Genomic DNA, 55,744 nt, shown 5'->3' with positions numbered 1-55,744 from the left:
CCCATGCTGCTGCGCCCCGGTTATGTCACCAAGGAGCAGATGGAGGCCGTGCTGGGCGAAGAAGTCCTTGTCAGCCCGGCCATTCTGGAAAAGCTCAAGGACGGCGAAATTGCGCGCTCGCCCGGTATGAAGTACAAACACTACGCCCCCAAGGCACAGGTGACGATTCTGCGCGGCGATTTTGCGCAATACAGGGCCTTTATGGAGGCGCACAAGGCCCCCGGCGTGTGGGCACTCTGCTTTGACGGCGAGGGCGCACAGCTGGATGTGCCGTTTATCGAGTACGGCAAAAACCATGACGGTGTGACGCAGGCGCACCACCTGTTCACGGCCCTGCGTGAGCTGGACAAGAACGGCGCACAGGTGGTCTACGCCCGCTGCCCGGAGCAGGACGGCGTCTCGATGGCCGTCTACAACCGCCTGATTCGCGCCGCGGCGTTCCGGGTGGTAGAGCTATGAGAGTAATCGGCATTACGGGCCGTTCTGGCTGCGGTAAATCCAGTGCGACAAATTTCTTGCGGGAGCAGGGCTATCCTTGTATTGACGCAGACCTTGTGGCGCGGGAGGTGCTGGAGCCCGGCTCGCCCTGCATTGCACAGCTGCAGGCGGTGTTCGGGGCGGATATAGCCGACGAGAACGGCTGTGTGCGCCGCCGCCTGCTGGCAGACCGTGCCTTTGCCACGCCGGAGGGTACGGCGGCACTGACCGCCGTTACCCAGCCGGAAATCCTGCGCCGCATTGACGCTGCACTGGAGCAGGCACGGCAGGGCGGGGCGATGCTGGCCTTTGTGGACGGCGCAGTCATCGTCGGCACGCCGTTTGAACCGCGCTGTGACGCATTGATTCTGGTCACAGCCCCCTATGAAACCAGCGTGGCGCGTATCTGCGCCCGTGACGGCATTACGCCGGAGATGGCCCGCCGCCGTCTGGATGCACAGGCGCCGCTGGACGTGCTGCGTGCGGCCGCCACCGTGGAGCTTGTCAATGACAGCACACCCGAGGCCCTGCGCGAAAAGCTGCAATCTGTTCTGGGGCACATCTGACTGCCCCGCACAGGTTGGAGAAGGAGGGAATATGCCAAGAGCAAAAAAACGAAGAAAAAACATTCTGGCACCGCTGCTGGCTGTTCTGCTGGTGCTGGCGCTGGGGGGCACGCTGCTGTTTTCCGCCTTCCGGGAGAAAATCGACCGTTGGGAGTACCCGCAGCACTATACGGAGTACGTGGAGTATTATGCCGGGAAATACGATATAGACCCGATGATTCTGTACGCCTTCATCCGCACCGAGAGCAACTTTGACCCGGATGTGGATTCCAACGCTGGGGCAAGGGGACTGATGCAGATAACGGAGGTCACGTTTGACTGGATCAAGACCAAGATTGCCCCCACGGAGGAACTGACCTTTGACAGCCTCTATGACCCCGAGACGAACATCCGCTTCGGCAGCTTTTTTGTCAGCTACTGCCTGAAAAAATATGACAACCATCTGGCCACCGCCGCCGCGGCCTACCACAACGGTGTCGGCGCGGTGGATGAGCTGCTGACGCAGACGCAGTACTCGTCAGACGGCATTACGCTGGACCACTACCCCTATCCGCAGATGCGGCAATATGTAAGGAAAATCACCGAAAGCTACCAACGCTATTCGGAGATATATGGTTAAGAAGAAAGGAACTTCAAGATGAAAACTACCGAGGAACTGAAAAATCTGCTCTATAAGAATGAGACGGTAGCCGATGCTGCGCCCGAGGCCATCGCGGCTGCGCAGGACTTCTGCGAGGGCTACAAGACGTTTCTGGATAACGCCAAGACCGAGCGCGAAGCCACTGCCTACAGCGAAAAACTGCTGCTGGCTGCCGGTTACCAGAAGTTTGTGCCCGGCACGAGCTATGCCCCTGGCACCAAGGTCTACACCATCAACCGCGAAAAATGCGTGCTGGCCGCTACCATCGGCACCAAGAGCATGGAGCAGGGCTTCCACCTGAACATTGCACACATTGATTCCCCGCGTCTTGATCTGCGCCCGGTGCCTGTGTTTGAAAAGACCGGCATCGGCTATCTGCGCACCCACTACTACGGCGGTGTGCGCAAGTACCAGTGGCCCACGATTCCGCTGGCCCTGCACGGCGTGATTTACCGCGCCGACGGCACCAAGGCGGAAATCTGCATTGGCGAGAAGGACGATGACCCGGTATTCTGCATTACCGACCTGCTGCCGCATCTGGGTGCAAAGCAGAGCGCAAAGACGCTGGCCGAGGGCATTACCGCCGAGGATCTGAACGTGGTCATTGCGTCCCTGCCCATCGAGGATAAGGACGCCGAGCAGCGTATCAAGCTCAACGTGCTGGGTATGCTGAACGAGGCCTACGGCATTACCGAGCGCGATTTCACCCGCGCTGAAATCGAGGTTGTGCCCGCCTATAAGGCCCGCGACATTGGTCTGGACCGCGCTATGATTGGCGCCTACGGCCACGATGACCGCGTTGACGCGTATCCGGCGCTGATGGCGGAAATCGGGGTCAAGAACCCGGCCTACACCTCCGTCTGCGTCCTGACCGACAAGGAGGAGACCGGCTCTGACGGTGTGACCGGCCTGAACAGTATGTACACCTTCCACTTCCTGCAGCAGCTCTGCGCCGGGCAGGGTGCGGACTACATCACCGCCTGCAAGGCTGCCAAGTGCCTGTCTGCGGACGTCACGGCCGCCTATGACCCGACCTTTGCCGATGCCTTTGAGCCGGACAACGGCACCTACGCGGGCCGCGGCGTGGCTATCTACAAGTACACCGGCTCCCGCGGTAAGTCCGGTACCAGCGATGCCTCTGCCGAGCTGGTCAGCTACCTGACCGGCCTGATGGACGAAAACAAGGTTGTCTGGCAGATTGGCGAGATGGGCAAGCTGGATCTGGGCGGCGGCGGCACGGTTGCCAAGTACGTTGCCAACCAGGATATTGACACCATTGACATCGGCGTGCCGGTGCTGTCGATGCACTCTCCGTTTGAGATTGTCTCCAAGGCCGATGTCTATATGGCCTACCTGACCTTCAAGGCCTTCTGCGAGGACGAAAAGTAAGACAGAATACACAAAAAGAGGCGCTGTATCGCATAGATACAGCGCCTCTTGCCTTTTGAAATCCCACATTCCTATAAATAAAAATCCCCTGCGATGCAACTGCACCGCAGGGGATTTCGTCTGGAGCTGGTGGCCGGACTTGAACCGGCGACCTGCTGATTACGAATCAGCTGCTCTACCAACTGAGCCACACCAGCACGCAAGACAACAATAATATTATACAGATTTTACAGAATAAGTCAAGCCCTTTTCCCGGAAAACTGCGAAAATTATTCCGTCCGGCGGGGCGATAGTCACCTGCGGGTAACCAGATAACAAAAATGTGCTTACTTTACGCCGTGCCGCCCGCGTGCTATGATACAAATAAGAAAGCAATATTTCAGCTGAAGGAAGGAAAAGGCCGTATGACCCAGCCGCAACGCCGCCGCTATCTTTTACAGGCGCTTTTACAGGAGCGCCCCGAATACCGTGATTTGGCCGTGCCGCAGGACACAGCGGGGCAGAAGCAGCTGCTGCGCGCCCTGCTCAATGTGCGGGAGGCGGCGCCCTGCAGCCCGGAATTTATACGCGTGCAGGACGAATATCTGCAAGCAGAAACCGCCGCCAAGGGCATTACCGATGTGAACAGCCTGTGCCCCGTGCGGGAAGGGCTCTATCTGTGGCAGGGGGACATCACAACCCTGCGGTGCGACGCCATTGTCAACGCAGCCAACAGCGGTATGACCGGCTGCTATGTGCCGAACCACCGCTGTATCGACAACTGCATCCACACCTTTGCGGGCGTGGAGCTGCGCAACGCCTGCGACCGCCTTATGCGCCGCCAGGGCCGCCCCGAGCCGACCGGTACTGCCAAGATTACCCCCGCCTACAATCTGCCCTGCCGCTATGTGCTGCACACGGTAGGCCCCATTATTACGGGCCGGGTGACACAGCATGACCGGGAGCTGCTGGCCTCCTGCTACCAAGCCTGCCTGTCACTGGCGGCGGAGCATGGTCTGGAAAGTGTGGCGTTCTGCTGCATTTCCACCGGGGAGTTCCATTTCCCGAACGCCGAAGCCGCCGCTATCGCCGTGCAGACCGTGACCGGATTTCTGCGCCAGAATACCCCGATAAAAAAGGTGATTTTCAATGTTTTTAAGGATACCGACCGACAAATTTACGAACAGCTCCTCCGACCCGATTGCAAGCCTGCGCACAGCGCTGGCTGAGGCTGACACCGTCATCCTCGGCGCGGGGGCGGGGCTTTCCACCTCCGCCGGCTTTACCTACAGCGGGCCGCGCTTTCAGGAACATTTTGCGGACTTTGCCGCCCGCTACGGCTTTACCGATATGTACTCCGGCGGCTTTTACCCCTACGACACGCAGGAGGAGCACTGGGCCTACTGGAGCCGCTACATCTTTATCAACCGCTATCAGGACGCCCCGAAGCCAGTATATAACAAATTACTGAAATTGGTTAAGGGTAAGGATTATTTCGTCCTGACCACAAACGTAGACCATTGCTTCCAGAAGGCGGGCTTTGACAAGCGCCGCCTGTTCTACACACAAGGCGATTACGGCCTGTTCCAGTGCAGTGAGCCGTGCTGCCAGAAAACCTATGACAATGAGGAAATCGTCCGCCGGATGGTTGAACAGCAGCATGATATGCGTGTGCCGAGCGAGCTTGTGCCGCGTTGCCCGGTCTGCGGCAAGCCGATGACGATGAATCTGCGGTGCGACGACACCTTTGTCGAGGACGAGGGCTGGCACACCGCCGCCGAGCGCTACAGCGCTTTCCTGCGCCGCCATGAAAGCAGCAAAACACTCTTTCTGGAGCTGGGCACAGGGTACAACACCCCGGCAATCATCAAATACCCCTTCTGGCGTATGACGGTGCAGTGGCCGGATGCCACGTATGCCTGCATCAATCTGGGGGAGGCCAGTGCGCCCCGGGAAATCGAAAAAAAATCTATCTGCATCAATGCAGATATCGGTGCGGTGCTTGACGCACTGGAAAAATAACCTTGCAAAAAAGGCAGCTGCCCACACCGGGACAGCTGCCTTTAACTTTTATGATTCGGTTTTGTCTGCCGGGTCCTCGGCGAGGGTGGCGCTGTTGTTGGCTACCGGGATGAACCGCTTGGCAAACTTGTTCTTGCCGCGGCTGCGCACATAAAAGTAGCCGATGATGGAGAAGGTCAGCGCGCCGATGAAGTTGACGAACAAATCCTCCATCGTGTCCAGAAGGCCGATGTCCAGATAGCCGCCCAGCCCCAGCGCGGTCTGGGTGCCGTCCGCCTGCACAACAATGACGTCGGTGATGTTTTTCAGCACATACGGCGTGTTGCCACCGGTGGAATCCAGCATAATGGAGCCGATGGTGTTCACCACGGTGTCCTTCTGCATATCCAGGAAGAAAAGCTGATCCATCGTACATTCAAAAAATTCCCAAATGACGCCGACCGTCATTGAGAAGCAGAACGCCACGATGGCCAGATACAGCGGCGACAGGTGAAACCGCGCTTCGTTGTGGCGGTTCAGAATGTCCAGCAGGGAGAAGCCGATGGCCGCACAGAGGAAACCATTCAGCGTGTGCAGCACGGTGTCCCAGTAGGGGAAGGTGACGTAGTACGCGCCAATCTCACCCAATATTTCGGCCGCATAGATAAACAGCAGAATGATAATCTGCAAAGTGTTCGGCAGGGTGATATCCAGCTTGCGCTCCAACAGGCCGGGCATCGTAAACAGCAATAGTGTCAGCACGCAGAGAAATACGTTTTCAAAATTGCCGTTGAAAATCTGTGCCAGCATCACCAGCACAACAGAAATGCGCAGCAGGATGTAGACCAGCGTGACGGAGCGTTTTTCGTGCCAGCTCTTTTTGAGCGTTTCAATTCTCGGGTGGGCCATGATTTCTCCTTTTTAATCATCCAGCGTAAAGTCCTTCGGATCCAGCTCGGGCAGAACCTGACGGCGCGGCACACGCATCAGGGGGTCATAGCTGAACCGGCGGCAGCAGTAGTAGGGCGAGACAACGCCCTTATGCTTGCACAAAACCATTTTGGGGTCGGCCGCGGCGGCGCCATGCAGGCAATAGGCACAGGCAGGGGCAATGTGCGCGCCGTAGTAGGTCTTTTTAAACATTAGCGTCACCCCAAAACACAAAATTATACCACTATTCATTATAAAGGCTTTGTCGCAGCTTGTAAAGTGCTGCCGCCAAAAAGATAACCCCCCACACGGCGGCATCGGGCGGCATACGCCACAGCGGCACCACCCGCGCTGACAGGGTACTACACACGGCCGCCGCGCCGGGCAAAGCCCGCACGCAGAGCCGCACGGCTATCTGGAGCAGCACAAAATGCAGACAGCGGCTGACGAACAGCACCCGCGGACAGAAGGCCGCACCCGCAAACAGCTGAATCTGCGCCCAGACAGACACCCCCAGCAGGCTGAGCGCCCCGCAACACCCATACAGCGCTGCCTGCCCGCCCAGAGCAGCAAGGTCAGCGCACCCGGCGGAAATTTCCAGCACAGCGCTGACAACCGCCGCAGGCAGGGGCAGCACCCGGCATAGAACAGCCCCGGCAAGCCGGAAAAACACCACGCACCCACAAACAGACAGTGAGGAGGTCACCGCAGCGGAAATCGCGCCGGGAAGGGTGGCCCCATCCGGGGCAGCTATGGCGCGCTGTGCCGGACGCTGCGCGGGCCCGGCGGGCGGCGGGGAGGCATCCGCTCCGGCAAGGCGCAGCAGCGCCGCCGCGCCAAGGTTGGCCGCAAGCTGTGCCGTGTACATCACCACGCCCAGCCGCACATTGCCCAAAAGAAGCCCGCCCACACAGCCGACGACAAACCCCGGCCCGGAGCAGCAGCCCAGAATTTGCAGCCGCACTGCGTCCTGCCGTGGTATGCGCTCGCCGCTGTACAGCTGCCCGGCCAGCCTTGCGCAGACGGCGTACCCGCCCACCCAGGAGAGCAGCACGGCCTGCGCTGTATCGGGCGAGGCAAGCCCCAGCACGCGCTGCATGGGTCGCAACAGCGCGGCGGGTGGTGCGGCGGCGGTCAGCAGCTCGCACACCACAAAGAACGGAAACAGCGCGGGCAGCACGCTTTGCAGGCAGAGAGCCGTGCCCGCGGCAAAACCCTGCGCGGCGGCCTTGGGTGCGGCCAGAACCAGCACCCCCAGCAGGAGCGCCGCCAATGTGCAGAGTCGATTTTTTGTGTTGTTCATATTGCGCACCTCACTGCGTATACTGGACTGACAGCTTTTGGGTGGGGAGGGAACAGCCATGAAACCAAAAAAGCCGCATCCCCGCCGCCGGTGGCAGCGCCCCGAGCTGCGCCCTCTGGCCGCCCCGCCGCCCGAGAACTTCTACCGCCTGCCGGAGCTGGAGCTGCGCGGCGGTAGCCTTTTGACCGATGGCTGCCGCCGGGTGCTGGACTTTACCCCGCAGCGCATCTGCCTGGATATGGGCGACACTCTGGTAACATTGTATGGCGAGGGTCTGCAGATAGAATCCTTCGCGGGCAAAAGACTGATACTGGCCGGGCGCTTCACGCGGGTGGAGCTGCGCGGCAAATGGGAGGAGGTGCCGCCGTGAAGCTGCAGCTGTGGGCAGCGGATGTTTTCCGCTTTGCCGTCACCGGGACGGAGCCACACCGATTCCTGAACCGCGCCGCTGCAGCGGGGGTGCGTCTGCGCCGTGTCCGCTGGCAGAAGGACGGCTGCACGGCCACCGCCGGTGGTGCGGACCGCCGTCGGCTGGAGCAGCTGGCCCGCGAGGGTGGCTGGACGCTTACCGTCACGGCCCGGCGCGGCCCGGGACGCCGCGCCGAGGCGCTGCTGCGCACACGGCTGGGGCTGGCCGTGGGGGCGGTGCTCTTTTTCGCGCTGCTGCAGCTTTTGGGCGGCTTTGTCTGGTGCATTGATTTTGGCGCGATGGACGCCGATCTACAGCCCGCCATGCGTGCTCTGCTGGCGGACTGCCACATTCAGGAGGGCACCCGGCTGACCCAGCCGCTTCTGCAGGCGGCACAGGCGCAGGCGCTGCGCCAGAGCGAGGTCTTTGGGTGGATAAGCCTGAACTTCACCGGCGGGTGCCTGCTGATAGAGAGCACTCCGACGCAGAGCCGGACCGTGCAGCAAACCCCGCCACCGCAGGGGCTGTGCGCCAAAGCGGACGGCAAAATTCTTGCGGTGGAAACGCAAAGCGGTTTTGCGCTGGTGAAGGTCGGCGATACAGTCATACGCGGCCAGCCGCTGGCATCCGCAGAGCGCCTTGACCGCAAGGGGCGCGCCGTGGTGCAGGGGGCGGCGGGGCGTATCACGGCCCGGGTGGAAAAGCAGTACACGGCCGACCAGCCGCTGACAGCGGAAGCGGCGCTTTACACCGGCCGCAGTGCGGAGGAAGTCACCCTCTATCTGCCCGGCTGCACCCGCACCGCCGCCCCGGCTGTGCCGCTGGAAGGGGAGCGGCAAACCGCGTGGGAGCCGCTTCGGCTGGGGCGGCTGGCGCTGCCCGGCTGCCTGCGCCGTGTGACCACGTGGGAAAAGACAACCGGCACGCTGACCTACAGCGAGCCAACCGCCGCCGCGCTGGCACTGCGCCGCTGCCGTGAGCAGCTGCTGCAGGAATTTCCGGATGCCGAAATCGAAGCGGAGCAGCGCGAAATTTCCGCTTCTGATGGCGTGGCGCGCGCTGCTGTGGCCTATATTTTCACCGCTGACATTGCAGAACCGCAGTGATTCAACATTTTTTGCGTACAGTGACGAAATGACGGATAAAATTTTGTGCAATATTCACAGTTTCTTTTGAGAAAAACTGTGATATAATCTAAATGTATAGCTATCATCGGGAGGATTTGAATTTGGCAGAAAAATCTCTTGAGCTGGACAGCATTGAGCTGGCAGCGGCCATCTTTGGCAGCGGTGACCAGAATATTCATCTGCTGGAAAAGGAGTTCCGCGTCACGGCTGTATGCCGCGGTTCGGTGCTGCGCTTTACCGGAGAGCAGAAGGATGTGGACGCCGCCGCCCGCGCTGTGGACGGTATGATTACCCTGATGGAAAACCACACTCCGCTGGAGGAGCAGACGGTGCGCTACTGCATCAGTCTGGCCCACGGCGCAGAGCAAAAGCGCCTGCAGGAGCTGACGGAGGATTTTGTGGCCGTCACCGCCAAGGGGCGTCCCATCCACCCCAAGACGCTGGGGCAGAAGGAGTATCTGACCGCCATCCGCAAGAATGCCATCACCTTCGGCGTCGGGCCTGCGGGCACCGGCAAGACCTATCTGGCGGTGGCTATGGCGGTCAAGGCGTTCAAATCCAAGGACGTGAGCCGTATCATCCTGACCCGCCCCGCTGTGGAGGCGGGCGAGAAGCTGGGCTTTCTGCCCGGCGATTTGCAGAACAAGGTGGACCCCTATCTGCGCCCGCTGTATGATGGCCTGTTTGATTTGCTGGGGGCGGAAACCTTCCAGAAGCTGTTTGAAAAGCAGGTCATCGAGGTGGCCCCGCTGGCCTATATGCGCGGCCGCACGCTGGACGATGCCTTCATCATTCTGGACGAGGCGCAGAACACCACGCCGGAGCAGATGAAGATGTTCCTGACGCGTATGGGCGTGGGCAGCAAGGTGGTGGTCACCGGCGATGTGACCCAGATTGACCTGCCCGATAAGGTCCGCAGCGGCCTGATTGACGCGCTGCACGTTCTGCGGGATGTGGAGGGCATAGCCCAGGTGCGCCTGACCGAGAAGGACGTTGTGCGCCACCGCTTGGTGCAGCAGATCGTAAAAGCCTATGAAAAAGCTGCCGAGGAAAAGATGCCCCGGCAGAACCAACAATAAATCATAACTATATAAACGGAGGTAGATTATCGTGTCCAATAAGGTACTGATTACCAATGATCAGAACGTAGTCAAGGTTCCTTCCGGCCTGCGCATCCTGATTCGCCGCAGCTGCAACGCTGTGCTGGATTTTGAGCATTTTGACGGCCCGGCTGAAATCAGTGTGACCTTTGTGGATAACAACCGTATCCACGAGCTGAACAAGGAATACCGCGACAAGGATTCCGCCACCGATGTCCTCAGCTTTCCTCTGGGTGAAAACGGCGAGTATGACATCGACGAGGACAACGGCTGCAAGCTGCTGGGCGACATCGTGATTTCGATGGAGCGCGCCATGGAGCAGGCCGAGCTGTACGGCCACAGCCTGCAGCGCGAGGTTGCCTACCTGACGGTACATTCCATGCTGCATCTCTTGGGCTATGACCATGAGGCCGGCGGCCTGGAGGCAGTGCGTATGCGCGAAAAAGAAGAAGCCGTCCTGATCCAGCTGGGCCTGCCCCGCACGGTTTCGTATACGAGCGATGAAATTTGAGAAGCTGACGCATTTTGCCCGGGGCTTTGTCTATGCCTACAACGGCATACGCGCCGCCATACGGGAGGAGCGCAATTTCCGCTTTCATCTGTGTGCGGCGCTCTATGCCTTTGTGGCAGCCTACTGGGCGCAGCTGCCTGCGGTGGAAACAGCTCTGATCGCGCTCTGTGTGGCGGCGGTGCTGGCGCTGGAGCTTGTCAACTCCGCCATTGAGCGCGCGGTGGACAAGCCCGATACCACCCACTGGTGGACCGCGGGCGCAGCCAAGGATATGGCGGCAGGTGCGGTGCTTGTCATGGCCATCGGCACGGTCATTGTGGCGGTATGCCTGTTCTGGCCGCGGCTGGACATTCTGTGGGCGGCCTTTACCGCGCGGCCGACACGCCCGCTGTGGCTTCTGCTCACGCTGATTGTATTTTACAAATTTATTTTCCGTTCTTCCAACTCAACAGAGAAAGGCAAACAACCGAATGGCAAAACCGATTCCTGAAATGCCCTCCAGCGTCTTTGTGGCGCTGGTGGGCCGCCCCAACGTGGGCAAATCCAGCCTGACCAACTACCTTGTGGGCGAGAAGGTCGCCATCGTGACCAAGAAGCCCCAGACTACCCGCAGCCGCATCACTGGCGTTATCACCAAGGGCCCGGTGCAGTATGTGCTGATGGACACCCCTGGCATCCACGCGGCCCGCAACAAGCTGGACGCCCGTATGACCCAGACCGCCGCCGCCAGCCTGAAGGATGTCGATGTGACGATGATGCTGTTTGAACCGGCGGGGGAGTTTACCGACGCCGAGCTGACCATGGTCAAGGCTCTGCAGAAGGGCGGGCCCGCCATTGCGGTTATCAACAAGGTGGACTTGCTGGATAACTTCGCCGCGCTGGAGGCCCGCAAGAAGCAGCTGGAGGAGTTCGGCTGCTTTGACCACATTGTCACCATCTCGGCCAAGGACGGCACGGGCTGTGATGATTTGTTTGCCATGCTCAAGCCCTACGGCAACGAGGGCCCGCACTACTTTGACGATGACGCTTTTACCGATATGCCGGAGAAGGAGCTTGTGGCCGAGCTTGTGCGCGAGAAGGCGCTGCTCTTCCTGCGGGAAGAAGTCCCCCACGGCATTGCCGTTGTGGTCGAGCGCTTCAAGGAGCGCCCCGACAAGGACCTGATTGACATTGATGTGGACATCTACTGCGAGCGCAAGAGCCACAAGGGTATGATTATCGGCAAGGGCGGCCAGATGCTCAAAAAAATTGCCTCTGCCGCCCGTATGGATATTGAGGAGCTGCTGGGCGTGAAGGTCAACCTGCAGTGCTGGGTCAAGGTCCGCGAGGACTGGCGTGACAACGAGCTGCAGCTGAACTCTCTGGGCTTCGCCAAGCCGTAAGCGGATTCTTGTATTCTGTTTTCTGACCGCAATTCCGCCAACATCCCCGCCGCCGTTGTGCTACACTGAACGCACAGGGGGTGGGCAGTATGGCAGACCCGGCACACTGGCTGCGTTTTGCGCAGACCGGCAGTATTTATGACTATTTAGCGTACAAAGCACAGCAGCGCACAGCACAGGAGGATGAAAATGCAGGTGGCGACAACGGGCCTTGTGCTGCGCCAGGTCAAGGTGGGGGAGGCCGACCGGATACTGACCATCCTGACGCCTGATTTAGGGGTGATTTCGGCCTCGGCCCGCGGCAGCCTGCGTATGAAAAGCGCGCTGTTCAGCGCAACCGGGCTGTTCTGCTACTCGGAATTTGGGCTGTCCAGCGGGCGCAGCCACTATTTTGTGGACACCGCTCAGGTGAAAAAGGTGTTCCACGGCATTTCCGCCACGGTGGAGGGGATGGCGCTGGCCAGCTATATGTCGGAGATTGCGATGGAGCTCTCCCCGGCACCGCCCGAGGCGGATGCCCAGCTGCGCCTGCTTTTGAACTGCCTGTATATGGTCAGCGAGAAAAAATACCCCTGCGCCCAGCTCAAGCCTCTCTATGAGCTGCGGTCCTTGTCGCTGGCAGGCTATATGCCCGATGTGCTGGCCTGCGCGGGGTGTGGTAAATATGACGGCGGGGACTTCTACCTTGACCCGGTCGAGGGACGCCTGCTCTGTGCCGACTGTGCCGAGAAGGCGCGGCATATCCCCAATCTGGACACCGCCGCCCTCTACGCGCTGCGCCATATCTGCCTGAGCGAGGACAAAAAGCTGTTCGGGTTCAAGCTCTCACCCGAGAGCCTCAAGGAGCTTTCCCGCACCAGCGAGCAGTACACGCTGGCGCATCTGGAGCATGGGCTGAAAAGCCTGGACTTTTTAAAAACCGTACTTTGACTAAGGAGACCAAAACCCTGTATGGATACCACCTATAAAACAACCCTCGAGCTGGACAAGGTGCTGGCCCGGGCTGTGCAGCTTTGTGCCTGCCAGGAAACCAAGGAAATGATGCAGGCGCTGCAGCCCGCCCCCACGGTGGAGGACGAGCGCTATGACCTAGCCCAAACCAACGCCATCAATGCGCTGCTCATCAAAAACGGCAGCCCCCGCTTCGGCAGCGTGCGCGAGGTGCGCCGTATTGTGGCCCACGCCCACAAGGGCGGCATCCTCTCGATGGGAGAGCTGCTGGAAATCGCCGCAACGCTGCGCAACTTTTCCGGCCTGTCCCAGTGGTATGGCCTGAGCGAGCATGAGATGCTGCCCACCGATGATTTGTTCTTTGCACTGGCACCTCAGCCGGTGCTGGAAAAGCAAATCAGTGAGAGCATTCTTTCGCCGGAGGAAATGGCCGACACCGCCAGCGTGACCCTGCACGATTTGCGCCGCAAAATCCGCCAGACCGAGGATTCCATCCGCACCAAGCTGGATAACATCATCCGCAACTCCACCACAAACAAGTTCCTGCAGGACGCGGTGGTCTCGCTGCGCAATGGCCGTTATGTCGTGCCGGTCCGCGCCGAGTACCGCGGCGAGGTGGGCGGCGTCATCCATGACGTATCCTCCACCGGCGCAACGGTCTTTGTCGAGCCAACCGCCGTGGTCGAGGCCAACGCCCGCATTATGCAGCTGCGCGCACAGGAACAGGAGGAAATCACCCGGATTCTGACCTCCTTCTCCACGCAGGTGGCTTCCCTTGAGCCGCAGTTCTCCTACAGCTATGATGCAATGTTGAAAATTGACCTGTTGCTGGCAAAGGCCCGGCTGGCCGTGGAGCAGAACGCCTTTATGCCCGCTGTCAGCGATACAATCTGTTTCAGGCTGAACAAGGCCCGCCACCCGCTGATTGACAAGAAAAAGGTGGTGCCGGTGGATATATCGCTGGGCAGTGAATATGACACCCTTGTCATCACCGGCCCCAACACCGGCGGTAAAACCGTCTCGCTGAAAACCGCGGGCCTGCTCAACGCAATGGCGCAGCATGGCTTTTTGATTCCCGCACACGAGAGCAGCATCGTCTGCCACTTTGACGAATATCTGGTGGACATCGGCGATGAACAGAGCATTGAGCAGAGCCTGTCCACCTTCTCCGGCCATATGAAGCGCATCAGCGGGATTCTGGAGCTGGCCGGGCATGGCACGCTGACCCTGCTGGACGAGCTGGGCGCGGGCACTGACCCCGCCGAGGGCGCGGCACTGGCTGTCAGTATTCTGGAGCGTCTGCGCCATCAGGGCAGCCTGCTTATGGCCACAACCCACTATGCCGAGCTGAAGGTCTATGCGCTGGAAACGCCCGGCGTGGTGAACGCCAGCTGTGAATTTAACGTAGAGACGCTGATGCCGACCTATAAGCTCAGCGTCGGCGTGCCGGGCAAGTCCAATGCGTTCCTCATCAGCGCCAAGCTGGGGATTCCGCAGGAAATCATCGACGCCGCCCGGAACCATATGTCCAATGACGACAAGCGGCTGGACAGTGTGCTGTCTCAGCTGGACGATTTGAAGGTACAGCTGAAGGAAGCGCAGGCAGAGGCGGAGCAGGCCAAGTATGACGCCGAGCACGCGCTGGAAAGCGCCGAGAAAAAGCGCGACGCCCTGATTAAAAAGGGCGAGGATGAGCTGGAAAACGCCCGCCGTCAGGCCCATGACCTGATGCAGCAGGTGCAGAACGAGGCCTACAGCCTGACGGACGAGCTGCGCCGCATCCAGAAGGACGAAAAGACCAGCGCCGCCCAGCGCGCCGTCCGCGCCCGGGAAATTGCCCGCAAGGACACAGAGGCGCTGCTGAAAAAGACCGATGCCAAGCCGCAGCCTGTCAAAGAGTTTGTGCCCCTCAAGGAGGTACAGATCGGGCAGGAGGTTGTCATTGCAGACCTCGGCCAGACGGCCACCGTCACGGCCCGCCCGGACAGAAACGGTATGGTGGAGGTTCGCGCCGGTATTATGAAAACCAAGGTGCCGCTTTCCAACCTGCGTGCGCCGGACAAGATGGAAAAGCGCAAGCCCGCCGAGCCGCGCCGTTCCACCCACGTGCAGCTGGATAAGACCCGCAAGACCAGCATGGAGCTGAATCTGCTGGGCTACACCGTGGACGAGGCACTGAACGAGGTCGACAAATTCCTGGACAGCGGTATGCTGCGCGGCCAGTCCACGCTGTACATCATCCACGGCAATGGCACCGGCGCCCTGCGCACTGCTATCCAGAAGCATCTGCGCACCCACAAGGCTGTCAAGAGCTTCCGTCTGGGCCGCTATGGCGAGGGCGAAAGCGGCGTGACGGTGGTAGAATTAAAGTAATAATTCAAAACAATCCTGTGTTTTTGTCTATAGCAATTGTTCGCTGTATCTGCTATGCTGGTGGTATATTGAAAGGTGTGGGAACACGAAATCAACAAGAAGGCGAGTGAACGCTTTGATAATGGATTATAACAGCACGCGCAGCTTTACAATGACGCTGGCGCACCGTGCGGTGGGGGACATCCGCCGCGGGGGTTTCCGTCAGTTGCGCAACTATGTGGATATGTGTGCAACATTGGCCAAAAAGCCGCAGCAGAAGGATTTTTTTGCCTATGCGCAGCACGCGCTGCAGCGCACAGACAGCTGCTACTACAGCCTGATTCACCGCTTGCTTGATACCGTGGACGAGGACCGTATCTGCACGGTCGGCGTCAATATGGGCTTCGGCGGGCTGATTTACGGCGCCAGCGAGATGAAAAAGCAGGCTGATGCGGACGGTAAGCCCATTGCATGGATTACAGCCGCCCGCTGCGGGGATGACCGGCTGGAAGCGCTTATCCCGGAGGCTGCCAAGCACGGCAGCTTTGTCTGGCTGCTGGATGCCACCGCCGGGGATTCCACGCGTGCCGTGGCGCTGGCCAAGGCCAACCCCCAGAGTGCATTCGGCCTGCTGGCGGATCCCGCCGCGCTGGATGATGCCTGTGTGGACGCCCTGTCTGCCTGCCGCAATCTTGTTGTGATGCCGCTGCTGCAGACGCCGGAGCTGACCCCTGAGGCCTGCCGCGCCGCCCGCCGCCTAAAGGCGCAAAAAATGTTCTATGCGCTGACCGTGCTGGTGGAGGATGACACCGTGCCGGAGGTTATGCAGGATGACTGGCTGGAAAGCATTGCGCAGGAAGCGCTGTTCTGCGTCTGCGCCCGCAAACCGGGTGTTTCTGAAGAGGCCTCCCATAAGCTGCGCCGCAGCATTGTGGACGGCCGTATGGAGACAGGCAAGCCGGTGCTGCTGCTGGACTGGGACGGGGATGTCCGCTACCTCAACGAGCACATTTCCGAGCATATGACCTTTGGCTCTGTGCTGGCGGAGGGGGAGAGTTTCCCACTGCAGCTGGGCTGAACAAATCGCAAAAAATCACAAAAAGCGGCCCCGCACCGATGGTAGAATCGGATGCGGGGCCGCTTTTGTTCTGTTTATTGCAGATTGCCGCGCAGCAATTGCTGCATAATATCGTGGTTGAAAACCGGGAGCGAAATGTCCGACACGGAAGAGAGCGCATTGCTCTTCATACCGCCGAACACCCACGGAATCAGAATCCCCATCATGGCACCGGCAAAGAACTGCCCGGCCATCTGCGTCCGGTCAGAGGGAATCTCCGGGTTCAGCTCCCGGGCGTTCTGCGCAAAGATGGAGCAGAGATAATCGAACATATATTGCTGCAGGCTGTTCTGGCCGTTGTAGGCCAGAGCGTTGCAGTAAAACACCTTGTTTTCAAGAAAATAGGTTTCCAGCGCAGTCAACAGGGTGCCCCAGCTGGAATAGGCGCTGCGCTCCACCAGAAACTGGGTGATGCCGCTTTGAAAATACCAGTTGACCAGATCATACTTGTCCTCAAAATGGTAGTAGAAGGTGTTGCGGCCAACTCCGGCGTGGTCAACAATGTCATTGACCGAAATCTTTTCCAGCGGGGTGGTGACCATAAGCTCCTGCAGGCTTTGGGCCAGCAGCTGCTTGGTTTGGTTGGAACGAGGCATGGCGGAAACCTCCTGCAAAAATGGTTGGAAAATATCGTATTTGCATTATAACACATTTTCGACACAAAGTGCAAATAGTTTGTGCCTTCGGTGAAAACAGAACGGCCGGATTTGTATGACAATTTGCACCGAATGTTTGGTTTTGCCTGCTGCTGCGGGCTTTGCAGGCGGCCTAGTTGAACATTCCCCGATTTTTGTCTATGTACATACGTGCGGAAAAAGGCATAAAATGGGGTATGTTCAAACGGAGAGAAAAGGAGAGCAATAGATTATGCCGATGAATAAAGTGGTTCATGCCGCCCAGCGCGTTGCTTTCAGCGCCGCGATTGATTCTGCCATCAAGGCAGTGCGCGGCAAAGGCCCTGAAAATATGGCCGAACAGGCCGTCAAGCTCGTCAATCTGGCCCAGCCTCTGCTGGCCCATCGTTATCCGGACGCCGACTGGGACAAGGTGCGTGCCTTCGTGTCTGACCCCAACGGCAAGTGGATGGAGTACGCCTACAAGGCCATCAACGAGATTGACCCCCATATTTTGAAGATGAACACCCTGAACCTGGTGTATGAGGGTATGTTCGCGGGCTATAACTACGTCATGGAGCTGCGCAAGCAGTATGACTGCAATATGCCGTGGATTCTGCTGTTTGACCCGACCTCTGCCTGCAATCTGCACTGCAAGGGCTGCTGGGCTGCTGAGTACGGCAACCGCCTGAACCTGAGCTTTGAGGATATGGATCGCATTGTCACCGAGGGCGAGGAGCTGGGCATCCACTGGTATATGTGCACCGGCGGTGAACCGACCTGCCGCAAGGAGGATCTGTTCAAGCTGGCTGCCAAGCACCAGAACTCTGTGTTCCACCTGTTCACCAACGGCACCCTGATTGACCAAGCCTTCTGCGACCGCGTCAAGGAAGTGGGCAATATGGCCTTCTTCATCTCCATCGAGGGCATCGGCGATGCCACCGATGACCGCCGCGGTGAGGGCGTCTATGACCGCGTCATGCACGCCATGGACCTGATGAAGGAGAACGGCTTGCTGTTCGGTACCTCCATCTGCTACACCAGCGCCAACTACAAGGCCGTCACCAGCGACGAGTTTATGGATATGCTCATCAGCCACGGTGTGCGCTTCAACTGGTACTTCCACTATATGCCCATCGGCGACGGCGCGAATGTCGATCTGATGCTGAACGCCGAGCAGCGTGAGTATATGATTCACCGTGTGCGCGAAATCCGCGGCTACACCGGCGGCAAGCCCATCTTCTGCATTGACTTCCAGAACGATGGTGAGTACATCGATGGCTGCATTGCCGGCGGCCGTCAGTATGCCCACATCAACCCGGCCGGCGATGTGGAACCCTGCGTCTTTATCCACTACTCCAACGCCAACATCCATGACAAGAGCCTGCTGGAGTGCCTGCAGCAGCCCCTGTTCAAGGAATACCACAAGGGTCAGCCCTTCAACCACAACCATCTGCGTCCCTGCCCGATGCTGGAGAACCCCGAGCTGCTGGGCGAGATGGTCAAGCGCAGCGGTGCCCACAGCACCGATATGCAGCAGCCGGAATCCACGGATGACGTGTTCCGCCGCTGCCGCCCCTACGCCGACCAGTGGACGCCCTCCGCAGAGCGCATCTGGGCGGAGGAGCACGGCGGCTGTGCCTCCTGCACAAGCTGCTCCGGCTGTGCCTCCAAGTAAGATAAGCTAAGTTTAAGCCTCGCTGTTTTTGCAACAGCGGGGCTTTTTTTTGCGTCGCTTTTTTGCACATTTCACCGTTTGCGGATTTTTTCCCGGCGCGGGGCATATAGTGGCAGTAGACCCGGTGCAGGGGAGGTGGGCGTATCAAAACGGTGGTGTATCTGGATGTACTGCTGCTGACGAATTTCCTGTTGGCGTATTTTCTGCTGCTGGCGGCGGGGGCACTCAGCGGGCAGCGGGCACCCTTCAGGCGGATGCTGGCGGGCAGCGGCGTGGCGGCGCTCTCGGCGCTCATCCTGTTTGCGCCGGAGCAGCCCTACCCGGTGCAGACGGCGTACAAGCTCGCCACGGCGGTGGCAGCAACGGCGGCGGCCTTCGGGTGGCAGAACCGGCGCAGGCTGCTCACGGCGGCCTGCTGGTATGCGGCGCTGAACATTGCACTGGCGGGGCTGGTGCTGCTGGTGCTTTTGGGCACGGGCACACAGCTGCTGGACACCGCCAATCTGACGGTGTATCTGCATATTTCTCCGTTACTGCTGTTGGTGCTGTCCGGGGTGTGCTGCGCCGGGGTGGAGCTGGCCATGCGCCTTTTTGCCCGGCGGGAGCTACCCTCCAAGACGCAGGGACTTGAATTTGAGCTCTGCGGCCAGCCCATCCGGCTGCGGGCCGCGCTGGACACCGGCTGCCATTTGAAGGACCCCATCACCTGTTTGCCGGTGCTGCTGGTCAGCTACCCGGACGCAAGGGCGCGCCTGCCCGGGGCAGTGTGCGGCTTTCTGGATAGCTGGTTTGCCGGGCAGGCACAGGCTGACCCGCCGCCCGGCGTGCGGCTGCGGTTGGTGCCCTGCGGCACCGCGGCGGAAAAAAGCCTGCTGCCCGGCTTTGCCGTGCCGGGTATCAGCCTGATTACCGAAAACGGCGTGCTGGGACTGGGACGCAGCGCGGTGGTGTTCGCGCCGCGCTCCTTCGGCAGTGCCGCCTATGAGGCATTGTACGGCAGTGATTTTTTGTGAGGGGGAGAGACTATGTGCAAGGAACTGTATCTGCTTTGGCTGCGGCTGACAGCGCCGCAGGAGCTGCACTATATCAATGGGGCCGACACCCTGCCGCCGCCCCTGCCACCGGAGCAGGAACGGGACGCACTGGCGGCGCTGGCACAGGGGCAGCCGTGGGCGCGGGATTTGCTCATCACACATAATCTGCGTCTGGTTGTGTACATTGCCAAAAAATTCGAGACCCCCACCGCGGGCATTGAGGATATGATTTCCATCGGCACCATCGGGCTGATTAAGGCCGTCAACACGTTTGAACCAACCAAAAACATCAAACTGGCAACCTATGCCAGCCGATGCATCGAAAACGAAATTTTAATGTACCTGCGCAAGAGCTCCAACCGCCGTCAGGACGCCAGCATTGATGAGCCGCTGAACACCGATACGGACGGCAACGAGCTTTTGCTGATGGATGTGTTGACCAGCGACGGCCCGCAGGTGGGCGATGAGCTGGAGCGCAATGCCGAGTGCGCCGCCCTGCGGGGTGCTGTGGGGCGGCTTTCCCCGCGGGAGCGCCGCATCATGGAGCTGCGCTTCGGGCTGAACCATGAGACTGAGCACACACAGAAGGAGGTTGCCGACACGCTGGGCATCTCCCAGAGCTATATTTCCCGGTTGGAAAAACGCATCATCCGCCGCCTGCGCCGGGAGTTGGAGACGGTCTTGCCCTAAGCCATGGCCTCCGCCCGCGTGTTTGTCACAAACTCCACCGCCAGCCCGGCAATCATATTCATTTCGGGCTGCAGAGAGTACAGCAGATACTCGTACCCGTCCCGCGCCCACGATACGCTGGTGATGCGCCCGGGATTCTGGCGGTGGGTCACGGTAATACCGTCGATGGTGTAGCTCTGCACATCCTCAAACGCAAGGTCAAAGAACCCGGCGGGGTACAGCATCTGCCCCTGCCGCGCCGTGCGCAGGCTCATGCGGCGGCCCGGCACGATGTCATAGTCAATCTCCGAGACCTGTCCCTCGATAAGCCAGTAGCGGTAGGGCAGGATGATTTCGTTGCTGGGCGCGGCAGATACCCGGAAGCCGCCCGCCTGACCGTAGTTGGGCTGCAAATATTCGGTGCGGGTTTCGCGGCCCTCGCACTGCTCCTCCCGCCGCAGCACCAGAACCAACACCAGCGCTACCGATACCACTGCCAGCAGCACCAGCACAAGGACAAACCACAGGGAGTCTACCATAAAAATCCCTCCTTTTCCGTATGGTATGCCGCCGCGGGGCACAGTGTGCAAAAATTACCAGTCTGTACCGGCGCAAGCCTGCCCATACTCCCGGTAAAAGAATTGGGGGTCAACAGGGATGTATGCAGGAAAGGTAGAGCTTTGCGGCGTGGACACGGCCCGGCTGCCGGTGCTGAGTGAGGCTGAAAAAAGCCGCCTGCTCCGGGCGGCCCGGGCGGGGGACAGGCAGGCCCGGCAGGAGATGGTGCAGGGCAATCTGCGGCTGGTGCTCAGCGTGGTGCAGCGGTTTGCGGGCCGGGGCGAGAATATGGACGATTTGTTTCAGGTGGGGTGTATCGGGCTTATCAAGGCCATAGACAATTTTGACCCCAGTCTGAACGTGCGGTTCTCCACCTACGGCGTGCCGATGATTGTGGGGGAGGTCAAGCGCTACCTGCGCGACAACAACGCCGTGCGGGTCAGCCGTTCCATCCGGGATCTGGCCTGCCACGCCATGCAGGCGCGGGAGGAACTGCAGATGCAGAATGGCCGCGAACCCAAGGTCTCGGAAATTGCGGCACGGCTGGGGGTCAGCCCGGAAAATGTGGCCATGGCGCTGGGCTCTGCCGTGACGCCCGCCAGCCTGTATGAGCCGGTTTACTCGGACGGTGAGGACAGCTTTGCCCTTGTGGACCAGCTGCGGGATGCAACCGGCGAGGAAAGCTGGATAAGCGATATGATGTTCCGCGACACGGTCAGGGCGCTGACCCCGCGGGAACGGCGGATTATCGCCCTGCGCTACCTTGGCGGCAGAACCCAGACGCAGGTGGCCCGCGAAATCGGCATCAGTCAGGCGCAGGTCAGCCGCCTGGAAAAAGCCGCCCTGAACCACATCAAGGAGCAAATCTGCGCGGATTGAGGGCAGAGTGCCGCAAAAAATCAAGCCCCGGCAGTATGACTGCCGGGGCTTGGTTCAGTGCTTATACAACCTCAATGCCGCACGCGGCCAGGGCGCGAGCAAAGGATTTCGGGTTCTTGTACAGGATGCCGGTGATGCCCAGATTGTAGGCGGCCTGCGCGTTTGCCTTGTTGTCATCAATGAAGATGGTTTCATCGTAGGCAAGACGGAAGGTCTGCATCAGGGTGGTGAAAATCTCCGGCTCGGGCTTGCACAGGTGCACATCGCAGGAGGCAATGCCGCCGTCAAACAGCGAGAACCACTCCCGCTGGCGCAGCTCGTCCATAATGTCGGCGGGAATGTTCGTCAGATAGTACAGCCGGTAGCCTGCGGCCTTCAGCTTGCGCATAATCTGCACGGTGTCCTTTTTGGTGCGCAGCATCCCGGCCCACTCCTCAATGCAGGTCTGTACCTCAAACACGCGGTTGGCGCGGGCGGCATTTTCCAGCATACTGCGGTTGGCCTCCTCACGGCTGATGGTGCCGCGGTCAAGGTCCTGCCATTCCTGACTGCCGAAAACGAGGGCATAGGTCTCCTCCTCGGCCAGACGGTTCATAAAATGGTTCATCAGAAAATCCTTCGGCGCAAAGTCCACAACAACGCCGCCGAAATCAAAGATAATATTCTTATACATACAAGCCTCCGTAAGGGTGCGGGTTTCTCTTTTCCTATTATACACGGATTCCCGGCAGGAAACAATTCCTTTTTTGCTGCATAGGATGCAAAAGAGAGGGGGTCTGCAGATGACGCTGCGCGACTTAAGTGAGAAGGACGTCATTCAGCTGCAAACAGGGGAGAATCTCGGCCGCATTGACGATCTGGCCTTTGACGAGAACGGCGGGCGTCTGCAGTCGGTCATTCTGCGCGGGCGGGCGCACTGCTTCGGCCTTCTCGGGTGTGAAGAGGACCTGATTCTTCCGTGGGAGAGCGTGCGCCACGTGGGCACAGACGTCATTATGGTGGACGCCGAGCCCATGCCCGGCACAAAGCGCCGCCGCTGAAGAAGAATAATCGTATAGTTTGCGTAAAATTCTGCAAAATAAGATGCTTTTTTTAGAACAATATGCTATAATTAAGATTCGACAGGGAGGATGGGGGATTTCTATGCAGACCACACGCAGGCTTCTGGCACTGACCGCGCTGGCGGCGGTGCTCATCGCGGTGGGTGCACTGTTTCTGATAGCCCCTGTATGGCAGTGGCAGCGCCCTGCAGCTGCCTATGTCCCGGCGGCGGTCGCACAGCCAACAGCAACGCCCGCGCCAACCATCATCGACATCAACACCGCCACCGCAGAGGAGCTGACCGCCCTGCCGGGCCTTGGCCCGGAGAAGGCCGCCGCGCTTGTGCGCTACCGCGAGGAAAACGGCCCGTTTGCCGCCTTGGCGGACGCCGCCGCGGTCAAGGGCATTTCCCTGCGTATGACGGAAAGCTGGGCGGGGCTGGCCGCCGCAAAATAATAGGAGGAGATCCACTTGGAAAAAAAGCCGGAAAGCATCTTCATCAACCGTGAACTGAGCTGGCTCGATTTTGACAGCCGTGTGCTGGCGCTGGCCAAGGAAAAGTCCGTGCCGCTGGTGGAGCGCGTCAAGTTCGCGGCCATCTTCGGCAGCAATATGGACGAGTTCTTTATGGTGCGTGTGGGCTCGCTCTATGACCAGACGCTGCTGAAGGCCAACAAGACCGACAACGTCACCCATATGACCGCAGCAGAGCAGATTGCCGCCATCACGCCGCGTGTGGCCGAGCTGCAGGCAAAGTGCGATAAATACTTCCAGCATCTGGTTGCCGCTCTGGCGCAGGAGGGGTATAAGAAGGTAGACTTTGCCAAGCTCAGCAAGCAGCAGGAGCATTTCTGGAAAACCTACTTCCAGCGGGAGGTTTTGCCGCTGCTCAGCCCGCAGATTGTCGATTCCCGCCATCCGTTTCCCTTCCTGAGCAACAAGGATATTTATTACATCGCCCAGCTGCGCAGCAAGAATGAGGGCGTCAGCTACGGCATTGTGCCGGTCAGCAGCCAGTTTGAGCGCGTGCTCTTCGTCAAGGACGGCGAGATGACCTGCTTTGCGTTTGTGGAGGAGCTGATCGCCCACTACGCAGCGTCGATTTTCAGTGCCAGCACCGTGCAGAAGCAGTGCCTGTTCCGCGTGACCCGCAACGCCGACATTACGGTGGACGAGGGCATGATGGACCACGATGTGGACTTCCGCGATGTGATGAGCGAGCTGCTGAAAAAGCGCCGTAAGCTGGCGGCGGTGCGGCTGCAATTCTGGCCAGAGGCCCATCAGGAAATCGTGAAGTTCCTGCGGGACAAGCTGGAGGTTCCGGCAGACCGCTGCTATGCCCAGACCTCACCGCTGGATTCCGGCGCTCTGTTCAAGTTGGCCGGGCGCATCTCCGGCGACGGCGGCCACGCAAACCTGTTCTATCCGCCGGCCAAGCCGATGCAGGCCCCGGTGGGCTATGACCTGTACACCGAGGTGCGCCGACACGATGTGCTGCTGGCCTATCCGTACCAGAGCATCCGCCCCTTCATCAAGATGTTGCTGCGGGCGGGCGCAGACCCGGATGTTGTCTCCATCAAGATGACCCTCTACCGTATGGCCAGCGATTCCCAGATTGTCAACGCCCTGATTGCCGCCGCTGAGAACGGCAAGGAGGTTGTGGCAATGGTCGAGCTGCGCGCCCGCTTTGACGAGCAGAACAACATCGACTGGTCCAAGCAGCTGGAGGACGCGGGTTGCACGGTGTTCTACGGCTTTGACGATTACAAGGTGCACTCCAAGCTGACGCTTATCACCAGCCGTGTCAACGGCCAGTACAAATACTTGACGCAGATTGGCACCGGCAACTATAATGAAAAGACCAGCGAACTCTACACCGACCTGTCCTTCATTACGACCCGGCAGGAAATCGGCGAGGAGGCCAGCGCGGTATTCAACAATATGGCCCTGCAGCGCCTGACCAGCGAGGCAGACACCATGCTGGTCGCGCCACTGCGCTTCAAGAGCGTATTGCTCGAGGAAATGGACCGCCAGATCGCACTGGCCATGCAGGGCAAGCCCGCGTCCATCATCCTGAAAAACAACTCCATCAATGACCCGCAGATTATCAATAAAATCAGTGAGGCCAGCTGCGCGGGCGTGCGCGTGGATATGATTGTGCGCGGCATCTGCTGCGTGCGGGCCGGTGTGCCGGGCCGCACCGAGAATGTCCATATCCGCAGTCTGGTGGGGCGGTACCTGGAGCACTCCCGCATTTACTGCTTCGGCAGCGGGGAGAATATGCGCATCTACATTGCCTCCGGCGACTTCCTGACTCGCAACACCGAGCGCCGTGTGGAGGTGGGCGTCCGTGTGGACGACCCCGCCATTGCCAGAAAGCTGCGCGGGATTCTGGACTTGCAGCTGCGGGACACCGTAAACGCCCGCGAGATGCAGCCGGACGGCAGCTACACCAAGGTGCACCCCGCCGAGGGACAGCCCCCGGTGGACAGCCAGATGGCAATGTTCGGCTACTTCCAGAACGGCTTTGAGAGTGAGCCGGAGAAGCCGAAGCAGGAGCAAAAAACCAAATCGGCCGCTGTAAGGGCCGCCGCAAAGCCGGTGGTCCATCCGCGCACGGCGCTGCGCCCCAAGCGCACAAGCCTGCTGCAGAACCTGTTTGGCCGTGGAAAAAAGTAAGGAGAACCCAAACCATGAAAAGCTGTGTAGTGACTGCAAATTATAGCTGTGACCCCAACAAGGTCTGGCTGTACCTGACCAAGCCGACGCTGAACAACTGGCGCAAGGACGTCAGCGGCTATGAGGAAAGCGATGACGGCATGAGCGCAACCGAGAAAAACACCGACGGCAGCGAGACGCGGATCGTCTTTACCCGCAAGGAGAAGCCCCGTTGCCTGAGCTGCAATTTCCAGAAGGGAAAAATCAGTGGCAGCTTCACGGCGCTGCTGCTGGGCGGCGGCGATTCCACCAGCGTGGAGTGCACGCTGGACGTGAACGGTCTCGGCCTTTTTGCCAAGCCCGCCAAGCTGCTGGAGGAGCGCCTGGATATGCTCCGCCAGACGCTGGGCGCGTAAATGCTTTCCCCTGCGGGGGAAGCTGTCACCGAAGGTGACTGATGAGGGCCAACCTCACGCAGGCACTTGTTCCCGGTCAATCTGCCCCAACCTATACCACATCCGCCCTTCGGGGCGGATATTTTTTGCACCTTCCGCATACCGTTGTAAAAACAGGGGAGGTGTACGCTATGTGGGAAAATGCTGCCCCCATGCCCGAACAGGAGTCGCCAAAGCCGCCAGTCCGCCGTGCAAAGTCGGAGGAAGAGCTTGTCCTCTGGGCACAGCTGCTCATCAGTCTGGCCGCGGTCGGCTTTGTGCTGGCGGTGCGCGTGCTGGGTCTGCCCACCTACCCGGCACTGCGCCGCGCCTTTGCCGCTGCTATGCAGCCGGAGCAGTCCCGCTTTCTCGGCGAGGAACGCAGCCTTTTGAAATTCACCGAGCAGGCCGCCGAGGACCTGACCTGGGCTGCGCGCAGTATGTGGGAGGACTTTACCGCTACGCCGGAAACCGCCCGCAGGCCCCACAGCCAGCCTGCGCCGCCCGCCTACGCCAAAGAGGAAAGCTACACGCCGGACTTTGCGCTGTGTTTTCCGCTGCCGGAAAGCACGTCCCGCAAAACCTCCGGCTACGGCTGGCGCACCGACCCGATGGGCGGCCTTGGCACGGATTTCCACATCGGCAATGACCTTGCGGCTGCTGAGGGTACGCCGGTGCTGGCGGCAGCGGACGGTGTTGTCCGCATAGCGGGCAGTCACAAAAGCTATGGCAGCTATCTGCGGCTGCTGCACGCCGATGGTGACGAAACACTCTACGCGCATATGCAGTACCTGTTTGTGAAGGCGGGGGAGACGGTCACGGCGGGGCAGATTCTGGGCACGGTGGGCGAAACCGGCAACGCTACCGGCCCGCACTTGCATTTTGAGATACTGCACAAGGGCCTGCGGTACGACCCGGCACAGGCGCTGCAAGATGCGTCCTAGCCGCCCGGTGCTGCGCTGGCGTGCGCCGCTGCTCACCCTGCTGGGGCTGACACTGCTGCTGGCCTGTGACGGCAGCGGCATACTGCGGGTGGGGCTGGGGTGCGCTGCCTTGCATGAGTGCGGCCACGCGCTGGCCTACCGCGCTTTGTGGGGGCACTGGCCGGAGCTGGAAATTTCCCCCCTCGGCATCTGCCTGCGGCTGCGCGGCCTGCCGATGCCCCCGGCGCAGGAGCTGGCTCTGGCGGCGGCCGGGCCGCTGGCCAACCTGCTGGCCTGCGCGGCGGTGCTGCTGTTCATGCGCGGGGCAGGGTACAGCTACGGCGGCTACTGGTTTGCCTGCTGTAATCTGCTGGTGGGCGGCAGTAACCTTCTGCCCATGCCCGGCCTGGATGGCTGGCACATTGCGGGGGCACTTCACGGCATATGGAGAACGTAGGGGCGGGGCTTTGCTCCGCCCCTACGTTGCCACAAACTGCAAAACCCCGGGGACGCACGGTCTCCGGGGTTTGTTTTAATTTGGGTTATTTGGATTTACGGCGCTTTTGCAGCACGCAGAGAGCGGTGATACTGCCCAACGTCAGAATGCTGAACAGGGCGGGGGAAGAGCTGTCACCCGTCTGGGGGATAACACCGGATGCCTGCGCGGTGGGCGCGGGCGTGGCAGTCACAGCGGGCCGTGCCGTGGGCGCTGTTGTGGGCGCTGCTGTAGGCGCTGCCGTGGGTGCTGCTGTGGGGGCTGCTGTGGGGGCTGCTGTGGGGGCTGCTGTGGGGGCTGCTGTGGGGGCGGCAGTCGGTTCCGCCGGCTTGGGCGTTGCGGGCGTCGGCGAAGGAGTAGGTGCATTTATACCATGTGCCGCTTTCAGTGCCGCACCCAGGGGAAGATCGGTGACGGTATTATTTTTAGCGGTTGTTGCCTTCCAACGGTTTTCTTTGCCTTCGGCATCGTGATACCAGTCGTCAATGATTTTCTTGTCATCGCTCAAAACCTGCCACTTTGCGCCGGGTTCCAGTGCAGTGATGTTGAAGGTGTTGCCGTCTTTATTGGCATTATAAAGGTCGTCACCGGCCGTGACGGCTTTGTTGTTGTAAACTTTGACGAGCGGCGAGAGACTTACAGTGCCGTATTCATTGTAGATGCCGCCGCCATACTCAAGGGAAGTTACAGGAATGTACCCGCCTTCGTGGTAGGGCATCGTGGTCTTTTTGTTGTTTTCTGTAATAAGGCCGGAATTGAGAATCAACTTAGCAGCGGCCGCAGGCTTGCTAGAAAACTTTGACTCGGAATTGCCGTTTTTGATGGCACGACCATAGTTACCAGTGATGGCAAGGTCGGCATCTGCATTAGCTGTGGTGGTTGCGTAGGGATAATTGTCTAAGCCGCCGACGAGGTTCTCTTTTAAGTAGACGTGTGCGCCGGACTTAATGTTAAGATTATAGCCGTTGGCAAGACCGTAGTTGTAGTTCTTGCAGGAAGAGAGCGTTGCGCCGCTTTCCACGGTCAGAGTGCCGCCGCCGTAAAAATTGCCTTCGTCATCCACGTCAGAATAAACTTGGACGCCTGGACCCCAGTTCCCACTGGAAGTCAATTCAGCACCACTGCGGAGAATACCATTACCACTAATGGCGATGCCGGTGCCGCCGTAAATGGAGTTGCCATTGCCGGTAACATTGACTTTAGAGGTTCCGTCAATGTCAAGGCCGTCAACAAAGACTGCGAACTGCCATGCAGTGTTATTGTACGCAGTCACAAGTGAATGATTAGAAACGGTTAGCGTGCCATAGTAACAGCCAAGGCCACCGTAACCGGCCCAACCGTCGTTGTTGTGGTTTACATCAATGGTGGAGTTATCAGACACAAAGATATTGATGGGGTTGGCCGTGATGCCGTTGTGGAAACAATTCGTAGCGGTCAGAGTAGAATTGTCAGAGACAACAATTTGACCCGTGATTGTTTTGTAATCATCATTTACATCTTCATCAGAATCAATATAGATGCCGCTGCATCCATCTTTACCAGCCGGACCCGGATTCATAAACCCACTGACGGTGAAGTGCGTATTCTTCTGAATGTACAAGTCACCGCCGTTGTAGATGCACAGACCGCTGCCGCCGTTCGTGTTAGGCTCGAGGTTCGTGATGTTCACGGTTTTGCAATTGTCCAGAATCAGTGTGCCGGGGCAAAAGAATACCGCAGAGATATTGGCATTTTCGTCGCTGGGGTTCGTTCCCGCATTGACAGTCAACTCGCGGCAGTTCTTGATGGTCACTTCGCAGCGGGTCGCATAGATGCCCAAATTCTTCAGCGTTAAGCTGTGGTTGTCGGCATTCAGCGTGATTTTCTTCCACGGGACATTAGGATCATCCGAACCGATAAACCGCAGGCCCTCGGTCAACGTCAAATCGCTTTGCAGTGTAATGGTAGCATCGCTACTTGTGGTGTCCTTGCATGCAGCGTTAATCGCCTCTTGCAGCGTCGTATACGTGGTATCGCCAATCTTAGCCACAACAGGGGCAGGGGTAGTAACATCAGCATTTGCCTGCTCCTCGTCGCTATGGCTTTCCTCATTGGGCAAAGCATCATCACTACCGCCGGGCAGCGCATCTTCCTTCACATTCCCGTTAGAATTCCCGTCAGACTGCACGGGTGCCTCGCTGCTGATCGTTGGCCCATCCGGAAGGTTTGGTTCCTCCGCAAAGGCAGGGGTTGCAAAAGCAGAAAGTGCAAAGCAGATTGCCGCCGCAAATATGAACAACCGTTTTCTCACAAGTACCACTCCTAAAACTGTATTATACCCTGTACGTATCCTTGACAAATTTCACCAAAAAATACACGTACAGATGTAATCATAAATGTATAGCAGTGATATTAGCACGTTTAAAACCACCTGTCAACACGCCCAAAAATCCGGGGGGGGGGTATCCTGTAAACTGCGCAACAAATGCGCAAGTAACGCCGGTAACGCGCAACAAAATCAACACTTTGCGGTCACAGTTGTGGCAGTTCACCCAATCGAGTCTGCAAAAAGTTGTGCAAACTTCCGAAAATCAACCCTTTTTACCTTTTTGGCACATACAAGGGTAAATGGTTGCAATTTTGGCGGTGGCAGCGTATAATAAATTTACTATTGCCAAAAAGTGATTTACGGCACAATACAAACAAGGATGGTTCACCCTATGGCGGAATTTTCCCCGAAATTTAAAGAGGCCCTGAGTCTGGTGCAAAAGCCGGGCCGTTACACGGGCGGCGAGCCGGGCTGCGTCTACAAGGATAAATCCAAAGTAGATGTGCGCATGGCGTTCTGCTTCCCCGATACCTACGAAATCGGTATGTCCTTTCTGGGCGAAAAGATTTTGTACGATATTCTCAACCGCCACGAAAACTGGTGGTGCGAGCGCGCCTTTATGCCGTGGACGGACATGAAAGAGCAGATGGAGCGCCTGGATATCCCGCTTTACTGTCTGGAAAGCAAGGACCCGCTGACCGAGTTTGACATCATCGGCTTCTCGCTGGAATATGAGCTGGCCTACACAAACGTGCTGGCCATGCTGCGCTTGTCCGGCATCCCGCTGCGGGCGGCTGACCGCGACGAGCGCTGGCCGCTGATTATTGCGGGTGGCCCCTGTGTCTGCAATGCGGAGCCGATGGCGGATTTCTTCGACATTATGCAGCTGGGCGAGGGCGAACAGATGCTGCAGGATATCTGCGCAACGGTTGAACAGGGCAAGAAGCAGGGCTGGAATAAAGAACAGCTGCTTCTGGAGCTGGCCAAAATCCCCGGCGTCTACGTGCCGTCCTTCTACGATGTGGCCTACAAGGAGGATGGCCGCATTGAGGCCGTGACCCCGAACCGCCCGGGCATCCCGGCCCGCGTGACCAAGGCCATCGTCAAGGATATGGACAGCTTCACCCCGCCGGAAAACTTTGTTGTGCCGCTGGTCGGCGCGGTGCAGGACCGCGCCTGTGTCGAGGTGCTGCGCGGCTGCGTGCGCGGCTGCCGCTTCTGCCAGGCGGGCCAGTTGTACCGCCCCTTCCGGGAGCGCAGCCCCAAGCTCATCAGTGACAGCGCCCGCACGCTCTGCCGCAACACCGGCTATGACGAGCTGAGCCTGTCCAGCCTTTCCACCTCCGACCATTCCCGGCTGGAGGAGATTCTGGACGAGCTGAACTCCTGGGCCGAGGCAGACCATGTCAGCCTGTCCCTGCCGTCCCTGCGCGTGGACAATTTCTCGGAATCGCTGGTTGAAAAAACCACCAAGGTGCGCAAAAGCGGCCTGACCTTTGCCGCTGAGGCGGGTACCCAGCGCCTGCGCGACGTTATCAACAAAAACGTCACGTGGGAGCAGATTGAGCGCGGCTGCCGTATCGCCTTCTCGGAAGGGTACACCTCGGTCAAGCTCTATTTTATGATGGGCCTGCCGACCGAGACGCTGGAGGACATCAAGGGCATTGCCGACACCGCCCAGCAGGTGGTGGATCTCTTCTACAAAATTCCCAACCGGCCGAAGGGCAAGGGCGTACAGGTGACCATCAGCGTGGCCTGCTTTGTGCCCAAGCCGGATACGCCGTTCCAGTTCTGTGCGCAGGACCGCCGCGAGTCCCTGCGTGAAAAGCAGAAATATCTGCTCAGCTGCGTGCACTCCCGCAAAATCAAGGTCAACTACCATGACAGCACCACCAGCGTGCTGGAAGGTGTTTTCGCCAAGGGTGACCGCCGCATGGGCAAGGTTATCGAGACAGCGTTCGAGAACGGCGCGTTCTTCGATACGTGGGAGGAATACTTCAACTATGACCGCTGGCTGGATGCTTTCAAGGCCTGCGGCATTGACCCGGACTTCTACAACTACCGTGCCATCGGCCTTGATGAGGTCACGCCGTGGGACCATCTGGACGTCGGCGTGACGAAGGCGCATCTGGTGCGTGAGTACAAAAAGGCGCTGGAGGCGCAGACCACCCAGCCTTGCAACCGCCAATGCAGCGCCTGCGGCGCCAACAAGCTGATTGGAGGACCGTGCTTTGACTACAGTAAGAATCTTCTTTGAAAAGTGCGGGGAAGCCGCCTACATCTCGCTGCTGGATCTGCAGCGGGTCTTTCACCGGATGCTGAAGATGAGCAATCTGCCGGTGTATTACACACAGGGCTTTAACCCCCACATCTATCTTTCCTTTACCTGCCCGCTGTCCCTTGGACAGGAGAGCCTGTGCGAGAGCTGCGAGGTCAAGACCGAGCAGGAGACCATCGACCCGCAGGCATGGATTGACGCCCTGCAGCCGCTGATGCCCCGCGGTATTGTCATCACGAAGGTGGCCCCCGCGGTGGAAAAGGTCGGCGAGATTGAAACCGCAGCCTATGAGGTGACCATGCCTGCCTCCTCCGCCATTGCGCTGGACGCCTACAACAACGCCGAGCACGCCGAGGTGACCAAAAAGACGAAGCGCGGCCAGAAGGTGCTGGAGCTCAAGCAGTACCTTGACCGCATCGACTACACGGTGGCAGGGGACGAGCTGCATTTTACGGCGGTGCTGCCCTGTGGCAGCGGCGAGGCGTTGAGCCTGAACCCTTCCTTGCTCACGGATTTCCTGCGCACGCAGGGCGCGGCCCCGGTCTGGCAGTGCCGCGTGCTGCGCACCCACCTGTATGACAAGAATGGCGCAGATTTTGCGTAATAGAAGGCAACACCGCAAAATTTTTCTCTCTTTTCGTGCAAAACCCTCTTGCCAAACAGGCTGTACAATGCTATAATATTAAAGCGTTAGTGCCGCCGAGCCATCGGCGGGATAATGACAAATCATTATACAGGCGGTCCTCTGACGATATTTCGTGTATGAACGTCGCAACAAAATGGAGGAATTCATAACATGGACGCAATGAAGCATTTTACCGAGGGTATGATCAAAGAGAACAAGCCCCAGTTCGAAGTCGGCGACACCGTTCGCGTCTCCGTCCGCATCAAGGAAGGCGACAAGGAGCGTATCCAGGCTTTTGAGGGCACCGTCATTGCCAAGAAGCATGGCGGCATTGCTGAGACCTTCACCGTTCGCCGCACCTCTTATGGTGTCGGTGTTGAGCGTGTGTTCCCGGTCAACAGCCCGTTCGTTGAGAAGGTTGAGGTTGTTCGCCGCGGCAAGGTTCGTCGTGCGAAGCTGTTCTATCTGCGCGAGCGCACCGGCAAGGCTGCCAAGGTCAAGGCACGCATCTGAGCATACTGAGAAAAGGGGAGGACGGTTGGCGTTCTCCCTTTTTTCGTATTTTTTAGGAATGGTGGTGGAAAGCAATGGCAGCGTCATTCAAGGAGCGCTACCGCCGCAGCAAGGAAACGCTGGAATGGTACGATGCACTGGCCATGGCGGTGGCGGTCATTGCGCTGGTATTTACCTTCGGCGTGCGCATCGTCAAGGTGGACGGCCACTCAATGGATTACACACTCTCCAACGGCGAGCGTATCCTCATTAACCTGCTGGCAGACCCGGACTACGGTGATATTGTGGTGCTGGATGCCTATACCAGCTATGGCCGCCCGCTGGTGAAGCGGGTCATTGGCAAGGGCGGGGATACCATCGACATTGACTTTGAGGCCGGCATTGTCTACCGCAACGGTGAGGCACTGGACGAGCCCTACACCGCCGAGCCTACCTATTTATATGAAAGCGTGGATTTTCCCATCACGGTGCCGGATGGGTGCCTTTTCCTGATGGGAGACAACCGCAACAATTCCACCGACAGCCGCGATTCCCGCGTGGGCTGTGTGGATAAGCGTGACATTATGGGCGCAGCTGTGCTGCGCATATTTCCCTTTGGCAGAATAGGAGCAGCCGAATGAGCCAGAGCGACATCATCAACAGCCGCCAGATTCAGTGGTTCCCCGGGCATATGACCAAGACCCTGCGCCTGATGGAAAAGGAAATCCGCAACGTGGACTGCGTTCTGCAGATTCTCGATGCACGGATTCCGCTTTCCAGCCTGAACCCTGAGATTGAGCGTATCACCGCGGGCAAGCCGCATTTGTACGTATTGAATAAGGCCGATTTGGCCGACCCCGAAATCACCAAGCAGTGGTTGGCCTACTTCCAGAGCGCGGGTGCTGGCTGCATTGCGATGGATTCCAAGCAGCGCGGCCGCGCCACGGCCACAAAAGGGCTGATTGAAAAGGAGCTTTCCGCCCTGATGGAGCGCCGCCGCAACCGCGGTATGGTGGGCGCAGCCATCCGCGTTATGATTGTGGGCATCCCCAACGTGGGCAAGTCCACCTTCATCAACTCCTTTGCGGGCACCACCCGCGCCAAGGCCGCCAACAAGCCCGGCGTCACCCGCGGCAAGCAGTGGATTTCCGTGGACAGCTTCGACCTGATGGATATGCCCGGCGTGCTGTGGAAAAAGTTTGACTCGCTGGAAACGGCGTCCAATCTGGCGTTCATTGGCTCCATCCGTGACGATATCCTTGACATTGAGGAGCTGGCCTGCGGATTGTTGTCAAGCGTGCGCGGTATCTATCCCCAGCAGCTGCTGGCCCGCTACAAGCTGGATGCCGCTGCATTGGAGCTTCCGCCCTATGAGCTACTGCAGGCCATCGGCGCCAAACGCGGTATGCTGATTTCCGGCGGTGAGGTGGATACCGAGCGCTGCGCCAAGATGCTGGTGGGGGAATTCCGCGCCAGCAAATGGGGGCGGCTCTCACTGGAGCGCCCGCCCCAGCGTGCGGCACAGCAGGCTGCGGAGGAGGTGAGCGACCATGCCCCGGAGGACGACTGGGACGACGAGCAGTAACGAAGCACTGTATGCTTTTGATGCCGCCAAACGCGCCGAACACGGTGTAGTGTGCGGCGTGGATGAGGCAGGGCGTGGCCCTCTGTGCGGCCCGGTGTGCTGCGCGGCGGTCATCCTGAACCCGGACGACCCGATTGAAGGCGTCAACGATTCCAAAAAGCTCACCGAGAAGCGCCGCGATGCGCTGTATGAGGAAATTACAAAGCGCGCGTTGGCGTATAAAATTGTCTTTATCTCCCCAGCGGAGATTGACGAGCGCAATATCCTGTGGGCGACGATGGACGGTATGGCGCAGGCTGTGTCGGGACTCACCCCCCAGCCGGACTATGTGCTCATTGACGGAAACCGCTGCCCGCCGGGTCTGGCCCAGCCAGCGGAGGCCGTTGTCAAGGGCGACGCCAACAGTGCGTCGATTGCGGCGGCGTCCATTCTGGCCAAGGTCAGCCGTGACCGCTATATGCTGGAGCTGGACAAGCAGTACCCCCAGTACCAGCTTGCCAAGCACAAGGGCTACCCCACCAAGCTGCATTATGAGCTGATTGCGCAGTACGGCATACAGCCGTTCTACCGCCGCAGCTTTTTGAAAAAGCAGGGCTACTGGCATGACTGACAACGTCGGCCACAAGGGCGAGGCTGTTGCCGCCAAGTATTACCAGCAGCGCGGCTGGCTGCTGCTCAACCACAACTATCGCACCCGGATGGGGGAAATCGACCTTATTTTATATAAGGAAGGCACCCTTGTTTTTGCCGAGGTCAAGACCCGCACCGGCGCTATGCTGGACCGTCCGGCGGCTGCCGTGGATGCCCGCAAGCAGCACCGTCTGGTTCTGGCCGCACAGCAGTATCTGCAGCGCAGCCCCTACGGCGATGCAACCATCCGCTTTGACGTGGTGGAGGTCACCCCCGCCGGGACCGGCTGGCAGGTACACTGCATCCCCGGCGCGTTTGAGTGCTGAGCGACCCAAGGGGATAAGCCAAGAGGGCTTATACATATAGAGGAAAGTGAACAGGGGCAGTGCTGCGGCCTGCGTGTGCAGCGGCACTGCCAAAGAGAAAGGGTGTACACTATGCAGTATCTGAGCACCAGAGATTCCGCACTCCGCGTTTCCGCGCAGGAGGCAATCGTCCGTGGTCTTGCACCGCAAAGCGGCCTGTTTGTACCGGAGGCATTCCCGAAGGCTGACTTAGAGGCCTGGAAAAGCCTCTCCTATCCCGCGCTGGCCGAGAAGGTGCTGGACGGCTTCCTGACCGACTACAGCGCGGATTTCCTGCACAACGCTACTGCCGCCACCTATGGCGATGCCTTCGGCGGCAAGGCCGGGGAGACGGTCAGGGTCCGTGATGGCCTGTATTCTCTTGAGCTGTGGCACGGCCCCACCTGCGCCTTCAAGGACTACGCCTTGCAGCTGATGCCGAAGTTGCTGGTGGAGGCCAAGAAGATGCTGGGCCGCACCGAGACCACCCGTATTCTGGTGGCAACCTCCGGCGATACCGGCAAGGCGGCGCTGGCTGGGTATGCCAATCTGGACGGCATTGAGATTGAAGTGTTCTACCCCAATGACGGCACCAGCGAGATTCAGCATCTGCAGATGGCCACTCAGAAGGGCGCAAACGTGCAGGTCTATGCCGTGCAGGGCAACTTTGACGATGCCCAGACCGGCGTAAAGCGCGTCTTTGCCGATGCAGAAGTTGCCGCTGAGCTGGAAAAGCGCGGCATCCGGCTGTCCAGCGCCAACTCCATCAACTGGGGCCGTCTGGTGCCGCAGATTGTCTACTACTTCTACGCCTACTTCCGCCTTGCGGAGCAGGGCGCTGTGGAGTGGGGCAAGCCGGTTGATTTCTGCGTGCCCACCGGCAACTTCGGCGATATTCTCGCTGGCTACTACGCCAAGCAGATGGGTCTGCCTGTGGGCAGGCTGGTCTGTGCCTCCAACAAGAATAACGTCCTTACCGACTTCCTGCGCACTGGCACCTATGACGCACGCCGTACCTTCTATAAGACCACCTCTCCGTCAATGGATATCCTGATTTCCTCGAATCTGGAGCGCCTGCTCTACCACGTCAGCGGCAGCAGCGAAAAGGTCGCGGGCTGGATGCAGGAGCTTGCCGCTACCGGCAAGTACACGGTGGATGCGCAGACGCTGGCAAAAATTCAGGAGAGCTTTGCCGCCGGGTATGCCGATGATGCCGCAGGTGCAGCGGAAATCAAAGCGCGCTTTGAGGAGGACGGCTACCTCTGCGACACCCACACCGCTGTGGCCTTCCGCGTGGCAGAGGCTCAGCGCACCGCCGCGCCGATGGTGGTGCTCTCCACAGCCAGTCCCTTCAAGTTCCCGCGGGACGTTCTGGCAGCTCTGGGTGAGGAAGCCCCTGCCAGTGACTTCGCCGCAATGGCGGCCCTGACCGCCAAGACCGGCGCGCAGGCTCCGGCCTCGCTGCGGGAACTGGACACGCTGGAGGTGCGGTTCAAGACCGTACTTCAGCCCGCCGAAATCCGTGCCGCTGCACTGCGATAAACCAAATGACTAGAAAGTGAGGGCCGTATGGCCATCTTTGCAATCGGGGATATGCACCTCTCGCTGGGGACGGACAAACCAATGGACGTTTTCCCGGGGTGGGAGGGCTATCTGCCCCGACTGGAAGCCAACTGGCGCAAGCTGATACAGCCGGAGGATATTGTGGTTCTGGCGGGCGACACCAGCTGGGCCATGAACCTGAACGATACCAAGGCGGATTTTGCCTTTATACAGAATCTGCCGGGCCAGAAGTGGCTGCTGAAGGGCAACCATGACTACTGGTGGACCACAACCCGCAAAATGGAAACCTTCCTGGCCACCAACGGCTTTGACACGCTGCACATCCTGCACAACAACGCCTACATTACGGGTGACACGGCGCTGTGCGGCACCCGCGGCTGGCCCTTTGACGATGTGGCCGCGCAGGGCGAAAAGCTCATGGCGCGGGAGGCAGGCCGCCTGCGGATGTCCCTGCAGGCGGCGGGGGAGACGCCGGAAAAAATCGCCTTCCTGCACTACCCGCCCATCTACCCGGGCGCGGCCGCGCAGGAGCTTGTGGACGTGCTGACAGAGTTTGGCGTGAAGGAATGCTTCTATGGCCATCTGCACGGAAAGTCCATCCGCTACGCCACACAAGGGGAGCGCGACGGCATTACCTACCGCCTGATTTCCGCCGATGGATTGGGCTTCTGCCCCTATAAAATCCGTTAAAAACAAACAAAATCGCAAAAATACACATATTTTTGCGCAGAAACCGGTTAAAATCTTAAAAACAGGGCTGGTATTTTCTGCACAGGTATGGTATAATGACTTGTATTTTTATGTACATCTATTTTTGGAGGAATTTATAAATGAAACTGATTTCCTGTGAAAAGCTCGAAAAGAGCATGGTCGAACTGCAGTTCTCTATTGACGCCGAGACCTTCAAATCTGCTGTCAATGCCGCTTTCAAGCGCGAGGGCAAGAAGTACGCCATCCCCGGCTTCCGCAAGGGCAAGGCTCCCAAGGCCATGATTGAGAAGATGTATGGCAAGGACCTGTTCCAGTATGACGCCGTCAATGACCTGTTCCCCGAGAACTACGAGGCCGCCGTCAAGGAGGCTGGCATCGAGGTTGTTGGCCGTCCTGACCCCGAGGTCGTCTCCATGTCCGAGGAGGAGGGCGCAACCCTGAAGGTCAAGGTTGCCGTCAAGCCCGAGGTTGAGCTGGGCGAGTACACCGGTTTAACCGTCAACAAAGATGTCAAGACTGTGGATGAGGCCGATGTCGACGCTGAAATCAAGCGTATGCAGGACCGCAACGGCCGTCTGCTGACCCGTGAGGGCGAGGCCCAGAACGGCGATACCGTCAACATCGACTTCGAGGGCTTCGTCGATGGCGTTGCCTTTGAGGGCGGCAAGGCTGAGCACTATTCTCTGGTGCTGGGCTCCGGCTCCTTCATCCCCGGCTTCGAGGATCAGATTGTCGGCCACAAGGCTGGCGATGAGTTTGACGTCAACGTCAAGTTCCCCGAGGAGTATCAGGCTGAGGAGCTGGCTGGCAAGGACGCCACCTTCAAGGTTAAGCTGCACGAGGTTCAGTATAAGGAACTGCCCGAGCTGGACGATGACTTCGCCAAGGACGTCAGCGAGTATGACACGCTGGACGAGCTGAAGGACTCCATCCGCAAGGGCATCCAGGCCAACCAGGACAAGCAGGCTGACCAGAAGGTCGAGAACGACCTGATTGACCAGGTTGTCAACGGCATGAAGGCCGACATCCCCGATGCTATGATTGAGAGCCGCATCGAGGAGCTGGTGCAGGACTTCCAGTACCGCATTTCTCAGCAGGGCCTCAAGCTCGAGCAGTATCTGCAGTACATGGGTATGACCATGGAGCAGTTCAAGGAGCAGTTCAAGGAGCAGGCTGATAAGCAGGTCAAGATGCGTCTGGCTATGGAGGCTATCGTTGCCAAGGAGTCCATCGAGGCTACCGAGGAGGAGTTCGAGGCCGAGGTCAAGCGCATTGCCGATGCTTACCAGATGGAGGCTGACAAGGTCAAGAGCCTGGTCGACGCCGCTGCCGTCAAGAAGGATCTGGCCGTCAACAAGGCCATCGACTTCGTGAAGGAGAAGGCTAACATTGTTCTGGGCGCTGCCGAGGAGAAGAAGCCTGCCAAGAAGACCACCCGCAAGACCACCAAGAAGGCTGCCGCCAAGAAGGACGAGGAGCCGAAGGAAGAGGAGACCCAGGGCGAGTAATCACCCCGAGGTACCCCGCAAAGATTGAGTAAAAGGGCCGGTACGGTTGTGCAGCTTTGCCGCCGTATCGGTTCCTTTGTCATCATCACAAACTTACTTTCACACAGGGAGGGAAACCTGAATGAGCCTTGTACCTTATGTTGTTGAACAGACCGCACGCGGTGAGCGCAGCTATGACATTTACTCCCGCCTGCTCAATGACCGCATCATTGTGCTGAGCGAGGACGTCAACTCTGCCTCTGCCAGCGTCATCGTAGCCCAGCTGCTCTATCTGGAGGGCCAGGACCCGGAGAAGGACATCTACTTCTATATCAACAGCCCCGGAGGCTCCATCTCTGACGGCATGGCTATCCATGACACGATGAACTATATCAAGTGCGATGTCTCCACCATCTGTGTCGGTATGGCGGCCTCTATGGGCTCTTTCCTGCTGGCCAGCGGCACCAAGGGCAAGCGCTTTGCACTGCCCAACTCGGAGATTCTGATTCACCAGCCGCTGATTGGCGGTCAGGGCATTTCCGGTCAGGCAACGGACATCAAGATTCACGCTGACCATATTGTCCGCATCCGTGAGCGTATGAACACGATGCTCAGCCAGTACACCGGCCAACCGCTGGAGGTCATCCAGCGTGATACCGAGCGCGACAACTATATGACCGCGCAGCAGGCAAAGGAATACGGCCTGATTGACGATATCCTCTATAAACACTGATTCGGAGGAACAACATGGCAAATCAATCGTCCGGCAAGGACGGAAAAGGACGCGAGCTGATCTGCAGCTTCTGCGGACGCTCCCAAAATGAGGTAGACCAGATGGTCATCGGGCCCGGTGTCAACATCTGCAAGGACTGCCTGGAAATGTGCTGCAACGCCCTGTATAAGGACGGCGAGCGCCCGGCCCCGCCGCGTGCCGGTATGCCGCCGAAGGACCGCCGCCGCAACGCCCCGCAGCCCGGCCCTGACTACGATATGGATCCGCTGGAGAGCATCAATATCCGGACGCCTGCCGAAATCAAGGCAGGCCTTGACCAGTATGTCATCGGGCAGGACGCCGCCAAAAAGGTGCTGGCTGTCTCGGTCTACAACCACTACAAGCGCATCCTCTCCGGCCAGAACAGCGACGTGGAGCTGCAAAAGTCCAACGTCCTGATGCTTGGCCCCTCCGGCACGGGCAAAACCCTGCTGGCTCAGACACTGGCCAAAATGCTCAACGTGCCGTTCGCCATTGCGGACGCCACCACGCTGACCGAGGCCGGCTACGTGGGCGAGGATGTGGAGAACATCCTGCTCAAGCTCATTCAGGCTGCGGATTTTGACATTCCGCGTGCCGAAATCGGCATCATCTACGTGGATGAGATCGACAAGATTACCCGCAAGAGCGAAAACCCCTCCATCACCCGCGATGTGGGCGGTGAGGGCGTGCAGCAGGCGCTGCTGAAGATCGTAGAGGGCACTGTCAGCAACGTGCCGCCCAACGGTGGCCGTAAGCACCCTCAGCAGGAGTTCATCCAGATTAACACCAAGAACATCCTGTTCATCTGCGGCGGCGCGTTTGACGGCTTGGAAAAGCTCATCCAGAAGCGCACCGACAATGCGTCTCTCGGCTTTGGCAGCCAGCTGCGCACAACGCTGGATAAGGACGAGACCCGCCAGAAGCTGCTGAAAAAGGTGGAACCTGACGATCTGGTCAAGTTCGGATTGATTCCCGAGCTGATTGGCCGTCTGCCCGTTGTGACGGTGCTTGACCCGCTGGACGAGGAAGCGCTGGTCCGCGTGCTGACAGAGCCGAAAAACAGCCTTGTGCGCCAGTACAAGGAACTGCTGCATCTGGACAATGCCGAGCTGGTCTTTACGGACGCGGCCCTGCACGCCATCGCCAAGAAAACGGTGGAGCGCAAGAGCGGTGCCCGCGGCCTGCGCAGCGTTGTCGAGGATCTGCTGATTCCGATTATGTATGACATCCCTTCGGATGCCACCATCACGAAGGTCACCATTGATGCCGACACGGTGGAAGGCGGCGAGCCCCACATCGAGCACGGCATGATGCGCCCCCGCTACAAAAACCTGACGCAGAATCAATAAAATTGCAATACACCGGAGCGGAAAAGCTCCGGTGTATTTTTGTTCACAAAAATTTTATATAGAAAACACTTGATTTTTTACTGCAAAGTGGCTATTATATATTTAGCACTCAGAGAGAATGAGTGCTAAAACAAAATTTCAAAAGAGAAATCTTTTATAGGGAGGAACTTCCACTATGAAAATCAAACCTCTTGCAGACCGTGTTGTTATCAAGCTGGTCGAGGAAGAAGAAACCACCAAGGGCGGCCTGATTCTGTCTGGCTCCGCCAAGGAGAAGCCTCAGGTTGCTGAGGTCATCGCTGTCGGCCCCGGCGGCAATGTGGATGGCAAGGAAGTCGAGATGATTGTCAAGGTCGGCGACAAAGTGCTGACCAGCAAGTATTCCGGCACCGAGGTCAAGGTTGATGGCGAGGAGTGCACCATCGTCCGCCAGAGCGATATCCTCGCTGTGGTTGAGTAATTTGATTTCTGCGATTTCTTTCAGATAAAAGGAGAGATTCATTATGGCTAAACAGATTAAGCAGGGCGAGGACGCCCGCAAGGCGCTTTGCGCAGGTATCGACCAGCTGGCCAATACTGTTAAAGTTACTCTGGGCCCCAAGGGCCGCAACGTGGTGCTGAGCAAGAAGTTCGGCAGCCCCCTCATCACCAATGACGGTGTCACCATCGCCAAGGAGATTGAGCTGAAGGACGAGTTCGAGAACATGGGCGCACAGCTGGTTCGCGAGGTCGCTACCAAGACCAACGATGCAGCCGGTGACGGCACCACCACCGCTACCGTTCTGGCACAGGCCTTTGTCAATGAGGGCATGAAGAACGTCACCGCCGGTGCCAACCCGATGGATATCAAGCGCGGTATGCAGAAGGCTGTTGCCGCTGCTGTGGGCGCTGTCAAGGAGCACAGCCAGAAGGTCAACGGCAGCAAGGACATCGCCCGTGTCGGCACTGTCTCTGCAGGCGATGCCGAGATTGGCCAGCTGATTGCTGACGCCATGGAGAAGGTCACCGCTGACGGTGTTATCACCATTGAGGAGAACAAGACCACCGCGGAAACCTACACCGAGGTTGTCGAAGGTATGCAGTTCGACCGCGGCTACGTGACCCCCTACATGGTCACCGACACCGAGAAGATGGAGACCGTTTACGACGATTGCTCCGTGTTGATTACCGACAAGAAGATCAGCGTGTTCCAGGATATGGTTCCTCTGCTGGAGCAGGTTATCCAGTCCGGCCGCAAGCTGCTCATCATTGCTGAGGATGTCGAGGGCGATGCTCTGTCCAACCTCATCATCAACCGTCTGCGCGGCGGCCTGAATGTAGTCGCCGTCAAGGCTCCCGGCTTCGGCGATCGCCGCAAGGAGATGCTGCAGGATATCGCCACCCTGACCGGCGGCACGGTTATCAGCAGCGATCTGGGCTATGAGCTGAAGGACGCCACCATGCAGCTGCTGGGCCAGGCTCGTCAGGTCAAGGTCACCAAGGAGAACACCACCATCGTTGGCGGTGCCGGTGACAAGCAGGCCATTGCAGACCGCGTTGCTCAGATTCGCAGCCAGATTGCCGTTGCAACCTCTGACTTCGACCGCGAGAAGCTGCAGGAGCGTCTGGCCAAGATGGCCGGCGGTGTTGCCGTCATCAAGGTCGGTGCTGCTACCGAGGTCGAGATGAAGGACAAGAAGCTCCGCATTGAGGACGCTCTGAACGCTACGAAGGCCGCCGTTGAGGAAGGCATCGTTGCTGGCGGCGGCACGGCTACCATCAACGCTATCCCCGCTGTCGATAAGCTGGTCGGCGAGTTGGAGGGTGACGAGCGCACCGGCGCTAAGATCGTCCGCAAGGCTCTGGAGGCTCCTCTGCGCCAGATTGCTGCCAACGCAGGCCTGGAGGGCAGCGTTGTCATCGACAACATCCTGAAGGCCAACAAGCCCAACTACGGCTTTGATGCCCAGAAGGAAGAGTATGTTGAGGATATGATTGAGGCCGGTATCGTTGACCCGACCAAGGTTACCCGTTCTGCTCTGGAGAACGCCGCCAGCGTTGCCGCGATGGTTCTGACCACCGAGAGCCTTGTTGCCGACCTGCCCGAGCCGCCGGCTCCGGCTGCACCGGCTCCGGATATGGGCGGTATGTACTAATCCGCATCCCCAAAAGCAACTATTTGACCGAAGCTCTGGCAGCAGGGCTTCGGCCTTTTTGTATCCTGCGGTGCGGTGTGGTATAATAGGATAGAAAAACAGCAGGGAGCGCTGCTATGAAAAAATATGGAAGGTACCTCGCGCTGGCCGCCACACTGGTGCTTATGGGAATTATATTCTACTTCTCGGCCCAGCCGGGGACGGTGTCTGACAAGGTCAGCGAAGCGGTGATGAACTCGCTGCAATCAAGCAAGGCAAACCGGTTCACGCCGCAGTGGTTCAGCACCACAAACCTACATGCGAATGTCCGCAAATGGGCGCACATGTATATCTACTGTGCGCTGGGCGTCAGTATGACCGTGACGGTGCACCTCTGGACGCGCAAAATCTCCCTGTGGCAGCAGGGCCTTCTGGCCGCTGCGCTGTGTACGCTGTCCGGTATGGGGGACGAGCTGCACCAATGTTTTGTTCCGGGGCGTGCCATGTTGTTGAGCGATGTGGGCATTGACGCGATGGGCTATATGCCCTGCATTGCGGCGGCCTGTCTGCTCATCTGGGCGGCGGGGAAGCTGCAGCGTAAAAAGCGCCGCTAAGCACGCCGAATTTTGCCGAACCGGTATTTTATCCTCCACGCGGCCCATACTCCCGCTGGGGGTGGCGACAATGTCCTTGCGGCGGTTCTTTGGGGTGTGCGCGGCGCTGGTGGTGCTGGCAGGGATTGTGCTCTGCCGCACCTACTGGGTGGGGCGGCAGACAGCCTACGCGGCCAGCGCGGGCGGGCAGACTGTCCAGACGCTGGCGCTGCCCCGCGCCCGCGGTGATTTTTTTGACCGCAACGGCCGCAGACTGACCGGGACCACACCCCGGTATTACGCCCTGTGTATGCCCGGGGAGGCCGGGTATACGGCGCTTTTTCCCTATGTCAGCTATGAAAACCAGGGCTTGCTCTATGAGCGCCGCAACCTTGCCGCGCCGTTTCTGGTGGAGGTTGACCGAGACCTGACGGCCCAGGGCATCCAGAGTTGGATGGTACCGCGGCACTTCACCGGCGCGGTGGCCGCGCACCTGTTGGGCTATCTCGACGGCGAGGGCCACGGTGCTTCCGGGTTGGAGCGCGCCTACGATACGCTGCTGAAGGCAGCCGGTGACAAGCGCAGTGTGACCTGCCTGATGACCGCACAGGGCCGTCTGCTGGCAGATACGAGCCCCGCGGTTGTGGTGGAGGAGCCCGGCACCGGGCATGGCGTGCGGCTGACGTTGGATGCGGATGTGCAGCGTGCCTGTGAGGCGCTGGCGGCTGAAACAATGCCGCGTGGCTGCATTCTTGTGATGGACACCGCCACCAGTGAGCTGCTGGCCAGCGTCAGCACACCGGCCTTTGACCCGCAGAATATAGCGGCCAGCATCCGCGCTGACGATACCTCGCTGCTCAACCGGCCATTCTGCGCCTTCAGCGCGGGGTCGGTATTCAAGGTCGTGCTGGCCGCGGCGGCCTATGAGGATGGTCTGGACTGGTTCACCCATGACTGCACCGGAGAAATTGAGGTGGCCGGGCAGACCTACCGCTGCGCGCAGGGCCGCGCCCACGGCGTGGTCAATCTGCGCGGGGCGCTCGAGCAGAGCTGCAACACCTATTTTGTGGCGCTGGGCCAGCTGCTGGGCGGGGAGGCAATCCGCGCCGAGGCAGAAAAGCTCGGCTTTGGCACAGCAGCGCAGATAGCCCCGGGGCTGAAAACAGCTGCGGGCACGCTGCCGGAGGCGGAGGCACTGCAAAACCCCGGCGAGCTGGCAACGTTCAGCTTCGGGCAGGGGGCGCTGACGGTAACGCCGCTGCAAATCACGGCTATGATGAACACGGCCGCGGGCGGCGGGGTGTATAAAGCACCCGCCTTTGTGCAGGGCATCACCGATGCAGACGGCACACTGACAGAGCCGCTTACGCCTGCCGTACCCCGCACGGTGCTTGACAAGGCCACGGCGCGGGTGCTGCGCAGTATGCTGGAATCCGTTGTGACGGACGGCATTGGCAGCGAGGCCCGGCCCGGAGAGGGCACGGCGGGCGGCAAGACCGGCACGGCCCAGACCGGCCAGTACAATGCCGAGGGAGAGGAGCTTCTCAACTACTGGTTCAGCGGCTTTTACCCGGCGGAGGCCCCGCAGTACACGATAACGATTCTGCAGGACGGCATTTTGAAGCCGGAGACCTCCAGCGCAGCGCTGTTTGCGCGGGTGACGGAAATCCTGCGTGTGTGGGAAGGCGGGTGAGCCTTCGGCACTGTGGGGAAAAGGTAGCATTTCGCAGCCAATTTTCCCCAAGGTATTGCACTTTTGAGGTAAAAAAGCTACAATAAATAGTATCTGTAGACCGCAAGCAACCGGTGCTGAAAGGACGGGCCAATGCAGCATATTTTTATCATAAATCCGACTGCGGGCAAGGTGGATGCCAGCGTGGCACTTATCCCGCAGATACACGCCGCGGCCAGCCGTGCCGGGGTGCGCCCGGTGATTGAGGTTACACGCCGCGCCGGGCAGGCCCGCGAGTTGGCTGCAAAATATGCCGCCGGCGGCGAGGAAGTCAACCTCTACGCCTGCGGCGGCGATGGTACGCTGAATGAGGTGCTGCAAGGGGCGGCCAACCACCCCAATGTCGCCATCGGCTGTGTGCCGTGCGGCAGCGGCAACGATTATGTGCGCAACTTTGGCACGCAGGCGCAGTTCCTCAATCTGGATGCCCAGCTTGCCGCACAGCCCTTTGCGGCGGATGTTATCCGCACACCGCAGGGGATGGGTATAGACATCTACGCCGCCGGCATTGATGCACAGGTAGCCAACGGCATCCCCAAATGGCGGCGTGTGCCGTTTTGTGGCGGTACAACCGCCTACACGCTGTCCATTCTGGAAGCTGTCTGCAGCACGTTCAGACACCGTCTGCGCGTTACGGCAGATGACCGGCAGCTGGAGGGTGTTTTTATGATGCTGGCCGTCTGCAATGGCCGGATGTACGGCGGCGGCTACTGCGCCGCGCCCTACGCCAGTATGAACGATGGTCTGCTGGATGTGGTGCTGTTGAAGCCGGTTCCGCGCCTGAAGCTGCCGGGGCTGCTGGGTGCCTACAAAAAGGGCGCGCATCTGCTGGAGAACGGCACCGTAACCGAAATGTTCAAGCCTTACATGACGTTTTTCCGCACAAGCAGTATCGACATAGAGGTGCTGGACGGCAACCCGCTTATCACAACGCTGGACGGCGAGTGCTCGCCCCAGCTGCGGATGCACGCGGAACTTGCGCACAGTGCGGTACGCATCCTGCTGCCGCCCGAGCTGGCTGAAAACGCAAACAAGACGCCTGTTCTGCAGGCTATGGGAGAGTAAGAATGTCTGAAAAAGTCAAAATCAAAATTAGCCGCAATGTGGTACATCTACCGGCCATCGCGCTGCGCGGGCTGGTGGTGTTCCCGAACAATGTGGTTCACTTTGAGGTGGGCCGCGCCAAGTCCATCGCGGCGATTGAGGCCGCCATGCGCGCCAACAGCAGCGTGTTCCTTGTGGCCCAGCAGGAGATGGACGTCGAGGAACCGACCATCCGCGATCTGTACGCCTACGGCGTTATTGCGGAAATCAAGCAGGTGCTGCGCGTCTCCGATGAGCTGGTGAAGGTTCTGGTCGAGGGCAAGACCCGCGCCCGACTGCTGGAGCTGGACGCAGGAGAAAAGTATCTGCAGGCCGCTGTGCGCCCTGTGGCGGTGCGCGGCATTGCCGCTGACAAGCGCACACAGGTGGAGGCCCTGGTCCGCAGCCTGAAGGACTGCTTTGAGGAGTACCTCTCCTACAGTCCGCAGATTTCCAAGGATGTGGTTTACAACATTGTCTCCTCCGACTCGCCGCTGTTTTTGAGCGAGTATATGCCCGCCAACCTTCTGTTCAAGTACGAGGACAAGCAGACAATCCTAAACGAATCGACTCTGCTGGGCCGGCTGGAAAAGCTGCTGACGCTGCTGCGGCAGGAGTGCCAGATTCTGGACATTGAGCGCGATTTGGACGATAAGGTCAACGCCCAGATGGACAAGGGGCAGCGGGAGTATTATCTGCGTGAGCAGATGCACATCATCAGCGAGGAGCTGGGCGATTCCGAGGACACCCGCGCCGAGGCCGATACATACCGCGAAAAAATCAAGGCGCTGCAGCTTGACGAGGAATCCACCGAGAAGCTGCTGAAGGAGTGCGACCGTCTGGCCCGGATGCAGGGCAGCTCTGCCGAGACCGGCGTGATTCGCAGCTATCTGGATGCCTGCCTGGCGCTGCCGTGGCACACCACCACCGAGGATGATTTGGATCAGGCGCACGCCCGCAAGGTGCTCGACAAGGAGCACTACGGTCTGCAGAAGGTCAAGGAGCGTATTCTGGAGCTGTTGGCCGTGCGCAAGCTGAATCAGGACGTCAAGGGGCAGATTATCTGTCTGGTCGGCCCTCCGGGCGTCGGCAAGACCAGCATTGCCCACTCCATTGCCGAGTGTATGGGCCGTAAGTTTGCCCGTATGAGTCTGGGCGGTGTGCATGACGAGGCGGAAATCCGCGGCCACCGCCGCACCTACATCGGCGCTATGCCGGGCCGCATCATCAGCGCCATCACCACGGCCAAGTCCACGAACCCGGTCATTCTGCTGGATGAAATCGACAAGCTGGCGGGGGACTATAAGGGCGACCCGTCCAGCGCATTGCTGGAGGTACTGGACCCTGAGCAAAACCGCACCTTCAAGGACAACTACCTTGATATTCCGTTCGATTTGAGCGAGGTGCTGTTCATCACGACCGCCAACGATGCCTCCACCATTCCCGGCCCGCTGTATGACCGTATGGATGTCATCGAACTGCCCAGCTACACCCGCACCGAGAAATTCAACATCGCCAAGCGCCATTTGCTGCCCAAGCAGCTGAAAAACAATGGCCTGGAGGGCCGCGTCACCCTGACAAGCAGCGCTCTCTATGCCATCATTGACGGCTACACCCGTGAGGCGGGCGTCCGCAATCTGGAGCGCACCATCACCTCGGTGCTGCGCAAGTGCGCCCAGAAGATTGCCGCAGGCGAGGAGGAAAAGGTCAGCGTCTCGGCCGCTGCGGTCAAGGCGCTGCTGGGCCCCGAGAAGGTCAAGCCGACCTTTATCTCCCGCAAGGACGCTGTCGGCATTGCCAACGGTCTGGCATGGACCAGCGTGGGCGGTGAAATGCTGCCTGTGGAGGTGGCCGTTATCCCGAACGGCAGCGGTAAAATTGAAATCACCGGCAGCCTCGGCGATGTCATGAAGGAAAGCGCCCAGCTGGCTGTGACCTATGCCCGGGTCCATGCCGAGGAATACGGCATCCCGGCGGATAAGTTCAAAAATACCGATTTGCACATCCACGCCCCCGAGGGTGCTGTGCCCAAGGACGGCCCCTCCGCGGGCGTCACGCTGACAACGGCGCTGATTTCCGCGCTGTCCGGCATCCCGGTGCGCCATAATCTGGCCATGACCGGTGAAATCACGCTGCACGGCAACGTTCTGCCCATCGGGGGTCTGAAGGAAAAGAGCATGGCGGCCTTCCGCGAGGGCATTTCCACCGTGCTCATCCCCAAGGACAACGCCAGCGACCTGTATGAGGTGGACGCCGAGGTCAAGGAGAAGGTGTGCTTCATCCCGGTGGGCAATCTGTCCGAGGTGCTGAAGCACGCACTGGTGCGCTCCGGCCGCACACCGGCCCGCGCCGCCCACGGTGTGCCGCAGGCAACCAGCCTTATTGCCAATGAGAACCCCGCCGAGGGCCACAAGGAGCCGACCGCGGTGATGTAAGCCGTGACCTGCACAAAACCTGTATAATAAAAGGAACACCCATGAACTACAACAACAGTGAATTTCTCGCGTCCTACGGTCTGTCCCGCCAGCTGCCGGACAGTGACCGCCCGGAGATCGTCTTTTCCGGACGCTCCAACGTGGGCAAGTCGAGCCTGATTAACAAGCTCTGCAACCGCAGAAAGCTGGCGCGTGTCAGCGCCACGCCGGGCAAAACGGCTACCATCAACTTTTACAGCGTGGACAAGGCCTACTTTGTAGATTTGCCCGGCTATGGCTATGCCAAGGTCTCCAATGCAGAACGTGAGCGCTGGAATGACCTTATCAACAGCTATTTTGAGGCGGACCGCACGGTCTGCCTGCTGGTGCAGCTGCTGGACAGCCGCCACGCCCCCAGCGCGGACGATGTACAGATGCTGGAGTATCTGCACTACCACCGGATTCCCTTTGTGACCGCGTTGACCAAGGGCGATAAGCTGAAAAAGAGCGAGATAGCCGCCCGCACGGAGGAGTTTGAGAAAATCTGCGCGCCCTACGGCTGCCAGAAGGTTGTGCTGACCAGCGCCGAGAACGGCTTGGGCTGTGATGAGCTGCGCGCACTTCTCGAGGCCAGTATGGCCCCGCAGACAGAGGAATGACCGATGGCCTACAACGAATTTGCCTATTTCTACGATGAATTCAACGGCGAAGCTGACTATGATGCCCTGTACGGCTATGTGACCGGGGAACTGAAGGCCCACGGCATCACAGATGGTATTCTGGCGGATTTGGGCTGCGGTACCGGGGATTTGACCCTGATGCTGACACAGGCGGGGTATGATGTCATCGGCATTGACCGTTCGGAGGAGATGCTCAGCGTCCTGCGGGAAAAGGCGGACGAGCTCGGTCTGACGGGTCGTCTGCTGCTTCTGAAGCAGGACCTGCTGGAGCTGGATTTGTATGGCACCATCCGTGCGGCGGTGTCCACGTTCGACACCTACAGCCACATCGGCCCACAGGAAAACTTTGAAAAGGCCATCCGCAAGGCGGCCTACTTTATGGAAAAGGGCGGCGTGTTTATCTTTGATTTGAACACGCCCTACAAGCACCAGCACATTCTGGCCGGGCAGACCTTTGACATTGAGGCCGAGGACGCCGACTGCCACTGGTCCAACCACTACGATGAAGCCGCCCGGCGGGTGGATATCACCATTGATATTGACTACCACGGGACAGGGGAGCACTTCCGCGAGCAGTTCAGCGAGTACAGCTACGCGCTGGAAACCGTGCGTGCCCTGCTGGAAAAGTACGGCTTTGCCGTTGCAAAAATTGCCGACGGCGAGGATTTCGGCCCTGTGCGTGGGGAGAGCCCGCGCTGGATTATCACAGCAATCAAGCAATACACACAAGAGGAAAAGTAAATGGAACAGAATCATAATATGCTGCGCGGTATCTCCGAAAACGGAGGTATCGTATTTTACGGCGTTGACTCCACAGAGATTGTCCGCGAGATGGAGCGCCTGCACAAGACCAGCGCGGTCACCACGGCGGCCCTGGGCCGCCTGCTGACGGCTGCCTCGATGATGGGCATTATGCTCAAAAGCACGCAGGACTCGGTGACGTTGCAAATCAAGGGCGGCGGCCCGGCGGGCCGTCTGCTGGCTGTCTCTGACGGCACAGGCAATGTCAAGGGCTATGTGGAGCACCCGGTTGTCGAGCTGCCCCCGCGGGCTGATGGCCACCTGAATGTGGGCGCGGCTGTCGGCAAGGATGGTACGCTGGATGTTATTCGTGATTTGGGTATGCGTGAGCCCTACATTGGTCAGGTGCCGCTGACCTCCGGCGAGATTGCCGAGGATGTCACCACATACTTTGCCATCAGTGAGCAGATTCCCACGGTCTGCGCGCTGGGCGTGCTGGTGGATAAGGACCTGAGCGTGCGCTGCGCAGGCGGCTTTGTCGTGCAGCTGCTGCCCGGCGCAACTGAGGAGGAAATCGAGCATCTGGAAAAGAACATCAAGGCTATGCCCAGCGTGACCACCATGCTGGAGGAGGGCAAGAGCGTCTATGATATGCTGGAGCTGGCGCTGGCTGGTTTTGCGCCTGATATTCTGGACAGCTACCATGTGACCTACAAGTGCGACTGCAGCCTGGAACGCGTGGAGAAGATGATTCGCTCGCTCGGCAAAAAAGAGGTTGCGCGTATGCGTGACGAGGACCCCATCGCCGAGGTGAATTGCCAGTTCTGCAACAAGAATTACAAGGTGAATCTGAACGAACTCCTTGAAAATTGGCCGGACAGCGCAGAAAATGCAGAACCTGAAAAAAGCTGAAAATTTCTTGAAAAAACGCTTGACTTTATCGCTCGGATAGTATATAATAACACACGTCGCCCGGAGAGAGCGACTGAGCAAAAACTCTCCACTTATATGCGGCCGTAGCTCATCTGGTAGAGCGCCACCTTGCCAAGGTGGAGGTAGCGAGTTCGAGCCTCGTCGGCCGCTCCATTATGGGGAAGTTTAGCTCAGCTGGGAGAGCATCTGCCTTACAAGCAGAGGGTCAGCGGTTCGAGCCCGTTAACTTCCACCAAATGTGGCCCGGTAGTTCAGTTGGTTAGAACGCTAGCCTGTCACGCTAGAGGTCGTCAGTTCGAGCCTGATTCGGGTCGCCACTTGCCTCTGTAGCTCAGTCGGTAGAGCAGGGGACTGAAAATCCCCGTGTCATTGGTTCGATTCCGATCGGAGGCACCAGTTTCTTGTATGTTCTTCGTAAAGAATATACAATATGCGGCCGTAGCTCATCTGGTAGAGCGCCACCTTGCCAAGGTGGAGGTAGCGAGTTCGAGCCTCGTCGGCCGCTCCAAAAAACAGCAGAAGATTATATCAAGGTTTTCTGCTCATATGGTGACGTGGCCAAGTGGTAAGGCAAAGGTCTGCAAAACCTTCATTCACCAGTTCAAATCTGGTCGTCACCTCCATAAGACTGTGATGAAAAAGATGTCACAGTCTTTTTTCTTTGCTGTATCGTTGAAAATTGGAGGTTTCGCCAACCAATTTTTGGACACGGTTTTACAGTGTTGTCCAACCATTTTAGTGCGGTTTTCCCAACTTGATGCCCACTTTTTCTGCCACTTTCTGGAATTTGGCAGGGGAGGGGGCAATTTTTTTGAGAAAAAACAGAATAAATCCTGCTATTTTCAGAATGTTTTCAATTTCCTCGCAGCCAATTTCCTGTTGGCTGCGGGGATTTTTCGTTTTTTTCGACAGTTTTCAGTTTGTTTTCAAGTTTTCCATTTTATACCTATTATAACAAGGAGGATTTCCATTATGAGCATCATTATCGGCATCGACCACGGTTACTACGCCATCAAAACAGCGCATAGTTCATTTCCGGCAGGACTTACCAGCTACGGAGAACACGAACCCTACACCCGCCAAGGACTCTTAGAGTTTGGCGGGTGCTTTTTTGTTTGTGGCACCGGGCGGCAGCCTATCCAGCGTGACAAGACCATAAACGACAACTACTATCTGCTGACGCTGGCAGCCATTGCAAAAGAGATCCGGCAGCGCAATTTGCCTCCCGAATGCTCGGTGCGGATTGCGGCGGGGCTGCCGCTGACCAGTTTCGGACGAGACAAACCCAAGTTCAGAGAGTATCTGCTGCGGAGCAACCAGCCCGTGAACTACAAGTTTGAGGGCGTGGAGTACAGCATTACCATCGAGGAAGTTGCTGTCTTCCCTCAAGGCTACGCTGCCCTTATGACCGAAGTGGGGCTTTTGCAGGACGAACCGTCCATGCTCCTCATGGATCTCGGCGGCTGGACGGTGGACCTTATGCGCATCGACAACGCCATCCCTGCGGCTGACACCGCCCACAGTCTGGAACTCGGCATGATCCGCTGCGTGGATGACATTCGGGAACAGGTGCGGCGCGAAACCGGGCTGTCGCTGACGGATGCCCAAATCGAAAATATGCTGGCGGGTCAGCCCTGCACGGTCAGCGATACGGTGCGCGACATTGTGAACCGGCAGGGTCGCAAGTACACAGAGCATCTGCTGTCGGCCACGATGGAAGCCGGTTTCGATCTGCACGCCATCCCCGCCGTGCTATTGGGCGGCGGCGCATCGGTGGTGAGCCGCCACCTCAGCCCCAAGGACGGCCTTTGTAAGACGATTTTCCTGCTGGACGACAAAGTGAACGCGGTCGGATTCGAGCGCGCGTTGACCGCCGTGTCGCGCCGTAAAAGCGAGGCATGAAACGACCGCAGTACGTTTTCCGTCCGAACCTTAGCGACCCGCAGCACCGCCGCGCATGGGCGTTGCTGCAGCAAGTGCCGTCAGCCAAACGCAAAGAGTTTCTGGTACAAGCCATTCTTGCGACGGAGCAGACAGATAGGCTGGAGAAAAGCATCCGCAAGGTTGTGCGGGAGGAGTTGCAGGCAGTCAACATAACCGGCGCTGTTCCAAGCCCACTGTCAGAGAATGCTATACCAGACTCTGCGCTCGATTTCCTGAATTCACTATAGGGGGTGATTCCAATGTTAGAATAATAAGCAGAAAAGCAAAAAAAGCAAAAGAGAGGTTGATACATAGTGAACGGTAAAAAATCTTGTTCGGTGCAGCCTGTGACGGGCTGCTTTTGTTTTTGATGAGGGGCGCTTATTAAGCACATTCGCAGATCCGGCAAACATCCCCATCGGGAGTTGTGCCCTTGATCAAGTTCGTAGATATGTTCTCCGGCATCGGCGGTTTCCGCGAGGGACTCACCCGTGCCGGAGGATTTGAATGCGTGGGCCACTGCGAAATCGACAAATACGCCAACCGTAGTTACAACGCCCTGTTTGACACGAAGGGAGAGTGGTTCATTGAAGATGCCCGAAAAGCCGACCCCAGCACCATGCCCGACTTCCAGCTGCTCTGCGGCGGTTTTCCCTGTCAAAGCTTCAGCGTGGCCGGGGCAAGAAGGGGCTTTAGCGACCCCAGAGGAACTTTGTTCTTTGAAATTGCCCGACTGGTTGAGGCCCGACACCCTGCGTATCTCATCTTGGAAAATGTACCCGGTCTGCTTAGCCATTCACGGGGCGAGACCTACGCGACGATCCTCAATACGCTGGACAGACTGGGGTATGGCGTGGAATGGCAATGTCTTAACAGCAAAGATTTCGGCGTTCCCCAGTCAAGAAACCGCGTGTACATTATCGGATATCTTGATGAGCGATGTCGAGGAAAAGTATTTCCTTTCACCGAAACAACAGGAAGTTCTCTTATTCAAACCCACGGCGGGCACCAAGGAGAGCGCGTCTACTCCCCCGAAGGACTAAGCTGCACATTGGCGGCCAATCCGGGCGGCTTCGGTGGCAAAACCGGGCTGTATGAGGTGGGAGTGCCGATCAAGTGCGCCACCAAGACCGGCTACCAGATGGCACAGGTCGGTGACAGCATCGACCTGAGTTACGCCACAGTCAACAGTCGGCGCGGGCGCGTGGGCAAGCAAATTGCCCACACCCTCACCACCGGCTGCCGACAGGGTACGCTGAATTTTATCGACCTGAACCCAGACCCTAAAGTCACAGAAGTGGCGCGGTGCGTAAACGCCAGAGTCGGCAACGGTATCCGAACGCATCGCGGCGAATCCTCCGGCGTTCTGTGCGAGGGTCGCATCCGCCGCCTGACGCCGCGCGAATGTCTGCGGCTGCAGGGTTGGGCAGATGACCGCATCGACACGGTGCTTGCTATCCAGAGCGATAACCAAGCCTACAAGCAGGCAGGCAACGGCGTGACGGTCCATGTGGTGGAAGCCATCGGGCGGCGCATTGCCAAGATGGACGCGGAACTGCGGGGTGAGGCGCTTGCCCCTTGATTTCCGTGACCAGTATTTTGGCTGTGAAATTGAACTGACCGGGATAAACCGCGCCACGGCAGCCCAAACGCTGGCCGACTTATTTGGCACCCGCGCAGAGCATTCCGGCGGTGGCTACGATGCCTACAGGGTCAAAGATTTGGACGGTAAAGAGTGGAAAATCGTCCGGGACGGCAGCATCCATCCCGAATGCCGTAGGCGGTCTGTTCTTATCGGGGAAACCTACAAGGTTGAACTGAACTCTCCGAAACTCGAATACGGCGAGATGGAAAAGCTGCAGGAGGTTGTTCGCGCCCTGCGCCGCGCAGGGGGCATCGTAAACGACAGCTGCGGAATGCACGTCCATGTGGATGCCAGTAAACATACGCCGCAGAGTCTTAAAAATGTGCTGTCCATCATGTATTCCAAAGAGGATATTTTGTTTGCAGCTTTGAAAGTCAACCCTGCCCGCATCGACAGCTACTGTCAGGCAGTGGATGAGCCGATTCTGGAAGAAATCCGCAAGCTGCCCAGCGGTGCAAGTATGGATCAACTAAAAGACCGCTGGTACCGCGGGCGGGACGGCAGCGACTATCACTACCACCAGAGCCGGTATCACGCCTTTT

At 58.8% G+C, this 55,744-nt stretch carries 56 protein-coding genes and 7 tRNA genes (1 of these 63 cut by a window edge); 55 read left to right on the top strand and 8 right to left on the bottom strand.

What is annotated here, in order from left to right; genetic code table 11:
• The 4 genes in view from NE623_RS08390 to NE623_RS08375 are tightly spaced (at most 31 nt apart) and all read left to right on the top strand, a layout consistent with a single transcriptional unit that may run on beyond the window.
• Positions 1-459: the 3' end of an L-threonylcarbamoyladenylate synthase gene (locus NE623_RS08390; RefSeq protein WP_256272093.1), read on the top strand. 561 nt of this gene lie to the left of the window's left edge; the window shows 459 of its 1,020 coding nt (coding positions 562-1,020); the start codon falls outside the window, past its left edge; the stop codon is at positions 457-459.
• Entirely contained in the window at positions 456-1,043 is a 588-nt protein-coding gene (gene coaE, locus NE623_RS08385; protein WP_256272094.1) for a dephospho-CoA kinase, read from the top strand. The genes NE623_RS08390 and coaE overlap by 4 nt, the downstream gene beginning before the upstream one ends.
• Before the next feature lie 31 nt (positions 1,044-1,074).
• On the top strand, positions 1,075-1,662 hold the full coding sequence (locus NE623_RS08380; RefSeq protein WP_256272095.1) for a lytic transglycosylase domain-containing protein: 588 nt from the start codon (positions 1,075-1,077) through the stop codon (positions 1,660-1,662).
• A gap of 18 nt (positions 1,663-1,680) precedes the next feature.
• Positions 1,681-3,072 (top strand): aminopeptidase, encoded by a 1,392-nt coding sequence (locus NE623_RS08375; RefSeq protein WP_256272096.1) that lies wholly within the window; start codon positions 1,681-1,683, stop codon positions 3,070-3,072.
• A gap of 121 nt (positions 3,073-3,193) precedes the next feature.
• Here NE623_RS08375 and NE623_RS08370 read toward each other — a convergent pair.
• A tRNA-Thr gene (locus NE623_RS08370) sits at positions 3,194-3,269 on the bottom strand.
• A 207-nt stretch (positions 3,270-3,476) separates the two neighbouring features.
• Between NE623_RS08370 and NE623_RS08365 the strand changes: the two genes are divergently transcribed.
• Positions 3,477-4,280: a protein-ADP-ribose hydrolase gene (locus tag NE623_RS08365; RefSeq protein ID WP_256272097.1), complete on the top strand. Its 804-nt coding sequence runs from the start codon at positions 3,477-3,479 to the stop codon at positions 4,278-4,280.
• Positions 4,201-5,073: an SIR2 family NAD-dependent protein deacylase gene (locus tag NE623_RS08360; RefSeq protein ID WP_256272098.1), complete on the top strand. Its 873-nt coding sequence runs from the start codon at positions 4,201-4,203 to the stop codon at positions 5,071-5,073. The genes NE623_RS08365 and NE623_RS08360 overlap by 80 nt, the downstream gene beginning before the upstream one ends.
• A gap of 48 nt (positions 5,074-5,121) precedes the next feature.
• Here the strand turns inward: NE623_RS08360 and NE623_RS08355 are convergent, their stop codons facing one another.
• Genes NE623_RS08355 through NE623_RS08345 form a run of 3 tightly spaced genes read right to left on the bottom strand, consistent with a single transcriptional unit; the run spans position 5,122 to position 7,285 of the window.
• Positions 5,122-5,961 (bottom strand): hypothetical protein, encoded by an 840-nt coding sequence (locus tag NE623_RS08355; protein WP_256272099.1) that lies wholly within the window; start codon positions 5,959-5,961, stop codon positions 5,122-5,124.
• Positions 5,962-5,973: 12 nt separating this feature from the next.
• The gene (locus NE623_RS08350; protein ID WP_256272100.1) at positions 5,974-6,195 is read right to left on the bottom strand and encodes a hypothetical protein; all 222 of its coding nucleotides are present in this window, start codon (positions 6,193-6,195) and stop codon (positions 5,974-5,976) included.
• Positions 6,196-6,226: 31 nt separating this feature from the next.
• Positions 6,227-7,285, bottom strand: coding sequence for a hypothetical protein (locus NE623_RS08345; protein ID WP_256272101.1), 1,059 nt, complete (start codon positions 7,283-7,285; stop codon positions 6,227-6,229).
• Positions 7,286-7,343: 58 nt separating this feature from the next.
• Between NE623_RS08345 and NE623_RS08340 the strand changes: the two genes are divergently transcribed.
• From NE623_RS08340 to NE623_RS08300, 9 genes are all read left to right on the top strand, one after another.
• Positions 7,344-7,655, top strand: a complete 312-nt coding sequence (locus NE623_RS08340; RefSeq protein WP_256272102.1) for a YabP/YqfC family sporulation protein — start codon at positions 7,344-7,346, stop codon at positions 7,653-7,655.
• On the top strand, positions 7,652-8,800 hold the full coding sequence (locus NE623_RS08335) for a sporulation protein YqfD (RefSeq protein ID WP_256272103.1): 1,149 nt from the start codon (positions 7,652-7,654) through the stop codon (positions 8,798-8,800). The genes NE623_RS08340 and NE623_RS08335 overlap by 4 nt, the downstream gene beginning before the upstream one ends.
• A gap of 122 nt (positions 8,801-8,922) precedes the next feature.
• The gene (locus NE623_RS08330; protein ID WP_256272104.1) at positions 8,923-9,900 is read left to right on the top strand and encodes a PhoH family protein; all 978 of its coding nucleotides are present in this window, start codon (positions 8,923-8,925) and stop codon (positions 9,898-9,900) included.
• 31 nt (positions 9,901-9,931) lie between these two features.
• Positions 9,932-10,432, top strand: coding sequence for an rRNA maturation RNase YbeY (ybeY, locus tag NE623_RS08325; protein WP_147610340.1), 501 nt, complete (start codon positions 9,932-9,934; stop codon positions 10,430-10,432).
• Positions 10,422-10,922, top strand: a complete 501-nt coding sequence (locus NE623_RS08320; RefSeq protein WP_256272105.1) for a diacylglycerol kinase — start codon at positions 10,422-10,424, stop codon at positions 10,920-10,922. Before ybeY ends, NE623_RS08320 begins: the two co-directional genes overlap by 11 nt.
• A complete protein-coding gene (gene era / locus NE623_RS08315; protein WP_256272106.1) occupies positions 10,903-11,814 on the top strand; it encodes a GTPase Era in 912 nt (303 codons plus the stop codon). The genes NE623_RS08320 and era overlap by 20 nt, the downstream gene beginning before the upstream one ends.
• Before the next feature lie 189 nt (positions 11,815-12,003).
• Entirely contained in the window at positions 12,004-12,744 is a 741-nt protein-coding gene (gene recO, locus NE623_RS08310) for a DNA repair protein RecO (RefSeq protein ID WP_256272107.1), read from the top strand.
• Positions 12,745-12,765: 21 nt separating this feature from the next.
• Complete coding sequence (locus NE623_RS08305; RefSeq protein WP_256272108.1) at positions 12,766-15,138, top strand: endonuclease MutS2; 2,373 nt, start codon at positions 12,766-12,768, stop codon at positions 15,136-15,138.
• A 115-nt stretch (positions 15,139-15,253) separates the two neighbouring features.
• Positions 15,254-16,195 carry a hypothetical protein gene (locus NE623_RS08300; RefSeq protein WP_256272109.1) on the top strand — a complete coding sequence of 314 codons (942 nt, stop codon included), beginning with the start codon at positions 15,254-15,256 and terminating at the stop codon, positions 16,193-16,195.
• Between the two features lie 74 nt (positions 16,196-16,269).
• Here NE623_RS08300 and NE623_RS08295 read toward each other — a convergent pair whose 3' ends face one another.
• Positions 16,270-16,830, bottom strand: a complete 561-nt coding sequence (locus NE623_RS08295; RefSeq protein ID WP_256272110.1) for a TetR/AcrR family transcriptional regulator C-terminal domain-containing protein — start codon at positions 16,828-16,830, stop codon at positions 16,270-16,272.
• A 271-nt stretch (positions 16,831-17,101) separates the two neighbouring features.
• Here NE623_RS08295 and NE623_RS08290 point away from each other — a divergent pair, with 271 nt between their 5' ends.
• From NE623_RS08290 to sigK, 3 genes are all read left to right on the top strand, one after another.
• On the top strand, positions 17,102-18,526 hold the full coding sequence (locus NE623_RS08290) for a radical SAM protein (RefSeq protein WP_370866720.1): 1,425 nt from the start codon (positions 17,102-17,104) through the stop codon (positions 18,524-18,526).
• Between the two features lie 152 nt (positions 18,527-18,678).
• The gene (locus NE623_RS08285) at positions 18,679-19,539 is read left to right on the top strand and encodes a sigma-E processing peptidase SpoIIGA (protein WP_256272111.1); all 861 of its coding nucleotides are present in this window, start codon (positions 18,679-18,681) and stop codon (positions 19,537-19,539) included.
• A 12-nt stretch (positions 19,540-19,551) separates the two neighbouring features.
• The gene (sigK, locus tag NE623_RS08280) at positions 19,552-20,250 is read left to right on the top strand and encodes an RNA polymerase sporulation sigma factor SigK (protein ID WP_256272112.1); all 699 of its coding nucleotides are present in this window, start codon (positions 19,552-19,554) and stop codon (positions 20,248-20,250) included.
• Here the strand turns inward: sigK and NE623_RS08275 are convergent.
• Positions 20,247-20,768 carry a hypothetical protein gene (locus tag NE623_RS08275; protein WP_256272113.1) on the bottom strand — a complete coding sequence of 174 codons (522 nt, stop codon included), beginning with the start codon at positions 20,766-20,768 and terminating at the stop codon, positions 20,247-20,249. The genes sigK and NE623_RS08275 overlap by 4 nt on opposite strands.
• A gap of 118 nt (positions 20,769-20,886) precedes the next feature.
• On the opposite strand from NE623_RS08275, the gene NE623_RS08270 reads away from it, so the two are divergent.
• Positions 20,887-21,666, top strand: a complete 780-nt coding sequence (locus tag NE623_RS08270; RefSeq protein ID WP_256272114.1) for a SigB/SigF/SigG family RNA polymerase sigma factor — start codon at positions 20,887-20,889, stop codon at positions 21,664-21,666.
• A 61-nt stretch (positions 21,667-21,727) separates the two neighbouring features.
• Here NE623_RS08270 and NE623_RS08265 read toward each other — a convergent pair whose 3' ends face one another.
• A complete protein-coding gene (locus NE623_RS08265; RefSeq protein ID WP_256272115.1) occupies positions 21,728-22,339 on the bottom strand; it encodes an HAD family hydrolase in 612 nt (203 codons plus the stop codon).
• A 109-nt stretch (positions 22,340-22,448) separates the two neighbouring features.
• On the opposite strand from NE623_RS08265, the gene NE623_RS08260 reads away from it, so the two are divergent.
• From NE623_RS08260 to NE623_RS08235, 6 genes are all read left to right on the top strand, one after another.
• Positions 22,449-22,706, top strand: a complete 258-nt coding sequence (locus NE623_RS08260; protein ID WP_256272116.1) for a YlmC/YmxH family sporulation protein — start codon at positions 22,449-22,451, stop codon at positions 22,704-22,706.
• 103 nt (positions 22,707-22,809) lie between these two features.
• Positions 22,810-23,163: a ComEA family DNA-binding protein gene (locus NE623_RS08255; RefSeq protein ID WP_256272117.1), complete on the top strand. Its 354-nt coding sequence runs from the start codon at positions 22,810-22,812 to the stop codon at positions 23,161-23,163.
• 15 nt (positions 23,164-23,178) lie between these two features.
• Positions 23,179-25,386, top strand: a complete 2,208-nt coding sequence (ppk1, locus tag NE623_RS08250) for a polyphosphate kinase 1 (RefSeq protein WP_256272118.1) — start codon at positions 23,179-23,181, stop codon at positions 25,384-25,386.
• A 14-nt stretch (positions 25,387-25,400) separates the two neighbouring features.
• On the top strand, positions 25,401-25,781 hold the full coding sequence (locus NE623_RS08245) for a hypothetical protein (RefSeq protein WP_256272119.1): 381 nt from the start codon (positions 25,401-25,403) through the stop codon (positions 25,779-25,781).
• A gap of 170 nt (positions 25,782-25,951) precedes the next feature.
• The gene (locus NE623_RS08240) at positions 25,952-26,743 is read left to right on the top strand and encodes a M23 family metallopeptidase (RefSeq protein WP_256272120.1); all 792 of its coding nucleotides are present in this window, start codon (positions 25,952-25,954) and stop codon (positions 26,741-26,743) included.
• Positions 26,733-27,179 (top strand): M50 family metallopeptidase, encoded by a 447-nt coding sequence (locus tag NE623_RS08235; RefSeq protein ID WP_256272121.1) that lies wholly within the window; start codon positions 26,733-26,735, stop codon positions 27,177-27,179. Before NE623_RS08240 ends, NE623_RS08235 begins: the two co-directional genes overlap by 11 nt.
• 85 nt (positions 27,180-27,264) lie before the next feature.
• Here the strand turns inward: NE623_RS08235 and NE623_RS08230 are convergent, their stop codons facing one another.
• The gene (locus NE623_RS08230) at positions 27,265-29,508 is read right to left on the bottom strand and encodes a hypothetical protein (RefSeq protein WP_256272122.1); all 2,244 of its coding nucleotides are present in this window, start codon (positions 29,506-29,508) and stop codon (positions 27,265-27,267) included.
• Positions 29,509-29,917: 409 nt separating this feature from the next.
• Here NE623_RS08230 and NE623_RS08225 point away from each other — a divergent pair, with 409 nt between their 5' ends.
• From NE623_RS08225 to NE623_RS08080, 30 genes are all read left to right on the top strand, one after another.
• Positions 29,918-31,783 (top strand): TIGR03960 family B12-binding radical SAM protein, encoded by a 1,866-nt coding sequence (locus NE623_RS08225; RefSeq protein WP_256272123.1) that lies wholly within the window; start codon positions 29,918-29,920, stop codon positions 31,781-31,783.
• Entirely contained in the window at positions 31,758-32,408 is a 651-nt protein-coding gene (locus NE623_RS08220; RefSeq protein ID WP_256272124.1) for a TIGR03936 family radical SAM-associated protein, read from the top strand. The genes NE623_RS08225 and NE623_RS08220 overlap by 26 nt, the downstream gene beginning before the upstream one ends.
• A 192-nt stretch (positions 32,409-32,600) precedes the next feature.
• Positions 32,601-32,942, top strand: coding sequence for a 50S ribosomal protein L19 (rplS, locus tag NE623_RS08215; RefSeq protein WP_256272125.1), 342 nt, complete (start codon positions 32,601-32,603; stop codon positions 32,940-32,942).
• 74 nt (positions 32,943-33,016) lie between these two features.
• Entirely contained in the window at positions 33,017-33,562 is a 546-nt protein-coding gene (gene lepB / locus NE623_RS08210) for a signal peptidase I (RefSeq protein ID WP_256272126.1), read from the top strand.
• The gene (gene ylqF, locus NE623_RS08205) at positions 33,559-34,506 is read left to right on the top strand and encodes a ribosome biogenesis GTPase YlqF (protein ID WP_256272127.1); all 948 of its coding nucleotides are present in this window, start codon (positions 33,559-33,561) and stop codon (positions 34,504-34,506) included. The genes lepB and ylqF overlap by 4 nt, the downstream gene beginning before the upstream one ends.
• The gene (gene rnhB, locus NE623_RS08200; RefSeq protein WP_256272128.1) at positions 34,472-35,116 is read left to right on the top strand and encodes a ribonuclease HII; all 645 of its coding nucleotides are present in this window, start codon (positions 34,472-34,474) and stop codon (positions 35,114-35,116) included. Before ylqF ends, rnhB begins: the two co-directional genes overlap by 35 nt.
• Positions 35,109-35,462: a YraN family protein gene (locus NE623_RS08195; protein WP_256272129.1), complete on the top strand. Its 354-nt coding sequence runs from the start codon at positions 35,109-35,111 to the stop codon at positions 35,460-35,462. The genes rnhB and NE623_RS08195 overlap by 8 nt, the downstream gene beginning before the upstream one ends.
• A gap of 111 nt (positions 35,463-35,573) precedes the next feature.
• Positions 35,574-37,022, top strand: a complete 1,449-nt coding sequence (thrC, locus tag NE623_RS08190; RefSeq protein WP_256272130.1) for a threonine synthase — start codon at positions 35,574-35,576, stop codon at positions 37,020-37,022.
• A gap of 27 nt (positions 37,023-37,049) precedes the next feature.
• Positions 37,050-37,733, top strand: coding sequence for a metallophosphoesterase (locus tag NE623_RS08185; RefSeq protein ID WP_256272131.1), 684 nt, complete (start codon positions 37,050-37,052; stop codon positions 37,731-37,733).
• 140 nt (positions 37,734-37,873) lie between these two features.
• Positions 37,874-39,262, top strand: coding sequence for a trigger factor (gene tig / locus NE623_RS08180; RefSeq protein WP_256272132.1), 1,389 nt, complete (start codon positions 37,874-37,876; stop codon positions 39,260-39,262).
• A gap of 121 nt (positions 39,263-39,383) precedes the next feature.
• The gene (gene clpP / locus NE623_RS08175) at positions 39,384-39,974 is read left to right on the top strand and encodes an ATP-dependent Clp endopeptidase proteolytic subunit ClpP (RefSeq protein ID WP_256272133.1); all 591 of its coding nucleotides are present in this window, start codon (positions 39,384-39,386) and stop codon (positions 39,972-39,974) included.
• A 14-nt stretch (positions 39,975-39,988) separates the two neighbouring features.
• Positions 39,989-41,344, top strand: a complete 1,356-nt coding sequence (gene clpX / locus NE623_RS08170) for an ATP-dependent Clp protease ATP-binding subunit ClpX (RefSeq protein ID WP_256272134.1) — start codon at positions 39,989-39,991, stop codon at positions 41,342-41,344.
• Between the two features lie 175 nt (positions 41,345-41,519).
• The gene (locus NE623_RS08165; RefSeq protein WP_215691884.1) at positions 41,520-41,804 is read left to right on the top strand and encodes a co-chaperone GroES; all 285 of its coding nucleotides are present in this window, start codon (positions 41,520-41,522) and stop codon (positions 41,802-41,804) included.
• 43 nt (positions 41,805-41,847) lie between these two features.
• Positions 41,848-43,479 (top strand): chaperonin GroEL, encoded by a 1,632-nt coding sequence (gene groL / locus NE623_RS08160; RefSeq protein WP_256272135.1) that lies wholly within the window; start codon positions 41,848-41,850, stop codon positions 43,477-43,479.
• Between the two features lie 116 nt (positions 43,480-43,595).
• Positions 43,596-44,072 (top strand): VanZ family protein, encoded by a 477-nt coding sequence (locus tag NE623_RS08155; protein ID WP_256272136.1) that lies wholly within the window; start codon positions 43,596-43,598, stop codon positions 44,070-44,072.
• Between the two features lie 70 nt (positions 44,073-44,142).
• Entirely contained in the window at positions 44,143-45,744 is a 1,602-nt protein-coding gene (locus tag NE623_RS08150; protein ID WP_256272137.1) for a peptidoglycan D,D-transpeptidase FtsI family protein, read from the top strand.
• A gap of 132 nt (positions 45,745-45,876) precedes the next feature.
• Positions 45,877-46,848: a diacylglycerol/lipid kinase family protein gene (locus tag NE623_RS08145; protein WP_256272138.1), complete on the top strand. Its 972-nt coding sequence runs from the start codon at positions 45,877-45,879 to the stop codon at positions 46,846-46,848.
• Between the two features lie 2 nt (positions 46,849-46,850).
• Positions 46,851-49,301 carry an endopeptidase La gene (gene lon, locus NE623_RS08140; RefSeq protein ID WP_256272139.1) on the top strand — a complete coding sequence of 817 codons (2,451 nt, stop codon included), beginning with the start codon at positions 46,851-46,853 and terminating at the stop codon, positions 49,299-49,301.
• Positions 49,302-49,342: 41 nt separating this feature from the next.
• Positions 49,343-49,939, top strand: coding sequence for a ribosome biogenesis GTP-binding protein YihA/YsxC (gene yihA / locus NE623_RS08135; protein WP_256272140.1), 597 nt, complete (start codon positions 49,343-49,345; stop codon positions 49,937-49,939).
• A 3-nt stretch (positions 49,940-49,942) separates the two neighbouring features.
• Positions 49,943-50,701 (top strand): class I SAM-dependent DNA methyltransferase, encoded by a 759-nt coding sequence (locus tag NE623_RS08130; protein WP_256272141.1) that lies wholly within the window; start codon positions 49,943-49,945, stop codon positions 50,699-50,701.
• Complete coding sequence (gene hslO, locus NE623_RS08125; RefSeq protein WP_256272142.1) at positions 50,702-51,613, top strand: Hsp33 family molecular chaperone HslO; 912 nt, start codon at positions 50,702-50,704, stop codon at positions 51,611-51,613. It abuts the gene before it with no gap.
• A gap of 98 nt (positions 51,614-51,711) precedes the next feature.
• A tRNA-Gly gene (locus NE623_RS08120) sits at positions 51,712-51,787 on the top strand.
• A 6-nt stretch (positions 51,788-51,793) separates the two neighbouring features.
• Positions 51,794-51,869 (top strand) — tRNA-Val (locus NE623_RS08115).
• Between the two features lie 5 nt (positions 51,870-51,874).
• Positions 51,875-51,951, top strand: a tRNA-Asp gene (locus NE623_RS08110).
• Positions 51,952-51,954: 3 nt separating this feature from the next.
• Positions 51,955-52,030, top strand: a tRNA-Phe gene (locus NE623_RS08105).
• Between the two features lie 36 nt (positions 52,031-52,066).
• Positions 52,067-52,142 (top strand) — tRNA-Gly (locus tag NE623_RS08100).
• A 40-nt stretch (positions 52,143-52,182) separates the two neighbouring features.
• Positions 52,183-52,257: transfer RNA gene (locus NE623_RS08095), tRNA-Cys, on the top strand.
• Positions 52,258-52,606: 349 nt separating this feature from the next.
• The gene (locus NE623_RS08090; protein ID WP_305146121.1) at positions 52,607-53,536 is read left to right on the top strand and encodes a ParM/StbA family protein; all 930 of its coding nucleotides are present in this window, start codon (positions 52,607-52,609) and stop codon (positions 53,534-53,536) included.
• A 454-nt stretch (positions 53,537-53,990) separates the two neighbouring features.
• Positions 53,991-55,139, top strand: coding sequence for a DNA (cytosine-5-)-methyltransferase (gene dcm, locus NE623_RS08085; RefSeq protein WP_256272143.1), 1,149 nt, complete (start codon positions 53,991-53,993; stop codon positions 55,137-55,139).
• Positions 55,129-55,744: amidoligase family protein (locus NE623_RS08080; protein WP_256272144.1), on the top strand; the 616-nt coding region annotated here is incomplete at its 3' end. The genes dcm and NE623_RS08080, both read left to right, overlap by 11 nt.

It is taken from the genome of Gemmiger formicilis (assembly GCF_024462815.1).
Lineage (GTDB): Bacteria > Bacillota > Clostridia > Oscillospirales > Ruminococcaceae > Gemmiger.
This window is presented reverse-complemented; position numbering and strand designations above follow the sequence as displayed.

What these genes read in the sequence shown, in the direction of transcription:
- coaE (WP_256272094.1), top strand. Translation starts at nt 456, where the DNA reads ATGAGAGTAATCGGCATTACGGGCCGTTCTGGCTGCGGTAAATCCAGT.
- NE623_RS08380 (WP_256272095.1), top strand. Translation starts at nt 1,075, where the DNA reads ATGCCAAGAGCAAAAAAACGAAGAAAAAACATTCTGGCACCGCTGCTG.
- NE623_RS08375 (WP_256272096.1), top strand. Translation starts at nt 1,681, where the DNA reads ATGAAAACTACCGAGGAACTGAAAAATCTGCTCTATAAGAATGAGACG.
- NE623_RS08365 (WP_256272097.1), top strand. Translation starts at nt 3,477, where the DNA reads ATGACCCAGCCGCAACGCCGCCGCTATCTTTTACAGGCGCTTTTACAG.
- NE623_RS08360 (WP_256272098.1), top strand. Translation starts at nt 4,201, where the DNA reads ATGTTTTTAAGGATACCGACCGACAAATTTACGAACAGCTCCTCCGAC.
- NE623_RS08355 (WP_256272099.1), bottom strand. Translation starts at nt 5,961, where the DNA reads ATGGCCCACCCGAGAATTGAAACGCTCAAAAAGAGCTGGCACGAAAAA.
- NE623_RS08350 (WP_256272100.1), bottom strand. Translation starts at nt 6,195, where the DNA reads ATGTTTAAAAAGACCTACTACGGCGCGCACATTGCCCCTGCCTGTGCC.
- NE623_RS08345 (WP_256272101.1), bottom strand. Translation starts at nt 7,285, where the DNA reads ATGAACAACACAAAAAATCGACTCTGCACATTGGCGGCGCTCCTGCTG.
- NE623_RS08340 (WP_256272102.1), top strand. Translation starts at nt 7,344, where the DNA reads ATGAAACCAAAAAAGCCGCATCCCCGCCGCCGGTGGCAGCGCCCCGAG.
- NE623_RS08320 (WP_256272105.1), top strand. Translation starts at nt 10,422, where the DNA reads ATGAAATTTGAGAAGCTGACGCATTTTGCCCGGGGCTTTGTCTATGCC.
- era (WP_256272106.1), top strand. Translation starts at nt 10,903, where the DNA reads ATGGCAAAACCGATTCCTGAAATGCCCTCCAGCGTCTTTGTGGCGCTG.
- recO (WP_256272107.1), top strand. Translation starts at nt 12,004, where the DNA reads ATGCAGGTGGCGACAACGGGCCTTGTGCTGCGCCAGGTCAAGGTGGGG.
- NE623_RS08305 (WP_256272108.1), top strand. Translation starts at nt 12,766, where the DNA reads ATGGATACCACCTATAAAACAACCCTCGAGCTGGACAAGGTGCTGGCC.
- NE623_RS08295 (WP_256272110.1), bottom strand. Translation starts at nt 16,830, where the DNA reads ATGCCTCGTTCCAACCAAACCAAGCAGCTGCTGGCCCAAAGCCTGCAG.
- NE623_RS08290 (WP_370866720.1), top strand. Translation starts at nt 17,102, where the DNA reads ATGCCGATGAATAAAGTGGTTCATGCCGCCCAGCGCGTTGCTTTCAGC.
- sigK (WP_256272112.1), top strand. Translation starts at nt 19,552, where the DNA reads ATGTGCAAGGAACTGTATCTGCTTTGGCTGCGGCTGACAGCGCCGCAG.
- NE623_RS08275 (WP_256272113.1), bottom strand. Translation starts at nt 20,768, where the DNA reads ATGGTAGACTCCCTGTGGTTTGTCCTTGTGCTGGTGCTGCTGGCAGTG.
- NE623_RS08270 (WP_256272114.1), top strand. Translation starts at nt 20,887, where the DNA reads ATGTATGCAGGAAAGGTAGAGCTTTGCGGCGTGGACACGGCCCGGCTG.
- NE623_RS08265 (WP_256272115.1), bottom strand. Translation starts at nt 22,339, where the DNA reads ATGTATAAGAATATTATCTTTGATTTCGGCGGCGTTGTTGTGGACTTT.
- NE623_RS08260 (WP_256272116.1), top strand. Translation starts at nt 22,449, where the DNA reads ATGACGCTGCGCGACTTAAGTGAGAAGGACGTCATTCAGCTGCAAACA.
- NE623_RS08255 (WP_256272117.1), top strand. Translation starts at nt 22,810, where the DNA reads ATGCAGACCACACGCAGGCTTCTGGCACTGACCGCGCTGGCGGCGGTG.
- NE623_RS08245 (WP_256272119.1), top strand. Translation starts at nt 25,401, where the DNA reads ATGAAAAGCTGTGTAGTGACTGCAAATTATAGCTGTGACCCCAACAAG.
- NE623_RS08240 (WP_256272120.1), top strand. Translation starts at nt 25,952, where the DNA reads ATGTGGGAAAATGCTGCCCCCATGCCCGAACAGGAGTCGCCAAAGCCG.
- NE623_RS08235 (WP_256272121.1), top strand. Translation starts at nt 26,733, where the DNA reads ATGCGTCCTAGCCGCCCGGTGCTGCGCTGGCGTGCGCCGCTGCTCACC.
- NE623_RS08225 (WP_256272123.1), top strand. Translation starts at nt 29,918, where the DNA reads ATGGCGGAATTTTCCCCGAAATTTAAAGAGGCCCTGAGTCTGGTGCAA.
- rplS (WP_256272125.1), top strand. Translation starts at nt 32,601, where the DNA reads ATGGACGCAATGAAGCATTTTACCGAGGGTATGATCAAAGAGAACAAG.
- lepB (WP_256272126.1), top strand. Translation starts at nt 33,017, where the DNA reads ATGGCAGCGTCATTCAAGGAGCGCTACCGCCGCAGCAAGGAAACGCTG.
- ylqF (WP_256272127.1), top strand. Translation starts at nt 33,559, where the DNA reads ATGAGCCAGAGCGACATCATCAACAGCCGCCAGATTCAGTGGTTCCCC.
- rnhB (WP_256272128.1), top strand. Translation starts at nt 34,472, where the DNA reads ATGCCCCGGAGGACGACTGGGACGACGAGCAGTAACGAAGCACTGTAT.
- NE623_RS08195 (WP_256272129.1), top strand. Translation starts at nt 35,109, where the DNA reads ATGACTGACAACGTCGGCCACAAGGGCGAGGCTGTTGCCGCCAAGTAT.
- thrC (WP_256272130.1), top strand. Translation starts at nt 35,574, where the DNA reads ATGCAGTATCTGAGCACCAGAGATTCCGCACTCCGCGTTTCCGCGCAG.
- NE623_RS08185 (WP_256272131.1), top strand. Translation starts at nt 37,050, where the DNA reads ATGGCCATCTTTGCAATCGGGGATATGCACCTCTCGCTGGGGACGGAC.
- tig (WP_256272132.1), top strand. Translation starts at nt 37,874, where the DNA reads ATGAAACTGATTTCCTGTGAAAAGCTCGAAAAGAGCATGGTCGAACTG.
- clpP (WP_256272133.1), top strand. Translation starts at nt 39,384, where the DNA reads ATGAGCCTTGTACCTTATGTTGTTGAACAGACCGCACGCGGTGAGCGC.
- clpX (WP_256272134.1), top strand. Translation starts at nt 39,989, where the DNA reads ATGGCAAATCAATCGTCCGGCAAGGACGGAAAAGGACGCGAGCTGATC.
- NE623_RS08165 (WP_215691884.1), top strand. Translation starts at nt 41,520, where the DNA reads ATGAAAATCAAACCTCTTGCAGACCGTGTTGTTATCAAGCTGGTCGAG.
- groL (WP_256272135.1), top strand. Translation starts at nt 41,848, where the DNA reads ATGGCTAAACAGATTAAGCAGGGCGAGGACGCCCGCAAGGCGCTTTGC.
- NE623_RS08155 (WP_256272136.1), top strand. Translation starts at nt 43,596, where the DNA reads ATGAAAAAATATGGAAGGTACCTCGCGCTGGCCGCCACACTGGTGCTT.
- NE623_RS08150 (WP_256272137.1), top strand. Translation starts at nt 44,143, where the DNA reads ATGTCCTTGCGGCGGTTCTTTGGGGTGTGCGCGGCGCTGGTGGTGCTG.
- NE623_RS08145 (WP_256272138.1), top strand. Translation starts at nt 45,877, where the DNA reads ATGCAGCATATTTTTATCATAAATCCGACTGCGGGCAAGGTGGATGCC.
- lon (WP_256272139.1), top strand. Translation starts at nt 46,851, where the DNA reads ATGTCTGAAAAAGTCAAAATCAAAATTAGCCGCAATGTGGTACATCTA.
- yihA (WP_256272140.1), top strand. Translation starts at nt 49,343, where the DNA reads ATGAACTACAACAACAGTGAATTTCTCGCGTCCTACGGTCTGTCCCGC.
- NE623_RS08130 (WP_256272141.1), top strand. Translation starts at nt 49,943, where the DNA reads ATGGCCTACAACGAATTTGCCTATTTCTACGATGAATTCAACGGCGAA.
- hslO (WP_256272142.1), top strand. Translation starts at nt 50,702, where the DNA reads ATGGAACAGAATCATAATATGCTGCGCGGTATCTCCGAAAACGGAGGT.
- NE623_RS08090 (WP_305146121.1), top strand. Translation starts at nt 52,607, where the DNA reads ATGAGCATCATTATCGGCATCGACCACGGTTACTACGCCATCAAAACA.